General features: G+C 61.7%; 48 protein-coding genes and 2 rRNA genes (1 of these 50 running past the window's edge). 20 read left to right on the top strand and 30 right to left on the bottom strand.

Features of this window, described 5'->3' with window-relative positions:
• From JNK74_12585 to JNK74_12555, 7 genes are all read left to right on the top strand, one after another.
• On the top strand, positions 1–622 hold the 3' portion of the coding sequence (locus JNK74_12585; GenBank protein MBL7647015.1) for a hypothetical protein. The gene continues 443 nt to the left of window position 1, outside the view; only the last 622 of its 1,065 coding nucleotides appear in the window; the start codon falls outside the window, past its left edge; its stop codon occupies positions 620–622.
• A 100-nt stretch (positions 623–722) separates the two neighbouring features.
• Positions 723–1,256, top strand: a complete 534-nt coding sequence (locus tag JNK74_12580; GenBank protein MBL7647014.1) for an NUDIX hydrolase — start codon at positions 723–725, stop codon at positions 1,254–1,256.
• Positions 1,257–1,297: 41 nt separating this feature from the next.
• A complete protein-coding gene (locus JNK74_12575; GenBank protein ID MBL7647013.1) occupies positions 1,298–1,480 on the top strand; it encodes a hypothetical protein in 183 nt (60 codons plus the stop codon).
• 129 nt (positions 1,481–1,609) lie between these two features.
• Positions 1,610–2,497, top strand: a complete 888-nt coding sequence (locus JNK74_12570) for an ABC transporter substrate-binding protein (protein ID MBL7647012.1) — start codon at positions 1,610–1,612, stop codon at positions 2,495–2,497.
• A complete protein-coding gene (locus JNK74_12565; GenBank protein MBL7647011.1) occupies positions 2,494–3,294 on the top strand; it encodes an ABC transporter ATP-binding protein in 801 nt (266 codons plus the stop codon). The genes JNK74_12570 and JNK74_12565 overlap by 4 nt, the downstream gene beginning before the upstream one ends.
• On the top strand, positions 3,291–4,331 hold the full coding sequence (locus JNK74_12560) for an iron ABC transporter permease (protein MBL7647010.1): 1,041 nt from the start codon (positions 3,291–3,293) through the stop codon (positions 4,329–4,331). Before JNK74_12565 ends, JNK74_12560 begins: the two co-directional genes overlap by 4 nt.
• 410 nt (positions 4,332–4,741) lie before the next feature.
• A complete protein-coding gene (locus JNK74_12555; protein ID MBL7647009.1) occupies positions 4,742–5,869 on the top strand; it encodes an exo-alpha-sialidase in 1,128 nt (375 codons plus the stop codon).
• A 47-nt stretch (positions 5,870–5,916) separates the two neighbouring features.
• Here JNK74_12555 and JNK74_12550 read toward each other — a convergent pair whose 3' ends face one another.
• The gene (locus tag JNK74_12550; GenBank protein ID MBL7647008.1) at positions 5,917–7,530 is read right to left on the bottom strand and encodes a hypothetical protein; all 1,614 of its coding nucleotides are present in this window, start codon (positions 7,528–7,530) and stop codon (positions 5,917–5,919) included.
• 457 nt (positions 7,531–7,987) lie between these two features.
• On the opposite strand from JNK74_12550, the gene JNK74_12545 reads away from it, so the two are divergent.
• From JNK74_12545 to JNK74_12530, 4 genes are all read left to right on the top strand, one after another.
• Complete coding sequence (locus JNK74_12545; protein MBL7647007.1) at positions 7,988–8,893, top strand: sugar phosphate isomerase/epimerase; 906 nt, start codon at positions 7,988–7,990, stop codon at positions 8,891–8,893.
• A 104-nt stretch (positions 8,894–8,997) separates the two neighbouring features.
• Positions 8,998–9,882, top strand: coding sequence for a metallophosphoesterase family protein (locus JNK74_12540; protein ID MBL7647006.1), 885 nt, complete (start codon positions 8,998–9,000; stop codon positions 9,880–9,882).
• 2 nt (positions 9,883–9,884) lie between these two features.
• Positions 9,885–10,871 (top strand): DUF2156 domain-containing protein, encoded by a 987-nt coding sequence (locus tag JNK74_12535; protein MBL7647005.1) that lies wholly within the window; start codon positions 9,885–9,887, stop codon positions 10,869–10,871.
• 185 nt (positions 10,872–11,056) lie between these two features.
• On the top strand, positions 11,057–11,299 hold the full coding sequence (locus JNK74_12530; GenBank protein MBL7647004.1) for a hypothetical protein: 243 nt from the start codon (positions 11,057–11,059) through the stop codon (positions 11,297–11,299).
• 206 nt (positions 11,300–11,505) lie between these two features.
• Here JNK74_12530 and JNK74_12525 read toward each other — a convergent pair whose 3' ends face one another.
• The 5 genes from JNK74_12525 to JNK74_12505 form a co-directional block, all read right to left on the bottom strand.
• Positions 11,506–11,781: a hypothetical protein gene (locus JNK74_12525; GenBank protein MBL7647003.1), complete on the bottom strand. Its 276-nt coding sequence runs from the start codon at positions 11,779–11,781 to the stop codon at positions 11,506–11,508.
• A 24-nt stretch (positions 11,782–11,805) separates the two neighbouring features.
• Positions 11,806–12,285 carry a PilZ domain-containing protein gene (locus JNK74_12520; GenBank protein MBL7647002.1) on the bottom strand — a complete coding sequence of 160 codons (480 nt, stop codon included), beginning with the start codon at positions 12,283–12,285 and terminating at the stop codon, positions 11,806–11,808.
• A 51-nt stretch (positions 12,286–12,336) separates the two neighbouring features.
• On the bottom strand, positions 12,337–13,389 hold the full coding sequence (gene waaF / locus JNK74_12515) for a lipopolysaccharide heptosyltransferase II (protein ID MBL7647001.1): 1,053 nt from the start codon (positions 13,387–13,389) through the stop codon (positions 12,337–12,339).
• Positions 13,390–13,564: 175 nt separating this feature from the next.
• Positions 13,565–13,921, bottom strand: coding sequence for a hypothetical protein (locus JNK74_12510; GenBank protein MBL7647000.1), 357 nt, complete (start codon positions 13,919–13,921; stop codon positions 13,565–13,567).
• Positions 13,922–13,934: 13 nt separating this feature from the next.
• Positions 13,935–14,147, bottom strand: a complete 213-nt coding sequence (locus JNK74_12505) for a zinc ribbon domain-containing protein (protein MBL7646999.1) — start codon at positions 14,145–14,147, stop codon at positions 13,935–13,937.
• A 258-nt stretch (positions 14,148–14,405) separates the two neighbouring features.
• On the opposite strand from JNK74_12505, the gene JNK74_12500 reads away from it, so the two are divergent.
• Complete coding sequence (locus JNK74_12500; protein ID MBL7646998.1) at positions 14,406–17,018, top strand: response regulator; 2,613 nt, start codon at positions 14,406–14,408, stop codon at positions 17,016–17,018.
• On the opposite strand, the gene JNK74_12495 is transcribed toward JNK74_12500, so the two are convergent.
• The 18 genes from JNK74_12495 to JNK74_12410 form a co-directional block, all read right to left on the bottom strand.
• A complete protein-coding gene (locus JNK74_12495) occupies positions 17,019–18,494 on the bottom strand; it encodes a hypothetical protein (protein MBL7646997.1) in 1,476 nt (491 codons plus the stop codon).
• A 346-nt stretch (positions 18,495–18,840) separates the two neighbouring features.
• Positions 18,841–22,191, bottom strand: a complete 3,351-nt coding sequence (locus JNK74_12490) for a UvrD-helicase domain-containing protein (GenBank protein MBL7646996.1) — start codon at positions 22,189–22,191, stop codon at positions 18,841–18,843.
• Between the two features lie 186 nt (positions 22,192–22,377).
• The gene (locus JNK74_12485; GenBank protein MBL7646995.1) at positions 22,378–25,545 is read right to left on the bottom strand and encodes a PD-(D/E)XK nuclease family protein; all 3,168 of its coding nucleotides are present in this window, start codon (positions 25,543–25,545) and stop codon (positions 22,378–22,380) included.
• 464 nt (positions 25,546–26,009) lie between these two features.
• Entirely contained in the window at positions 26,010–26,582 is a 573-nt protein-coding gene (locus JNK74_12480) for a DUF4276 family protein (protein ID MBL7646994.1), read from the bottom strand.
• Positions 26,579–27,754 carry an AAA family ATPase gene (locus JNK74_12475; protein ID MBL7646993.1) on the bottom strand — a complete coding sequence of 392 codons (1,176 nt, stop codon included), beginning with the start codon at positions 27,752–27,754 and terminating at the stop codon, positions 26,579–26,581. Before JNK74_12475 ends, JNK74_12480 begins: the two co-directional genes overlap by 4 nt.
• 76 nt (positions 27,755–27,830) lie before the next feature.
• Positions 27,831–28,835 (bottom strand): alcohol dehydrogenase catalytic domain-containing protein, encoded by a 1,005-nt coding sequence (locus JNK74_12470; GenBank protein ID MBL7646992.1) that lies wholly within the window; start codon positions 28,833–28,835, stop codon positions 27,831–27,833.
• Complete coding sequence (locus JNK74_12465; protein ID MBL7646991.1) at positions 28,832–30,874, bottom strand: SUMF1/EgtB/PvdO family nonheme iron enzyme; 2,043 nt, start codon at positions 30,872–30,874, stop codon at positions 28,832–28,834. Before JNK74_12465 ends, JNK74_12470 begins: the two co-directional genes overlap by 4 nt.
• Before the next feature lie 135 nt (positions 30,875–31,009).
• Positions 31,010–32,383 carry a signal peptidase I gene (gene lepB / locus JNK74_12460; GenBank protein MBL7646990.1) on the bottom strand — a complete coding sequence of 458 codons (1,374 nt, stop codon included), beginning with the start codon at positions 32,381–32,383 and terminating at the stop codon, positions 31,010–31,012.
• Positions 32,384–32,550: 167 nt separating this feature from the next.
• Positions 32,551–33,399 carry a signal peptidase I gene (lepB, locus tag JNK74_12455; GenBank protein ID MBL7646989.1) on the bottom strand — a complete coding sequence of 283 codons (849 nt, stop codon included), beginning with the start codon at positions 33,397–33,399 and terminating at the stop codon, positions 32,551–32,553.
• Between the two features lie 2 nt (positions 33,400–33,401).
• Positions 33,402–35,213, bottom strand: a complete 1,812-nt coding sequence (lepA, locus tag JNK74_12450) for an elongation factor 4 (protein MBL7646988.1) — start codon at positions 35,211–35,213, stop codon at positions 33,402–33,404.
• A 51-nt stretch (positions 35,214–35,264) separates the two neighbouring features.
• Positions 35,265–35,717 carry a GNAT family N-acetyltransferase gene (locus JNK74_12445; protein ID MBL7646987.1) on the bottom strand — a complete coding sequence of 151 codons (453 nt, stop codon included), beginning with the start codon at positions 35,715–35,717 and terminating at the stop codon, positions 35,265–35,267.
• Between the two features lie 74 nt (positions 35,718–35,791).
• Complete coding sequence (recO, locus tag JNK74_12440) at positions 35,792–36,514, bottom strand: DNA repair protein RecO (protein MBL7646986.1); 723 nt, start codon at positions 36,512–36,514, stop codon at positions 35,792–35,794.
• Between the two features lie 158 nt (positions 36,515–36,672).
• On the bottom strand, positions 36,673–37,650 hold the full coding sequence (locus JNK74_12435; protein ID MBL7646985.1) for a DUF1559 domain-containing protein: 978 nt from the start codon (positions 37,648–37,650) through the stop codon (positions 36,673–36,675).
• Between the two features lie 455 nt (positions 37,651–38,105).
• Complete coding sequence (locus JNK74_12430; GenBank protein ID MBL7646984.1) at positions 38,106–38,801, bottom strand: hypothetical protein; 696 nt, start codon at positions 38,799–38,801, stop codon at positions 38,106–38,108.
• A gap of 200 nt (positions 38,802–39,001) precedes the next feature.
• The gene (floA, locus tag JNK74_12425; protein MBL7646983.1) at positions 39,002–40,030 is read right to left on the bottom strand and encodes a flotillin-like protein FloA; all 1,029 of its coding nucleotides are present in this window, start codon (positions 40,028–40,030) and stop codon (positions 39,002–39,004) included.
• Positions 40,031–40,166: 136 nt separating this feature from the next.
• Positions 40,167–40,661 carry an NfeD family protein gene (locus JNK74_12420; GenBank protein MBL7646982.1) on the bottom strand — a complete coding sequence of 165 codons (495 nt, stop codon included), beginning with the start codon at positions 40,659–40,661 and terminating at the stop codon, positions 40,167–40,169.
• Positions 40,661–40,966, bottom strand: coding sequence for a hypothetical protein (locus JNK74_12415; protein MBL7646981.1), 306 nt, complete (start codon positions 40,964–40,966; stop codon positions 40,661–40,663). The genes JNK74_12420 and JNK74_12415 overlap by 1 nt, the downstream gene beginning before the upstream one ends.
• Positions 40,967–40,999: 33 nt before the next feature.
• Positions 41,000–42,772: an ATP-dependent Clp protease proteolytic subunit gene (locus JNK74_12410; protein MBL7646980.1), complete on the bottom strand. Its 1,773-nt coding sequence runs from the start codon at positions 42,770–42,772 to the stop codon at positions 41,000–41,002.
• Between the two features lie 330 nt (positions 42,773–43,102).
• Between JNK74_12410 and JNK74_12405 the strand changes: the two genes are divergently transcribed.
• The 5 genes from JNK74_12405 to JNK74_12385 all read left to right on the top strand — a co-directional run bounded on the left by JNK74_12405 (position 43,103) and on the right by JNK74_12385 (position 48,061).
• Positions 43,103–44,815 carry a DEAD/DEAH box helicase gene (locus JNK74_12405; protein ID MBL7646979.1) on the top strand — a complete coding sequence of 571 codons (1,713 nt, stop codon included), beginning with the start codon at positions 43,103–43,105 and terminating at the stop codon, positions 44,813–44,815.
• Between the two features lie 53 nt (positions 44,816–44,868).
• A complete protein-coding gene (locus JNK74_12400) occupies positions 44,869–45,867 on the top strand; it encodes a hypothetical protein (GenBank protein ID MBL7646978.1) in 999 nt (332 codons plus the stop codon).
• 138 nt (positions 45,868–46,005) lie between these two features.
• Positions 46,006–46,434 (top strand): SRPBCC domain-containing protein, encoded by a 429-nt coding sequence (locus JNK74_12395; GenBank protein ID MBL7646977.1) that lies wholly within the window; start codon positions 46,006–46,008, stop codon positions 46,432–46,434.
• A gap of 30 nt (positions 46,435–46,464) precedes the next feature.
• Positions 46,465–46,788, top strand: coding sequence for a helix-turn-helix transcriptional regulator (locus JNK74_12390; GenBank protein MBL7646976.1), 324 nt, complete (start codon positions 46,465–46,467; stop codon positions 46,786–46,788).
• Between the two features lie 235 nt (positions 46,789–47,023).
• Complete coding sequence (locus tag JNK74_12385) at positions 47,024–48,061, top strand: IS110 family transposase (protein ID MBL7646975.1); 1,038 nt, start codon at positions 47,024–47,026, stop codon at positions 48,059–48,061.
• A gap of 690 nt (positions 48,062–48,751) precedes the next feature.
• Here JNK74_12385 and JNK74_12380 read toward each other — a convergent pair.
• The 3 genes from JNK74_12380 to JNK74_12370 form a co-directional block, all read right to left on the bottom strand.
• Positions 48,752–49,813, bottom strand: a complete 1,062-nt coding sequence (locus JNK74_12380) for a DUF2920 family protein (GenBank protein MBL7646974.1) — start codon at positions 49,811–49,813, stop codon at positions 48,752–48,754.
• Between the two features lie 109 nt (positions 49,814–49,922).
• Entirely contained in the window at positions 49,923–50,378 is a 456-nt protein-coding gene (locus JNK74_12375) for a transmembrane 220 family protein (GenBank protein MBL7646973.1), read from the bottom strand.
• A 126-nt stretch (positions 50,379–50,504) separates the two neighbouring features.
• Entirely contained in the window at positions 50,505–51,140 is a 636-nt protein-coding gene (locus JNK74_12370; protein ID MBL7646972.1) for a CoA pyrophosphatase, read from the bottom strand.
• A 267-nt stretch (positions 51,141–51,407) separates the two neighbouring features.
• Between JNK74_12370 and JNK74_12365 the strand changes: the two genes are divergently transcribed.
• The 3 genes from JNK74_12365 to JNK74_12355 all read left to right on the top strand — a co-directional run bounded on the left by JNK74_12365 (position 51,408) and on the right by JNK74_12355 (position 55,040).
• The gene (locus JNK74_12365; GenBank protein MBL7646971.1) at positions 51,408–52,643 is read left to right on the top strand and encodes a hypothetical protein; all 1,236 of its coding nucleotides are present in this window, start codon (positions 51,408–51,410) and stop codon (positions 52,641–52,643) included.
• A 67-nt stretch (positions 52,644–52,710) separates the two neighbouring features.
• Positions 52,711–53,610: a sugar phosphate isomerase/epimerase gene (locus JNK74_12360; protein MBL7646970.1), complete on the top strand. Its 900-nt coding sequence runs from the start codon at positions 52,711–52,713 to the stop codon at positions 53,608–53,610.
• A 284-nt stretch (positions 53,611–53,894) separates the two neighbouring features.
• Positions 53,895–55,040 carry a Gfo/Idh/MocA family oxidoreductase gene (locus JNK74_12355; protein ID MBL7646969.1) on the top strand — a complete coding sequence of 382 codons (1,146 nt, stop codon included), beginning with the start codon at positions 53,895–53,897 and terminating at the stop codon, positions 55,038–55,040.
• Between the two features lie 427 nt (positions 55,041–55,467).
• Here JNK74_12355 and JNK74_12350 read toward each other — a convergent pair whose 3' ends face one another.
• The 3 genes from JNK74_12350 to JNK74_12340 all read right to left on the bottom strand — a co-directional run.
• Positions 55,468–56,985 carry a glycosyltransferase family 39 protein gene (locus tag JNK74_12350; GenBank protein ID MBL7646968.1) on the bottom strand — a complete coding sequence of 506 codons (1,518 nt, stop codon included), beginning with the start codon at positions 56,983–56,985 and terminating at the stop codon, positions 55,468–55,470.
• Positions 56,986–57,281: 296 nt separating this feature from the next.
• Positions 57,282–57,398, bottom strand: a 5S ribosomal RNA gene (gene rrf, locus JNK74_12345).
• Positions 57,399–57,521: 123 nt separating this feature from the next.
• Positions 57,522–57,671, bottom strand: a 23S ribosomal RNA gene (locus tag JNK74_12340); the annotation flags it as partial.

The following is a 57,671-nucleotide window of genomic DNA, read 5'->3' as shown; positions in this document are numbered from 1 at the left end:
CATGATGACGGGCCTGGAAGCGAACAAGGAATTCGGCGAGGCCGATCTTGTCTTCTTGACCAATCTCGCCCCCGGCGCAATCCAGTACCTCACCCTGGGCGATACCAACGTCCCGCCTGCCGCTCTGGCCGCACTGAAGAATATCCGCGGACTCCGGGACTTGTCGCTGGCGGATGCCCGATATACCGGCGACTTCATTCCCCATATCCAGGCCTGTCCCTGGCTTCGCATGGTGAACCTGCTGGGCAATGATATGACGGATCAGGAGTTCGGCGCCCTCGCCGGCCTGCCGGCCATTGAGGCGCTCGCCATGGACTGCGAGTCTCTGACCGGCGCCGCCTTCGAAACGGTGGCAACCTTCCCAAAACTGCGCACGCTGATCACGCGCTCCTTCGACCCCGGCGATCAGGGCGTCGCCCACCTCGCTAGATGCCCGAATCTCGAGCAACTGTGGCTCTCGGGCGTGGGTATTACAAACGCGTCCGTGGCCGTGCTCAAGCAACTGACCCAACTCCGCGACCTCGCCCTCATCGAAACCTCCATAACCGACGCGGGGCAGCGGGAACTCGAAGCCGCCCTGCCCGAGTGCAATATCGATCGAACCGTGCTCCTGGCGGAATGACGGCGCCGCCGGATAGCGTAAACGCGACCAACCTCGCCCCGGACACTCCCCATGGCGTATACTGCCACGACTTCAAACCTAAACCGGCAGGACACGACCTTTGGAAACCTGGACCCAACAGCAAACCATTTATGACGGCAAAATCTTTCGCGTGCGCGTGGGTGAGGTCTCCCTGGAAGACGGAACCGTCGCCCAGCGTGAAATTGTGGAGCACGGAGGCGGCGTGGGGATTATCCCGTTCACCGGAAACTCCGTTATTTTTGTGCGCCAGTACCGCATCGCCATCGGCAAGACCATTCTGGAGATGCCCGCGGGTAAACGCGAGGGCGACGAGCCCCCGGCGGATTGCGGCATGCGCGAGCTCATCGAAGAGACCGGATTGCGCGCGGGCCGGTTGATCCCCGCGGGTGCGGTCTACGCCAGCGTGGGCTACTGCTCGGAACTCATCCATGTTTTTTTGGCCCTGGACCTCGAACATGTCGGCCAGGACCTCGACCACGAAGAGCGCATCGAACTCGTCGAAATGCCCATCGAAGAAGTTCGCACCGCTCTGCGGGAGCACCGCTTCGACGACGCCAAGACCGTCGTCGGGCTGTATGCGCTCTTTCAATACCTCGACGCAGCAAAGTCCTGAACCTCGGTGCGGACCGGGCCAGAGGACAAAGGAGACTCGACATGGAAATCACGGGACTGGACAAGGTCCTCCACATCGCCGTGAGCTATTTCCTGGCCCTCTTCGATCCCGCGCTCGCGGTGGCCGCGGGGCTGGGCAAGGAGATCTTCGATTTTTTCGGCGGAGGAGTGGCCGATGCGCTGGACCTGGTGGCCGATGTCATCGGCATCTTGCTGGCGCTTTGATGTTGGCGCGCGCCGGCGAAGTGCACACAGCAGAAAGTCTCCGCATACGCATGGCGGATTTTATAAATCATCCCAAACGTTCGAAGATGCTGGCATCGTCAGCGCAGCGACCCTCTGGATTCTTAAATCATGTTTAAACCCTTATTGCGCACCGTATGCCCCTGTGTCTGCCTGGTACCGCTGCTTGCCGCCATCTTGTCCGCCTGTGGCGGCGCGTCGGGCGGAAAGGGCATCGTCTCCCTGGCGCCCAACCTCACGGAAACCATATTTGCCCTCGGTGAGGGTGACCGCCTCGTCGGCGTCAGTGATTTTGACGACTACCCCGTCGCCGTGAAAAACCTCCCCAGAGTCGGTGGCTATATCGACCCCGATCTGGAGCAGCTCTCACTTCTGTCGCCCGCTCTTATCATCGTTCCGGGACAGCACGAACAGGTGACTTCTTTCGGCGAAATGAACCAGATCCCGGTACTCAACGTACACATGGACAATCTGGAGACCATCCACGCCGGCATCGACACCATCGGCGCCACCCTGGGCGTACCGGCGAAGGCGGCGGAGCTCCGGGCCAGAATCGACGCGGACCTCGACGCGCTTCGAGGGGCCCTGAAGCCCCATCCCCGGAAGAAAGTACTCATCGTCCTCGGCCGCGAACGGGGCGACCTGACCAACCTCCAGACGGTGGGGGGCAGTTCGTTCATCTCCGAGTTGGTCGAGGCAGCGGGCGGCGACAACATCTATAAGAGTGCCGCTCAGCCTTATCTGGAGGCCTCCAAGGAGACCATCCTCCTCGAAGCACCGGATGCGATCCTGGAGATTCAGGCGGGAAAAAGTCTCACCACGAACCAGACTCAGGCGCTCTACAACGACTGGCGCTTCATGGACACGGTGCCCGCCGTGAAGAACGGCGCGATCTACTACGTCACCGAGTCCCACGCCATGCGACCCGGTCCCCGCATCGCCGATGTGGCCAAGATTATTGCGCGCAAGCTTTATTTCGAGGCAGAATTACCGGAATGAAGCATTCCCTGGCGGCTGATCGCCTCTATTTTTCCTATGCGCCCGCCGCGCCGGTGCTGGCCGACGTTTCCGCCGTGCTGGAATCGGGTACCGTTGCCGGGATCATCGGCCCGAATGGCGCGGGTAAGAGCACCTTGCTCCAGGTGCTCTGCGGCCTTCTTGTGCCCGCGGGTGGCAGCGTGTCGCTCGACGGAAGACCCCTCGCCACCTTCAACCCCCGGGAGCGGGCCCGCATCATCGCCTACATGCCCCAGAGCGTCCAGCCCACCTTCAGCCTTTCCGTTCGCGAGGTGGTGGCCCTGGGACGTTACCCGCACTTAGGCCCTTTTGGCGCGCTGGGAGAACCGGATCACGCCATCGTGGCGGCGTGCCTCGCACAGACCGAAACCGAGACCTTCGCGGAACGGGACTTTCTCTCCCTCTCCGGCGGCGAGCGCCAGCGGGTCATTCTCGCCAGTGTCCTGGCTCAGGAGCCGAGAATCCTGTTGCTGGACGAGCCCACCTCCGCCCTGGACCTGCCCCACGAAACCGCCTTCTTCCAACAGTTGCGGAAGCTGGCCGCGCAAGATCTCGGGGTGATCGTGGTGACGCATGATATCAACATGGCGGCCCAATTCTGTGACCGCCTGCTCCTGCTGGGCCAGGAACACACGCTCGTGAAACAAGGCGCCCCCGAGGAGGTACTGACCGCGGCGAACCTTTCGGCGGCCTACGGAAGCCCCCTCGCCGTATGCGCCCATCCCATCACGGGAACGCCCTTTGTCACGGTGCCCCTGGATTCCGGAGCACGGCCATGAGCATCGCCGACAAGTTCCAACTCCGCCACACGCTCCTGCTCGGTGCGGCCGCGTGCGCCGTCATATTCGTGTCCAGCATCTTCATCGGCACCGAAACCCTCGATCTGGGCAAGGCCTGGCACGAGCTTTCCAGCGGCACCCCACTAAACGAGGCCCCCACCCTCTCCGTACTGCTTCGCCACCGCATCCCCCGCACCCTGGCGGCCTTCATCGCCGGTGCGGGACTTGCCCTGGCGGGCTGCGCCTTTCAGGCCCTCCTGCGCAATCCCCTCGCCACGCCCTACACCCTCGGTGTCGCCAGCGCCGGGGCTCTGGGCGCCTGGGTCGCCTTTCTCCTCGCCGACATCACCGCGACCATCCCCCTGCTGAACCTCCTCACCAGCAAGCAGGTCATGGCCTTCCTCTTCGCCAGCGCCGATGTGTATATCGTCTACCTCCTCGCTGCGCGGCGCATCCACACCTCCCCCGCCGTGCTCCTCCTTGCCGGCGTCACCCTCGGCATGCTGGCCAACGCCGGCATCATGTTCAGCCGCTACATCGCACGGCCCGACCGCCTGGTCAACATGGATCGCTGGCTCATGGGCGGCGTGGATGTCCTCGGGTACCGGCCCGTGTTGGTCCTCGCCGCAGGCGTCATCCCCTGCGCCATTGTGCTTCTGCTGCAGGCCGCGCGGTACGACCAGTTTGCCTTCGGAACCACCATGGCCGCCGGGCGCGGGGTCAATATCGCGCGACTCCAGATCACCACCTTTCTCGTGGGTTCGTTGATCACCGCCATCATCGTCTCTGAAGTGGGCCCCATCGGCTTTGTCGGCCTCATCATCCCCCACGCCGTGCGCCTCGCCACCGGTCCCCAGCACCGCATCGTTATGCCCGTCAGCATCGTGGCAGGCGGGGCCTTCCTCTGCGCCTGCGACATCGTGGCGCGAAGAATACTGCCGGGCGAAACCCCCATCGGCATCATTACCACCATGATCGGCGGCCCCGTCTTCTTGTACCTGCTTGTAAAGCGGAAATTTTCCGACTGGCAGATGTAGAAGGGACAGCGTCGCCCCATGATTCGATATGGCAGAAATACATAGTGCTCGTACGTTGCCTCAAACCAGGCGAAACGCACCAGAACTGGCGGGGCTGTCCTGTGGCGTCGCGCCTGCGTCGCAATCAGAAGTACTTCCCCATCGGACTCGGGATATCAAGAACTCCTTTAAGGTGCGGGCACGCCTCGCTCACAACAGGACAGCCCCGCCGGTTGAAGCATTTTCTGCTCCATCAAGACACACCACGGGCGCGAAATGATTCTTGCGTGTTCCGGTCACGAGGCGACGCTGTCCCTGCGTCTCCACCCCCGATTGCAATTCCCTGGCGCCGCCCCTATAATTGGTTATAACAACCAACCCAAAGGAGCAGCCCCTTGAAGAAACTCACGCCTCTTTTGTCTCTCGCGACAATGGCCCTGCTGGCACCCCTCGCTTCCGCTGAACCTGCGCAACTGGTGAAGGAAAAGGACGTGGTCATCTACTCCGATGACCAGTTCCACAGCGCCTTTCCCTCCGTGGTGCGCCGCCCCGATGGCGAGCTTATCCTCGCTTTTCGCCGCGCCCCCGATCGCCGGATCTTCGGCGAAAAGGGCACCAGTCACACCGACCCGAACAGCTATCTGGTTCAAGTACGCTCAAAGGACAACGGCGAGACCTGGACAAAGAATCCCGCCCTCATTCTGGCCCATCCTTTCGGCGGCTCCCAGGACCCCTGCATGATCCAGTTGGCCGACGACTCCATCGTTTGCACGAGCTACGGCTGGGCCCTGCCCCGGGACGACGCCTGGAAGTCCTTCGGCAAGGTGGCGCGGGCGGGCGAGTTTAATTTCTTCGGCGGGTATCTGGTCCGCTCCATGGACGGCGGCCACACCTGGTCCGACCTTATCGTGCCGCCGCCGATCCCCGGTGAAGACACCAAGACCGCCTTCAACCAGCCCCTGCCCGCCTACAATCGCGGCGGCCTCTATCAGGGCAAGAGCGGACGTCTCTTCTGGGCCGTGGCCTCGCCCGTGCAGGGTGATACGACCGGGCGTACGGAAAATCACCTGATGTACTCCGATGACGGCGGCCTCACGTGGACCTACGGCGCGCCCATTGCCCAGGACCCCAAGGTGGTCTTCAACGAGGCCTCGATTTATGAAACGCCCAAAGGCGATCTCGTGGTCTTCATTCGCACCGACGAATTCGATGATCACACGGTGGTCGCGCGCTCGACGGACGGCGGTAAATCCTTCATCTGGGAGGATGCCGGATTTCAGGGCCACCCCCACTATCCCGTTCAACTACCCGACGGCCGCGTGCTGCTGGTCTACGGCTACCGCCACGCCCCCATGGGCATCCGGGCGCGCATCCTGAATCCCGAATGCACAGACTACAAGGAGTCCACCGAAATCGTCCTTCGCGACGACGGCGGCAACGGCGATCTGGGCTATCCCTGGGCCACCGTCATGGCGAACGGCAAGGTGCTGGTGAGCTATTACTTCAACATCGAAGGCGGCACCAAGCACATCGCAGGCACTATTCTACGCTTGGAATGAGAACGTAACCTGTGGGCCTTACGGAAAACCTGCGACCATAAGGCCCATCAGCCCTTCGGATTGAGGTGATCGGCCAGGTCGCGCGCGACCTCCGGCCAGTCGCTGTTCATGCCCCTGAAACTCAGGTCTTCGATTTCCCAATCATCGATGGTCGGCGCACAAAGCAGCTTGTCGTTGTAAAGAATGGCAAGCTGCTTTCCCATATTACCGAAGCAGGCGCCGCCGAGCACCTCCTGGGCTTCGGGCGTGAAGGTGAGCCGCAGGAACAGCTTGTCGTCCCGCGTTTCCAGAAAAGCGCCCGTCACCGCGCGCCCGTCCACGATGATGTCCTCCAGCACGGCCACCACCGTGCCCGGCGCATAGCCCGGCGCCGCGAAGTGAGTGACCTCGACAAACTCGCGATCCTGTGGCTCCGCCATGAGGCGCACCTGAAAGGTATCCGGCGGATCCGGCGCGGGAGTTTCCACCACCGGCGTTGCGGCCGCAACCCTCGGCGCGCCAATAGGCCCCGAGTTTGCCGCATTCCAGAGCTTTTCCATCGCCTCCGACGCTGCCGGGGGCATGCTCCCGAGGGCGAGTAGCTCCGGCCGGGCCGCTGAAATGGCCACCACGCCGGCAACCTGCCCCTGCATGACGATGGCCATTTCCTGGCCCATGTTTTGGCGCAGGAATCCGGCAAAGGCCTCCTCCCGCGCGAGGTCATCCGCCCTCGTGGCGGGGCGGGCGACGAGCTCCGCATCGTCTCCCCGGCGAACGAATTCCCAGTTATAGGGAATCACCGCGCTCGCCGTGGGGTTCGTGGGCGCTTGAACATGGAGCCAGCGCCGTTCGCTGTCCCCCGTGGAACGATACCAGGGCAGTTGGACGACCCGGCCGCCGGCTTCCGGCGCATGCACCACCCACGCGAAAAAGGGCTCGGTATAACGCGGGGGAATGGCGGATATCGTCCAGCAGACATCATCGGCGATGTCCAACTCGCGCCGAATGCGTTCGCGCGCCGCCGCATGCACGGTGAAGCGCTGGCGCAGATAATCGAGGGTCAGCCCTTCTTTCCACTGGCCATTGCGCCGCGGCAGCCGGCAGTTGAATACGGCGGGCACACCGGGTATGGTGCGCAGCCCCGGAACCCAGGTGTATGTTCCCAGATCCGACCCATCGGCCATTTCGACGCCCCGAACGCGATAGGTCCGGTGTCCATGAACTTCGGAGAGCAAATCGACACGGCGCGACGCGGCCTCCGACAGCACCAGCGTTGCGCGATCGTCCACCACATGCACGGACTCCACATCCGAGAGATCGGCAAAGGGCTGGCGCCAGGCGCCCTCCACAGTCTCCGCACTCTCATACGGGTGGGTCTCCCAGGCCATCTCCAGCGTGGGAAAGCGCTGATAGAGCAGGAAGCCAAAGAGAGGCGCGCCATCGTGCAGCGCGGTGCACTGGTATTCCAATCCGAGCTGATAGTTTTCCGCCAGCGTCCGCATCGCCCGGACCGCCGGGTGCTCCCGCCCGTCAATCGGCCCATGCCCCTCCAGGAAGAGCACCAGATGGGGTGAGCCTCCTTCGAGAATGGCGTGGGTCATCGCGGACACATCCGCGCAGGGAGCGAGTGCATGGGCGATATCTCCCAGCACGGGGGCGAAATAAGCTTCATCCTGTGGCAAGAAATCTGAATCCTTCTGTACTGCCGCCGCCCCTTCCAAAGGTGCGGGGGGGGAGCCGGGCGCGGGGAATTCGCTGGCTATGGACAAGGGAGAAAAGAGGAGGGCGGCGAGTGCCAGCGAGGCCCGCAGGCCGGACCCATCGCGACGGAAGCAGCACGGAGACAACTTACAAGCCATGACCATAACCTCGCGATGATATTGCACACCCAACACCCTACGGTCCGGCGCGCAAAAAAGTCAAGCCCCGTTTGTACACCGCGGCCAATCCAGCCCCGAAGCGTTTCACCTGAACCGATGATCGTGAAACAAATTCCGCCGAGACCGGCCCCATGCACCGGAATACCGCGGGGTCTTGCAATTTGAGGCCCATCCAACGCAGACTGTAGCGCGGTGACGGGTGCGGACACGCGCGACCCCGCACCCGAACATGGAACAGAAAAGGAAAGGAACGACCCCCATGTCTTCACACGCCATCAGCCGGCGCGCCTTCATGCGACAGAGCGCCGCCGCGGGAGCCGGACTCGCGCTGGCCGCCACGGCGGGCACCGCCGCCGCCGCACCAGCTTACAAGCCCTTCCCGAAGGCGATTCAGTACGGCAAGCTCCTCGACCTGCCCTCCGACAAGGAGAAGTTCAAGCTCCTGAAGGAATGTGGCTTTGACGGCATCGAGGGCTATCCCATGGCCGATCTCGACGCCGCCAAGCGCATGGGCGAAGAAGCGCGCGAGGCGGGCGTGCCGATTCACTCGGTCACCTACGGCGGCTGGAAGAACCCCATGTCGAGCCCGGACCCGGAGGTGATCAAGAACGGCCAGGCTGAAATCGACAACGCCATCCGCACGGCCAAGGCCATGGGCGCGGATACGATGCTGCTGGTGCCCGCCGTCGTCACCGACACGGTTCGCTATCAGGATGCCTGGGTAAATTCCCAGAAGAACATCCGCCCCCTCATTCCCGTGGCGGAAGAACTCAATATCGTCATCGGCATTGAAAACGTATGGAACAAATTCCTGCTTAGCCCGCTGGAATTCGCCCAATACGTGGACGAGTTCGAGCACCCCCTTGTACGCGCCTACTTCGATGTGGCCAACACCGTTATCTTCGGCTATCCGGAAGACTGGATCCGCACCCTGGGCAAGCGTATTTGCAAACTTCACTTCAAAGACTTCAAACGCGAAGGTTACGAGTGGACCAAGCTCCCCTACGAGGGCGACGTCAACTGGGCGGAAGTCCGCAAGGCGCTGGACGAGATCGGCTATACCGGCTGGTGCACGGAAGAAGTCCCCAAGGGAACCGACGAAGCCTGGCTGCGCGAGTTGTCCCGCCGCCTTACCCTCATAGGCGAAGGCGCAGCCACCGCGTGATCTATCCCAGCCATCCATCCTGCGCGGTCGCCGAAGAGGATGAAGATTCTCTGGCCCACCTGGCGCTCCGGGAGCGCCTGGGCGCCCACCACTATCGCCAGCGGATGAACGTGGAACATTGCCATGCCTCGGAAGTTTTCGGGGGGGGACGTACCCGTTTCCACCCCGAAAACTTTCCGGTGCTTCGGATCGCCCTGCACATCCTGTTGAAAGGGACACTGACCTGGTGGTGGGGCAACTGGAATGCGCGCCAGATCCAGGTGCGCGAAAACAGAATCCGCCTCCGCAGGCTTCCACCCTGCTTTGAGGGGTTCCGTATACTCCAGTTGAGCGATCTCCATCTCGACATTGACCCCCGCATTACCGAAGCGCTCCTCGAAACCATCGCACCTCTGGAATACGACCACTGCGTCCTCACGGGAGACTATCGGGCCGAGACCTTTGGACCCATCGATGCCGCCATGGCCGAAACCAGACGGGTCGTGGCCGCACTGAAAACGCCGTGCCACGGCATTCTCGGCAACCACGATTTCCTTGCCATGGTCCCCCGCCTGGAAGCCATGGGCGTACACATGCTCATGAATGAGCACGCCCCCATAAAGCGGGACGGCATCGCGATCTATGTGGCGGGTATTGACGACCCCCACTACTACGAAACCGAGGACTTCGAGAAGGCCCTCCTCGGGATCCCCCCGGAAGCGACCACCCTCCTCCTCTCCCACACGGCCGAAACATACCGCCGGGCCCTGGCCTGCGGCATCGACTATGTGCTCAGCGGCCACACCCACGCCGGCCAGATCTGCCTGCCGGGTGGCATCGCCCCCCTGCGCAATGCCCAGCACCCCCGCGAAATGGACAGCGGCCCCTGGTCCTACCACGAACTCCAGGGCTATACCTCGGCCGGTGCCGGGTGCAGCATGGCCCCGGTGCGCTTTTTCTGTCCCCCGGAAGTCACCATCCATATCCTGGAGCGCAGCGCGGAGGCCTGACCTTGACGGATGACCTCCAGGATCCGGCGATACGCCTTCGCATCGTCCAGCGCTACGGGAGTCACTCCCTCGCTTACTCCATGCTCCAACCCGGAATGGGCTATTGGGGCTCGTCAGAAACAGGCCTGGCCGCCTACCGAAAGAACCTCGGCCAGTACACCTTCCTCGGCGACCCCGCGTGTCCCCCCGAATCACTTGATTCCTTTCTCGCCGCACTGCTTACCGAATTCCCACGGGCGCTGTTCATGCAGATTCATGAGCGTACCGCCGCCTCACTCCGGAACCTGGGACACCACATTACCCCGGTGGGCGTTGAGAATGATATCGACACCGCCACCTTCACCCTTCGGGGCCGACGCATGGCCGATTTGCGGCACTACCGCAACAAGGCCCGGGCCGGAAGGGTCACGGTGGAAGAATTGCCCGATTCGGTAGCGCTGCGCAGGGCACTGCGGCCCGTGTCGGACGCCTGGCTGCCGCACAAGTCCTGGCTGGGCCGGGAATTGGAATTCCTGGCGCGCCCCTTCACACCCAACCCCGAGCCGGGGGTCCGCATTTTCACAGGGACCATAGACGACCGACTGGTCGCCTTCGTGGTACTGGACCCGCTCTACCGCGAAGGAAGCGTCATTGGATTCACCGTCACGATCTTACGACATTTTCGCGAGACCCCCGAGGGTACTTTGGACTATATCGTACTGGCGGCCATCGAGGCGCTCGCGGCGGAGGGAATCCCGCTGCTCAGTCTGGGCGTGAGCCCCTTCCACCAACTCGAAGCCCTGGGGGCCCGGCACGGCGTCGGAAGTCCGGCCATTTTCGCGCTTTACCGGCTTTTGCGGCGCTGGGGCGACCCCATCTACCATTTTCGGGGTCTTTCCTTTCACAAGAGTCGCTATCGCGCCAGGGAGCTCCCGGTATTTACCGCAGCTCCCGGTCCCGTCGGACTGCTGCCCCTCTACGCCTCGGCCCGCGCCTGCCGGATGCTTTGAGCACCTCGCACGCCTGAGTCGCCCCGCTGGACCACATTATTATTGAAATTCTGGTTTTAAAAGCCACTCCATGCAGGTTTTAAGGAAATGTTCTCGTTTTGTTACTCTTTCTACATGCTTTTCAGTGCATAATTCGGTTGTCGACAGGGCAACCTGAGCCGACAACCAAAACAAGGATGTTAACGATGGTCGACGAAAACTTCGGTTTCGCAGGAGGCGATGACGACCAGACCGACCCCAAAAAGGGCCAGGGATGGAGTCAACCGGATGACCGGAACACGGTGGACACTGAAGCACTGGAACGGTGGCTCGTGAAGAACCGGAATCTGTGGTTCCTGGGACTTCGGCTCGCAGCAGCGGCCCGCCAGTATAAGCGAGAGTATAGAAACATACCTTTTAACCAGAACGGGTGGTTCAGCCCGAACTAATATAAAAATCTTCCTCAACCCCTGCATGCCGCCGGCGACCTCAAGCACGATCCCCCCCCTGGTCCCGGCGGCACCCTCCTTTTAAGGGGGCTTTTTCTGTTTACAGGGAGCCTCAGAACGTCGGCCACGGAATAGCGCGCGGCAAAAAAATAAAACGCTAATTTGGCATCTCACTCTCTTTTTCGACTTCGAGGTGCCTTTCCCGTTCAAAACAGCCGGTCTATGCCGCCGCCATTCCCGCCGCGTTCGGGAAGATCCGGCGTATCATCTTCGAATCGATCCCGGATGGCCTCAATATCGTCCTTGCCGGATTCATACTCTTCGACCGAAATCGCGCCGATAAGTTCCACCGTGAGCTTGGTGTTGCGGCAGACAAACCGGATGCCCGTCCCGCTGGGGAGCAGTTCGGGCTTCTCGAAGGTCTGCCACTTCTTGGCGGCCTGTCCGCCGGACCACATGGTAATCGCATAAATCTTTTTCATGGCTTCGTCTCGCGCACCGGGACCTCAAAGGCCGCCGGTCTGGTCCAGGAAATGGATGAAGTTCTGAATTCGCGTCTGGGCATCGTGATCCGCCCGGGTGAACTGCACCCCGAGGCCGTAGCCGTTCTTTTCCGGCACGGCCTTGTTCCATCGGACGACGCCAACCGCGCGTATTTCCTCGCCGCTCTGCAGCGTAATCAGTAGATTCAGTTGTGCGCCTATATCGAGGAGGTCCCGGGTGTAGAGTTGGCAGCCGTCGGTGCTGAGGTCCAGCAAACGACCGGCGACGGGATGATCCGTCATGTTCCACGTATCGGACGCCCCGCTGCGGTGGCCCACCTGAACACTGATTTTCACCGTGCAGGTATGCCGGATGGCGCGGCGGCGCTTCTGGCGGAGTTCTCGGTTGACCTCGCCGTCCACCTGTCCTTGAAAATTCTGGACCTGGCTCAGCAACTGACGGTCTGAAGCGCGACGTACAAATTTCCTGCGGTCTTCTAACACTCTTGAGGACTCCTCTAGGGGGAAATGCGCCCGCAGGCGCAGGGTATCGGGTTAAATGGACGTTGTTCGGCTGCTGGGAGCCAGCCATCGGGACGCCGCCGCCGCCGCGCGCTCCACGGAGATCCCGGTCATGCAGCGGTGGTCCGTCACGCAGTGAGGTTTCTGGCAAGGTCCGCATTCCACATCGATTCGCAGAACTTCGCCGCGCTCCCAGGGGCTTTCGGTATAAGCGGGTGATGTGGAACCCATAATACAGACAACCGGCTTGCCAAATGCAATCGCGATGTGACGGGGACCGCTGTCGTTCCCAATCAGGAGATCGACGCTGGCGATGGCCGCCTTCAGGCGCGCGATGGAAGGCTTGCCGCCGTGGTATTCGAGCAGGGGCGCCGTCGCCGCGCCCAGGACGGCATCGCGGGTCTCCTCCTCACCCGGACCGGTCATGACGAGGCATTGTGCCCCGTGCTCCTGGTAGAGCCGATCCGCGAGGGCCGCGAAGCGCTCGGGTAGCCAGCGCTTGCTGGGCCCGAAAGCGGCGCCGGGCGCTATGCCCACCAGCGGACGCCCGGGTTCTATGAGCGCCTTCACCGCCGCCATTTCGGCGGGATCGGCGGCCAGTTCGAGACCAAGCCCGTCGTCCACCGCGCCCGCCAACGCCGCGATTTCCAAGTATTCCAGCGCCGTATAGCGCGGGACGGGTTTTCCGTCAACCCGGTGACGCGGGTGCGCGTGGGTCAGCAGCAGGCGGCGACCGCCCCGATTGAGGCCGATGCGTGTGGATGCCCCGGAAAGCCAGGCGAGCCAGGCGGCCCGGAAGGCGTGGGGGAAGACGACGGCCATTTCCGCGCCACCCGCGCGCAACGATGGGCGCAACTCCAGTGACTTGATCAAACCCGGCCGCTCAGGCAGGGGCAAGAACCGATCGACCCATGGGAGGCCTTCAAGCACGGCGCAGCAGGCCCCCTTACCCGCGGCGGTAATCGTGGCTTCGGGATAGCGCTTCTTCAGCGCCCGAAGCGCCGGGGTGCACATCACGACGTCGCCCAGCCAATTGGGGAGGAAAACGAGGATGGCGCTGGGCGATTGGGTGGCGGGAAGGGACATGGCTGCATTGAGGTTCTGGGTTGGGGCAACTGCTAATTGGAATGGCGAAGTTTAGCACGACGGCCCACCTGCGAGAAATGTCGACACGGCTGATTGCGATTCCGAAGGGGTACAGCGACCCGCGTGAGAAGTTCAACGGGACAAAGTCGCCTCGGTTCGGGGTGCTGTCGCCGACCTATTCTTTGGAATCTCCCCGCCGTGCGCGGAGTGATTCAAGAAAGGCCTCATCACCCAGGGTTTCCTGATAGGAGCGATGGTGCTCGGAGACCAGCCGGCGGACGAGGGCGAGAATATCGAGGAGTGCGCGAATCAGCAATACCCCCAGGAACAGAAAAAGAAGCGATAGCCCCAGCGCCAGACGGCGGGGATCGGCGGCGGACTGAAAAAGATGCAGGGCGAGAAGCAGCACGACGGGGATGGTCAGGAGCAGGTAAAAGCTCGCCGGCCGCCTCCGGTGGGCGGCGGCCATCCCCTGCCAGAGGTGCTGGCGAAGGGTCCGGACGGGCCGGATATCGCTCGAGGGTTCGCGCATGGGCCCCGCGGCGTCAGTTCATGCAGCCGCCGCCGCGCATTCTGCAGCACTGGGAGGCGCCGCAGCCGACGGGTTCGGGGGCCGTGGCCTGCATGGGGGCAAAGCGGCTCATCTGCTTCTCCAGTCGTGTGGACGCGCACGCCGGGCATGCGGGGGATTCGCCGCCCCGGACCAGAATCTCCGAGGAGGCGCCGCAATCGGCACAGGCAAAGGCAAAGAGGGGCATAATCAGATCTCTCCTTCCGCGGCGGGCCGTCGGGCCCGGCCAGTTTCCAACCGGGGTCAGTATACCAGAAAACATCCGCATCAATGGATGGCATCCGCCGGGCTGCGGCGGGCCGCCCGGGTACCGCATGGCGAGAATGGGATCCGGTGCGTCTTCTGGGGTAAGATAGCGCAGTAAGAGCGTTGTCCTGCCCATGTCGACCGGGGGGCTTGGATCTGGATTTCGCAGGCTGTGCCGACACCTCCATGAGAGCGAGCAATGAAATCACAGTCCAAGTACTTCTTACTCAGTCCGCTGTTGATCACGGTCCTGGCCTCGCTCATCGCCTACACGCTCATAACCGACTGGATCATTCTGCCCCGCTTCCAGGCCGTGGAAGATGCGGACGCCCGGAAGGACACGAACCGCTGCGTGGACGCCATCTACCGGGAGGCGGAGCACGTGCTTGCGCTGGTCCGCGACTGGGCGCTCTGGGACGACACCTACGCCTTTGTCGCGGATCGGAATCAGGATTTCATCGATTCCAATCTGGTCTGGGCTTCCCTCAGGGAAACCGGTATCGATCTGATCTACATCTGCAATAATGATGGCGGGATATTGACCGGCAGCGCCTTCGACAGGTCGACGGGAACCCCGTTTCACCCAGAGGGATTCGACGGTACGGCGATACCCACCAGCCACCCCGCGTTCAAGGCCGCAAACTCGGATGCGCAGTTCGGGTTGATGCCGAGCGACGGAAAAATCCTGCTGATCGCGGCCAATCCCATCTTGCCGAGCGAAGGTGCGGGCCCCGCGCGCGGGGTATTGATCATGGGGCGCTATCTGAACGCGGAACGGCAGGGCGCCCTGGTGGAGCAGGTGAATGTGCAATTTGAACTCATCGAGGCCGGGAACGCCTCGCCCGAGGACGTGGCGCGGGTGCGGGCAATCGACCCGGACCTGAACGGGATACAGATCACAACGCCCTCCGATACACGCTGGGTTTCCTTTTGTCCGATACGGGATCTGGCGGGCAACGACTCGTGGATCCTGCGGGCGGAAGGGCCCCGGGACGTCGCCGGACTGGGCCGCCAGACCGCACGTCTGGCGTCCATCCTGCTCTTGATGACGGTACTGGTGGTGGCGGGCGCGCTGATCGTCATCGCATCGATTGGCGCCCGGGAAACCCGGCTCCACGCGGCGCAGGCCGAGGCCCTCGTCCTGGAGCGGACCGCCCAGCTCGCGGAAACCAACGCGCGCCTCGAGTGCGCCATCGGCGAGGCCGAGTTTCAAGCGACTAAAGCCGGCCAGGCCAATCAGGCCAAGAGCGAATTTGTCGCCAATATAAGCCATGAGATCCGGACGCCCATGAACGGCGTCATCGGCATGGCCGAGCTCCTCCTCGATACGCCGCTGAACCCGGAACAACGCGATTACACCGAGACGATTCGCAGCTCGGCGAACGCGCTGTTGAAGATCGTCAATGATGTTCTGGACTTCTCCAAGATGGAAGCGGGCCGACTGGAAGTAGAACGAATCGCCTTCGAACTCGCTCAGGTGCTGGACGGCGTGGTCGCCCTGCTGGGACCCACCGCCCACAAGAAAGGACTGGAACTCGGCGTTTCCATCGACGCGGCGGTCCCTTCGGGCGTCATCGGTGACCCGGGGCGGCTCCGCCAGGTCCTCCTGAACCTCGTTAACAACGCCATAAAGTTCACCCAGCAAGGCAGGGTGAGCATCCACACGACGGTGGAGCGACAGACCGAAGAAACCTTCGAGCTCCGCTTCGATGTTCGCGACACGGGGATCGGCATCCCCAGCGAATCCATGGGCAAGCTCTTCCAATCCTTCTCCCAGGTGGACGCTTCAACCACTCGCCGTTTCGGCGGCACCGGCCTGGGACTCGCCATCGCTCGGCAACTGACGGAACTCATGGGGGGCCGGGTGGATGTGGAGAGCGAAGCAGGCGTCGGAACCACCTTCACCTGCCGTATACCCTTTCAAAAGGCCCATATTGAAACCGGACCCGAAATTGCCCCCGACGACCTGGCGGGCCGACGGATACTGGTGGTCGACGACAATGCCACCAATCAGCAGGTCGCCGCGGGAGCGCTGGAAAAATGGGGCTGCGTATGCACCCGCGCCGGAAGCGGAAGCGCCGCCCTGGCGGCCCTTCGAAAGGCGGTCGAGGAGGGAATGCCCTTTGACGCCGCCCTCATAGACAACGCGCTGCCGGATATGGACGGTGCGGAACTGGGCCGGCTCATCTTGTCCGAACCGGGCTTCAGCGTGTTTCCCCTGATCATGCTCAGCTCTCTGGGGCAACCGGGCGAGGCGAAACCGCTGCGCGAACTCGGATTCGCGGCCTACCTGGTAAAGCCGCTGGATCCCCAACTTCTGAAACAGTGCCTGGAAATGGCATTAACCCCCGGCCGGGAGGACCGTGATCGGGTGCTACTCACCCGCCATCACTTCCCCCACTCCGCGCGAAGTCTACACCAGGAAACGGCACGCCCACGGATTCTCATCGCGGAGGACAACCCGGTCAACCAACGGCTCGCGCGGCGTCTCGTGGAGAAACTCGGATACGAAGTTGAAATGGCGGGAAACGGGCTGGAAGCTGTCCAGGCGCTGGAATCTTCCCATTTCGATGTGGTGCTGATGGATTGCCAGATGCCCGAGTTGGACGGTTTCGGGGCCACCGAAGCCATCCGAAAACTGGATGGCGACCGTGGCGCGATTCCCATTATCGCTCTGACCGCCAGCGCCCTGACCGACGATCACCAGCACTGCCTCCGGGCGGGCATGAACGACTATCTCACAAAGCCGATTGACGCAAAGAAACTGGGCGAATTGCTCGACCGCTGGGTTCAGCGGGCGACCGGCCCCTGATCATTGCAAAGGGCGTGCCCCATGCCCGAGCGCTTGTACAACATCCGATCCACCGCCGCGCCACCCTCTCCACGTTGACTGTACGAGTACGCCCAGAAGCACAACCGACAGTCCGTCGGTAGTAAAGCGGTAACGGGCGGTCTCCAGATAGTCCAGCGAACAACCCAGAAACGCCACCATGAAGATGGTGAGGACTATGAAGGCGAGGGTTGACCGCTGCGCGTCACTCAGGCCGGGGCGCGCGGCGCGATACAGGCCGTACATGAAAACCAACGGAAGACCGGCCAGCAGAAAGACGCAGGGGGTGGATTGGGTCTTTTCGACCAATCGGCTCCAGGGCGAGAGGTCGAAAGGGAACTTCCCGTAGATGACGTGATCGTAAAAGGCGAGCGCCGGCCGGATCCGCTGCTGATTCTCCGGGGCCACGGGCAGATCGCTGCTGGACTTGAAGTAGCGGTACCAGGATTGCATCGTGGAGACGATGAAGTGGCGCGGCTCGTGCAGCAGCACGTACTTCGCGTCCGCACCGTAGACCTCGCAGTTCTCGATATAGCCGAAGTGGTTGTAATTCACCTTGCCATTCGTCTTATGCGTCGTGGCGAGGACCGGGATGTCGCGAAAGCGCTCGGGGACTTCGCTGTACTTGGGCGGATAATTGTCGAGCGCATCCCAACGATTGATAAGGGACAATTCGCTGAGCTTGCCCTCCTCCACCAGCTTCGTTTTCTCGTCCCAGGGCATATTGCCCGCCGTCATAATCCAGAGGTTCTTCTCGGCGAAGCTGCACACATTGAACTCGCCGAAGAGGAGGTAATTCTTGAAATAGAAGCCGAAGAGCACGAGTAGCGGCACAAGGCCCACCGCGAGGATCTGGCGACGGTATCCCCGACTCATAACAAGCAGCGCGCCGAAGAGCAGCACGAAATAGCCCAGATGAAACATGCTGGCGATGCCGCACAGGACAAAGATGGCGAGAAAAAAGCCCACGAGCGGGCGGGTGCGTCTGGATTCCAGATAACTCAACAGACACAGCGCCGCGATGCTGAGCAGCGTGGCAATGGGCAGCGTATAGAGCAGAAAATGCTCCCACAGAATGAAAGAGGGGCTCGCCATGAAAATGGTGGCCAGGAATGCGGCCAGCCTCGCGTTGACGCCGAACTTCAACTGCAGGGAGAAGATATTGAGGTACAGCACAAGCCCGCAGGTTAGAAAAATACCTTGAAAGAGCCACGTCGGGTCCGACGATACCTTGAACACCAGACCGACGAATAGATTGAAGAGCGGCGGCTGGATGTGGAGGTAAAGGACACTTTCGAGCAGGCGCGTTTTCAGCAACTCCACATCGATGAAATGCATCACTTCGATCAGGGTCGTGTCGATGAAACGAATGCCCGCGAGATAATAGAGCGCGTGGACCACGGCGAAAATCGCGGTGAGCCGGAGTGTCCAGTTTTCGGTGAGTCGATGGGGTGTCATGGGTCTATCAATCTTACACAACACCTTAACACGGGCACCACGGCCGATGTAACTCAGGAACTGACGCGCCCACCGCGACTCACTCCGCCAAAGCGCCCCCCACCCGGCGCGCATTTCGACAAGGGCGCACATCGCAGCAGGGCGTGGCTGTCCCGTCGCTTGCGAGGTAGACCCTGCGTCTTCATCGACATCCCGACAGGCGATATGTCGTTTTCCCCAATGAAAATAATAGATTCCGTCTCCTCCGCTCGCGACGGGACAGCCACGCCCGGAGACTTCACGTCGTCTATTCTCGGAGTACTTTTGACTGGAAAACGCTTCGCAATTCGTCGCGTTCGTGGGCGCGTCAGTCCCTCGGCAGCGCCTCCCCCGCTTCCTTCAATGTGGCTGCGATGCGGTCCCCACTGAACTCCACCCGCTTCACTTCGTGGGCATCGACATAAACCAGAAAGCCTTCCTTCGGCGCGACACCCGCGAGATCGCGCAACGCCGCGGCGTAGAGCAGCAATTGCTTCTCATAACGTGCGCTGGACTCGTCTTTTATCTTGCCCGTTTTGTAGTCAATGATGGTCCCGTCGCTGAGGGCCAGGTCGATGGTGCCGTTTACGATGGTATCGCCGATGCGGAGGCTGAAAGGCGCTTCGCGCAGGAGCCCCTTCTCACCCGCGAGTCGCGCACCCAGCGAGGACGCGCTGAACCAGCCGTGAATCGCCGCCAGCTCCTCCTCAAGCGCGCCGCGTCGACCGAGGCCAAGGCCTGCCGCGCGGACGAGACTCCGCACATCGGGCGCCGGTCCCGCAAAGTCCCATACCTCGAACATGCGGTGCACCAGCGTGCCGCGATCCATGGCGAACTGGCGAAACTCTTCTTCTCTCTTCGAACGCTCGTAATGCTCTTCCTCGGGATCTTCCGCGCCCGCCGCCATAAGTGTCAGCAACTTCGACACGGAAATAGATTCTACAACACGCGATGGAAGGGCAGCCGGCACGATGCGGCGGCGCATGGCCTCGATATCCTCGTCGGACTTGATCGACTTCACCGCCGCCACGCCCCGCGCTTCGGGCAGGTTGCGAATAACTTCGGCCTCCCAGCCGCTGCCCGCGATTATCTGCCCATGGGTCGCGCCGCTGACGTCGTGGAGGAGATCAAAGGCTTGAAACCAGGTGCCGAGACTCGCGTCCGCCTGTCCGCAGAGGTAGAGCATGTCGCGCGCGCGCGTAAGGGCCACATAGAGCACGCGGGCGGATTCAGCGCCTTCTTCCTCTTTGATACGGCGCTTTATGAGCGCGCCCAGGCGCGTGTCGGCCCGATCCCCATCGCCCCGCGCCACACGCAGGGTGATGCCGAGTTGCCGGTGAATCTGGAGCGTATGCTCCTTCGGGCCCTTCGCCACCTGGGCCATGTCGGGCAGGAAAACCACGGGAAATTCGAGGCCCTTGGACTTGTGGATCGTCATCAGCGTGACCGCGCCTTCGCCATCGGGCTGGAGCCCCGCTTCGCCCTCGCGGATCTGATAGGCGTGGACCTCGTCGAGGTAGTTCACGAACTGACGCAGACTCAAATTGCCGCGCCCCGCCTGTTCCCGCGCGAGGTTGGCGAGCTTGCGCACGTTGGAGGCCTTCTGCAGGCCGAGAAACTGGCTCAGCAGGACCGCTTCGATCCCTGTGATCTCCAGCAGATGATCGACCAAAGCGGGCAGAGGACCCGCAAGCTGCTCGCGGAGCGATCGAACTATCGCCCTTGCACGCAGCAACCGCTCGGGATGGGTGAGCCCCTCGGGAATCCTTTCTCCCAGGGCCACCTCCGTGAGCGTCCCCTGATTACGTAGGCGCACGACATCGTCGTCGGACAGGGCCACGACAGGACCGCGCAGGTAAGCGAGGAGCGCGTGTTCGTCCCAGGGATCTGACAGGACCTTGAGGATGTTGATCACATCCACCACTTCCTGGCGCTCATAGAAGCCCGCGCCCGCCACGACGGTGTAAGGGATGCCCGCCTTGCGCAGGGCCTCTTCGTAGAGCCCCACATTGCTGGTGGCGCGGAAGAGCAGGGCAATGTCGCCGTAGTCTGGACGACGCCTCGCTCCGCTGTGCTCGTCTTCAATAGTGGCCTTGGAATCGGGCGCGCATAGCCGCTGGATCTGAGCGGCAATCTGGGCGGCTTCGAGGGAACGGTAATCCGCCACGTTCCACGTGCCGACGAAGTCTTGGGGCTGATCGCTGACGATAAAGCCAACGCGCGCGCCGCCCGCGGATGTCCGCTGCACGCCCATGGGCTGGTAGCGCTCCACCGCGCACAATAGATTGGAGTGCTGGAAGAAATCGTTCACAAAGCCCAGCACATCAGGCAGGGAGCGGAAGTTCCGGTCCAGGCGCACGATCTCGCTGGACGCGTCGCGCTCCTGATGAAAGATCTCGACCTCGGCACCGCGAAAGTAGTAGATGGACTGCTTCGGATCGCCCACTATGAAGAGGGCCGGGCCCTCGGGCTCGTCGTGGAGCAGTCGCGCCAACTCAAGCTGTTGGCCGTCGGTATCCTGAAACTCATCGAGGAGCAGAAACTTGATGCGCTTCGCGGTTTGCTGACGCAGATTTTTCTTGTCGCGCAAGACCTTCAGCGCGAAGAGCACCAGATCATCGAAATCGAGCAGGCTGGCATCGCGCTTGGCCTTTTCATACGCCGCATTAACTTTGTCGTCAAGTTGCAGGAGATCGCTGACGAGCTGGGCCGATTCAGCCGTGAGAGCATCATCAAAAGTGTAGTTCTTGCCTTCCATCAGGCTGGCCTGGGCGAACTCGGTCACCTTCTTTTGAAGATCGGCGAGGGCATCGTAGATTTCCTCGCTGGGCCAGAGTTTCTTCTTGCCATTGCCGAAGGGATTCTTAAGGAAACCACGGAGAATATCCCCCGCCGCGTCAATTGACACGCCGGCCTGCAGCGCTTCAAGGCCGTCGACCATGGACGCGCGCCACGCTTCGCGGCCTTCCTCGGGATCGTCGCAGAGGCGGGCAAAACCGCGTAGCGCCAGAAGCAGCGCGTTGACGCGGGAATTCCGTCCCAAATCGCTCAGGTAGCGCGCCTGCTCAATATCGCACTGGGCTCGCCAGGTGGCCAGCACGGACTCGGGCGTTTCCATCCCGCCGCGACGCCGAATCCGATCGACCACGCCGCGCTGAAGCAACAGGCCCTTGCACAGGCCCTGCAGTTCTGTGAGTGTGTGGCTCGACGCCAGGCGCAGCATGGCGGGGTCGTTCTTCTCCAGGAGACTGATCATGACGGACTCGACAGCCTCCTGGAGCATCAGTGCGGTCTCGGCATCCGAAATCAAACCGAAATCAGGATCGAGATCGAGATACAGGGCGTTCTCCCGAAGGAGCCGCGAGCAGAAGGCATGGATGGTGGTGATGTGGGCGGTGTCGACTCGTCGTTCGAGATCGCGCCATTGGCTGAAGGCGATGGGGTCGTCCTTGGGGGCGTTGCGCCGGAAGGCCTTGCGCAGGCGCTCTTTCATCTCCAGCGCGGCCTTTTCCGTAAACGTGATGGCCACGATCTCTTCGAGGCGCGCCTGTTCCGTCGCAATCAGATGGACGATGCGATCCACCAGCACGCGGGTCTTACCCGAGCCGGCCCCCGCGTCCACGCAGATATAGCGCGCGAGAGATTCGATGGCCTGCTGTTGTTGGGGGGTGTAATTCATGGCGCTTCGCAATCGACAATGAACGAATCGGAATTGACAATGGACAATTGACAATGGACAACGAAGAATAGCCGCAAGAGACGTCGTAGCCGTTCCTTGTTGGTTCGCGCCAGAGTACCTCCGAGATAGCAGGCCTTCCCGCGCGATCGAAACTTCGTTGTCAATTGTCCATTGTCCATTGTCAATTCATTCATCCCTCTCGGTCTCCCCCTCGCTCTCCGGCAACCCTAATTTCCGCGCAATCCGCGCGTCCTCATGCCGACACGCCCGGGCGTGCCCGCAGCCGAAGCAACTGCTGCCCGCGCGCTCGGGCGGAAAGTACGCGCCGCGAATGCCCGCCACCGCACGATCAATAGCCGCGTGCGTGTTCTCAACGCGATTGGGCCAGTTGTAGCGTTTCTCGCCTATCCCCAGAGCCTCGCGGCGATCCGTCTTGCCCACGCTCAGGTAGCGGGCCTCGGTGCATTGGCTACCCGGCATAAGATGCTGTTCCACGGCCTCGGCGTAGACCGAGAGCTGAATATTGTCGCCCCGCGTGATGTCTCCCGACCCGGGCACGCCGCCAGACTTGTAGTCGATGAGCCGCGCCGCGTTTCCATCGCGATCAATACGGTCGATGCGGCCTGTGAAGCGCACGGGGCCACTCTCCCGCTGCATGATGAAGGGTTCAGGTTTGGAAGGCCCGACCTCGTCCGCTTTTGCGGCACGGCCAAAGCCCACTTCGAAATGGAGGGGCTTCCAGCCCTGCTCTTTTTCCTGCGCGTGCTCAATGCGGAGGTAGCGCTTCATGCGGCTTTGCATGTGAAGCTTTTCCGCCAGCACGGCCCCGCGCGGCGCGGCGCAGTCGCTCCAGTCCTGATGCTCAAAGGCGGACTCCACCAGCGACTCCATCAAGTCAAGCGCCTTCTCCAGGCCGATGTCGCGAATATGCAGCCCGAGGAAATTCTGATGAAAATCCTGAAGAACACGGTGCATAATCCCACCGCGAATCAGGGGACCCACCGCCGTGTCCGGGGCCTCGCTCTCCTCTAGCTTCAGAATGCGATTTACGTAGAAGTTGAAGGGACAGGAGAGCCAGGTCTCCAACTGATTCACGCTGAATTCATGCTCCTCGCCATAGTCGGCCGCGATAGCCTTCACCAGCGCCGGATCGCTGAGGACGCCATCGAAGGTCCCAAAGGGGGCGTCGGAATGGCGCTCCGCCTCGGCGGACACGCCGGCGATACAGGGCGTGCAAAGCTCCGGGAAGGGCACGGCGAGATCGGGCGCATCGTAGAACGAGCGGTTGACCAGATCGCGGGAAGAGGCTATCCATCCGGGTGCGGGCAGGAAGCTATCGGCCTTTGGGTAAGGCGCCACCACGCCCGCCGACTCGGGGAAAAGCTCGCGCACGTCGGTGAGAAAGGGGCTGGCGCTCGCCTCGCGACCGGAGTCCTGCATGAGCTGCCACGACAGCGTGAGGGATTCGCCCGCGCATTCCAGCACATGGCCGAAGAGCATGCGCTGCCGCGCGTGGTGCGCCTGATTGCTCTCGATAGGGATGCCCGCTTCCTGGAGGCGTTCTCGATCGCGCTCGGGGTAGACCGCATTGCCCGAGGGGGTGGCCGGGGCCTGGCCCTCGTTCATGCCACCCACGAAAACATGGGCGAAGCACTGGTTGCGCGCCTGATTCGCATCGAGACAAACCACGCCGCCCATGGTTCCCGGCAGGGTGCAGGAAAGCTCCTCCATGCCCTGGGTGAGGCGCGCGAGAAAATCATCGCGTGTCATCTCCACTACATCGCTGCCGGGGGCATCCGCCAGCATCTCCAGCAGGCCGTAAATGCCCTCGCGGGCGGGATCGTCTTCCGCCACGAGCAAGGGATTGTCGTCAGAGAGCACCAGCGCGCCGAGCAGTTTGTCGAGCTGGAGCGCATAATCGTGCTGAGTCGATTTCGCGGGCAGTTGTTGCTGCAGCGTCTGGAGTTGCTCGATGGCATTGAGCAGCGCCTCGAGATCGGAAACCGCATCGGGACGACGCGTCAGCATCGCGCGGGCATCATCCCGTTCGTCCCGTTCCAGTTGACGTTTCAGGCGATCCAGACGATAGACCCAGTTCTTATAACCATCGAGTATCTGCGCGCGGCGCGCATAGTACGCGGTGGCTTCGGGTGCATGTCCCAGTTTCGTGCCCAGGTGCGGGGCATGGAGCAGATCGACGATAGATTCGCGCTCCCAGTCGGTCGCCGCGAACAAGTTGATCAACGTACGTCCGAGCACGGTTTCCGCCAGGGCACGCTGCTCCGCAAGCTGACACGGTATGCCGAAGGAATCAAACACACCGCGCAGGGCACCGCCTGTATTCCTGAGATTCCAAAAAATTACGGCGATATCGGCGGGGCGTACGCCCTCGTCCACGATCAACTTCTTCACCCGCCGCGCAATGCTCTCGAGTTCATGGGTCGAATCGCTGCACGGCATCAGGGTGAGATTCGCGTCGATTCCCTCCGGTAGCGTCGGCTCTTCGCGCCAGAAAATGTGGCGAGCGGCATACTCGGCGTGGCTGCGCACTTCCGGGGCTTCGCATTCGATCACCTGGCAATCGAAGTGCTCCCGCAGTTCTTGCAGCGTCGTGCGCGGCAGGGCATAGCGGTCCTGGCGATCGGGCGACTGGTCCAGGTTGAGCCCGACAACCACGTCGTCCACATGATTGACCAGCGAGCGGAGCAGGCGAAATTCCGAGGGTGTAAAGTCGTCGAAGCCGTCCCACAGCAGCGTGGTGACACCGTCGAGAATCCTGGGTCGGTCCTGCGACGCGAAATAATCGGCATGCCAGTAGAGGCCGGGCACATCGTAAAGCCCCTGGCCGAGGAGCATCTCCTGATAGAACGCGTAGACCGCCGCGACGCCGTCATCGAAGAGTGACGGATGCTCGGTGGTCTTGACGCGGTCCGCAAAGGCCTCCGGCTCGATGGCGGCCTGTTTAAGGTCGTTGATCACCATCACCAGATGGCGGACGAGTCCCGGGGTCCTCGCGATGCGCACCAGCGGTGTGTCGGGAAACTCCACCGCCACCTCGGCCAGGCAATGCTCCATAATCAGGCGCTGCTGGAAGGACGAATCCATGCGGTTGACCGCGATCCCCTCGCGACTCAAGAGTTGTTCAGCAAAATCCGTCAGCGAGACGACCGGCGCGCCCCAGATACCGGGGCAGCCTTGGGTGGCGAGGAGTGTATCTCGCCGAATCCGGGCATGACTCCGCGAAGGCACCAGGAGCCGGGCTGTGCCCGTGAACTCGCGCAGGAGGGCATCGATACGCGGGGTCCGGGCGCTGCCGCTGGGCCCGCAGAGTATCTTGATTCGCTTGTCGGCCACCGTGTTGTCTCCCTGCCGTGTTGGTTGCGCTATGGTAGCGGGCTGGTGGCGGGGAGTCAATCGGACGATGCGGCCATGCTGACGAAATGATCAGAGTGGGCGCTACTCGGAAACAATCGGAGCGCAGCGACCCAGACGCGGTAGCGCGCCATTGCGTCCTGCCGACTCGTAGACGGCTCCACCTCAACGCCGCATTGCGCATCGGTGGTGCTGGCGGGTTTGCGGATCGTGAATCACGCACTGCCAGCCTCATGTGGGACTGTGGAGACGAGGCCCGCACGATTCGTCCGCAATCAAGTTCCACAGGTGGCAACGTATGGCGTGCTCTGATCCCGGCATGAGACTGCGAGCGATGGCGGGACTACGAGTTTCAACGACTGGCAAAGGCATAAGGCATTGCAGCATGTCGTGAATCTCCTTGGACAACAGGATAACACGCCGAAGGCGATGGCGATTGTTGAACTTTACAGAGGCTGCGAGCGATCTGGGCTTTGCTGGAGCACTTGAACGCTGTATATAAGTGCCTGGAAACTTCCCGTCGTATTTCGCCCCATCGACATGCAGGCCCCCATCTTTCGAGCGCCAGAACCCTTTTGGAATTCGGGCACAAGACTTTGCAACTCTTCGGACGGACTTGGAACGCTGTCTGGATCGCGATATTTCGATTTGCCGCCAATATGGCGTAAAGAGTCGTTTTCGAACGCCATAGCAAGCGCGTCCGGCTCGCCGAGGTACCACGCCTCCAACTCCTGGCATGCGATCCGGACGACGGTGTCTGGCCGCCCGGCTTCCCGGCAGAGCGAAGAAAGCCGCGACTTTAGACACTTGCAATCACCACCATCGTTGTCGCGCAAGACGATGAAACAATCGCCGGGCACATTCCAGGCTCGAAGCTTGATCGGGATACTCCGCTCCAAGTCTTGCTTTCCTTCATGCTTCAAGCAAAGGAAGGACAAGTCGGGAAAATGCCTCGGCAGCAACTGATCGAGGAACGTCTTCATGGAGCGCTCTTCCAGGAGAACGACGATCCGGCTCATCGAAGCCCGGCTCCCTCAAAGAGTCCCTGTTTCCATAGGGTGCCGGGGATATCGCCCTCCTGTATCAAGTTGCGTAGAAGCTCGCTGTCCGAGGCGCGCCTCACCGTGGTGAACCCATTTTCTTTCACCAGCCAGTAGATTTCATCGAGCTTTGCGCCGTTCAAGAAGTCGGGAGAATGGGTGGAGACAAACACCTGGCCGCCCCGTCGGGCATAGTCACGAAACTCTTCGAGGAGCTCGTACAATAGCTCCGGATATAGTTGGTTCTCGGGCTCCTCTACGGCGAGCATCGGGTGCGGAGCGGGATCGTAGAGCAGTACGAGATAGGCGAATAACTTGAGCGTGCCATCGGAGACGTAGCGGGAGCTGAAAGGATCTTTGAAACTCCCGTCTTGAAATCGCAACACGAGGCGACCGTCCTCTGTGGTGCGTGGCTCCACGCGATTCACGCCAGGGATTCGCTCGCGCATTCGAGTCAGTACCTCGTTGAACAGGTCGGGATGGTGCTCATACAAGTGCCTGGCAACTTGTGCGAGGTTGTCTCCACGAACTGACAAATGCTCTGCGTGACTGGCCTCATGGCTGGGCCCGAAATCGTCAATGCGAATATCAGAGACATGCCAATTCTCTATGAGGCTGCGTAGCTCCGAAACAATTCGAAACCCCATGAACTGGCCAAGACCTTTAATGGCGAGGGCGGAGAGGTCCTTTAGTGCAAATTGCATGGTCTCCTCGACCGAATGGGACTCGCTGAACTCCTGCTCGTTTGTAATCGCTGTTCCTTTTCCCATCGCAAAATCGAGCAGATGCCAAGTTTTTTCGTTAGCCCGGCTACATAGGTAGACGCGTTCTCGAACGATGGCAGCCTGGCCGTGTTCGTCCGAAATCGCAAGTTGATAGATGGTCTGGCAGCCAGCCGTTTCACGGAACTTGATGGTGAATTCTATCGGTCCGGCACACCCGCGACTCACCAGCTCTCGCAATCCTCCACGCTTGGAAATGGCCTCAGCGACATTCCGATTCAGTGCTTCCTGAAGAAATGCGAAGACATCAAACAAAGTGGACTTGCCGGTGCCGTTGGCACCGACCACAATCGCAAGTTTCTCGAGATCATCGAAGCTGGCATCGCGAAAGAGGCGGTAGTTCTTAATTCTCAGCGATTCAATCTGCATAGCTATTGCTTTCGGAAAAGGAAACGGCGCAAAGTCTTCCTTCATGGTATCACAGTGAAAGGAATCCGCGACCTACTTACCGCCCAGCAAAATCCAACACGGCGCGATAACGCACCTTGCCCGCTTCCAGGCGTGTCATGATGTCGTTTATTTCTTCTGGCGCGTAAATCTCGACTGCGGGCTTCACGTTGCCGCTTGCCGCGAGCTCCAGAATTTCCACGAGATCGGCGCGGCTGGACTGCTGAGACCCGACGAGTGAGATCTGGTGGCTGAGCAGGTGGAGCGGGTCCACGGTGATGGGCTCGGGGCTGATGGCCATGGAAACGAGTTTTCCCTCGTCGCGGATGCCGAAGAGCAGCTCGCTGTTGTGGCGCATGTTATTGGTCGTGGAGAGCACGATATCGGCCCCGCCCATGGCTGTGAGTTCACGGCCCGCGTGTTCCTTGATCACCAGCACATCGTCCGCGCCCAGGGCCAGAATCTCGGAGCGCTTGCTCTCGTTTGCGGTGACGCCGATGACTTCGTGGCCGTGGGCTTTCGCGATTTGAATGGCGATGTGGCCGAGTCCACCCACACCCGCGACCGCCACGCGGTCACCGGGTCGCATGCGCGCATTGCGGTAGCCGCTCATGACGGTATAGCCCGCACAGAAGAGGGGCGCGGCGAGTGGCCAGTCCAGCCCGTCGGGCAGCAGCGTGCAGCCCGCGGCTCTGGCGATCATGAAGTCGCGGTGGCCGCCGCCCAGCTCCATCCAGGTCTGCACACCGGCGCAGTAGTCCGGCTTGCCGCTCTGGCAGGTGTGGCAGCGCCCGCAGCCTTCCTGAACCCACGACACCCCCACGCGGTCTCCCGTACATAGGCGGGTCACACCGGGTCCCAGTGCGTCGATCGTGCCCACGGGTTCATGGCCAAATACCCAGGGCGATGCAACTTCGAGATCGCCCCGCCAGTAGTGGACATCGGTGCCGCATATTCCGCTGGCCATGGTGCGGATACGCACTTCGCCGGGACCCGGCTCGGGTATGGCCGCATCGCGCAGGTCGAACGGAGCGCCCGGTCCGTTGAAATAGATCGCTTTCATGGTTTCGTCCCCGCTTCAATCCAGGCGCGGTTGAAGGCGTAGTGCTGACGGCTGCTGATCAACTGGATCACCCCGTCGGGCGTCTGGCAGGCGCTCATATAGCCTTTGGGTTCGCCTTCCGTGTTGGTCATCAAGAAGGGATGTCCATCCATCCACTCCAGGGTCTTTCCCGATCCATCGCTGACGAGGCGCTTTACGGGCCATGTCGCGCCATCGTCCACCGACAGGGCCGCAAAGAGTCCCTTGCACTGGCTCGTGCCGCCCGTCGCATCGGTCATGCTTTCGGGTTCGTTCGCGAAGGACACCATGAGCAGGGCGCCGTCGTGAAGGCGCATGAGCACCAGGCGTTGGCTGCTTTCAATCGGTTGAAAGGGGCTGGCGGCGACCGTCCAGGTTTTTCCACGGTCGTCGGAGACGCTCTGGGGCATGCGCATCACGCCGTCGGTCCCGGCCACGTTGTCTCCCCGCCCGAAACCAAAGAGGCGGCCGTCCCGCAACTGCGTCACACCCGCGTGGATCCCGGCGAGCTTTCCGCCCGCGTCGTTCCAGGTTTGGCCCTTATCCGTACTCAGGTGGACCGAGGTGCCGCCCTGGCCCTGTGAGCGGGCGTCGCAGGGCAGGAGCCACGTGCCGTCGGCCATGCGAAACACGGACTCGACCGGCAGGTGGCGGGTGGTGTGCTCCGGCATGATGATCCGGGCCTCCGTCCAGGTCGCGCCGCTGTCGGCCGAGCTCATCGTGACCACGGCCAGATTGCCCCACGTGGCGGCGGCGGAGAGGCCCACAAACAGGTGAATGTTACCCTCGCCATCGTTCCAGGCGGCGGGGCCGTGGTCGTTGCGATCGGGCGCATCCCAGAAGGGCGCGGCGTCTTCCCAGTGATCGGCGCCATGGCGCAGGCGGGCGGCGGCCAGGCCGAGCTCGCGGGACTGCTCCCGGACGGTCGAATACCAGATGGCCAGCAGATCGCCATTGGGGCATTCCACCAGCGCGGGGTCATGGTTGTGCTCGGAATAGAGCGGCCCCTGGGAGTTTTCGGGGATATTTACATAGCGTTTCGGCGCCTGAAACCAGGGGACGGCGGGGTCGGGGCCATCGGCGAGATTCCCCGGAATTTCCTTGCGCACGTTCTGCTGGTGAATCGGCGGCGGTGTCGGCGCCAATGGGGCCGTCTTTGGCAATGCGCCGAGGGCCACGCGAAAACCGATCAGCCAGTGCTTGTCCTGGGGCAGGTTGCCGCTGCGATTGGCCGAGCGCAGATAGTAGGGCAGGGTGCCGTGGCTCCCGCCGCGGGTGACGCGAAACTGGCCGGAAGCCCGGCCCACGGGATCGGTCTGGGCGCCCGATTCGTAGGGGCCATACCAATCCAGGCACCATTCCTCCACATTCCCATGGAGATCGCGCAGGCCCCAGGCGTTCGCCGGGGTCTTTCCGACCGCCAGGGAAACCAGATCGGCCTCATAGTCGCGGGGATAGTGTTCAACCCGAAAGGGATCGGGGTACCAGGTCCGGACTTGATTCTTGTAATACAAGGTCGGCAGCGCTGCGCCAGTGTTGAAGTGGGTTTCGGTTCCAGCGCGACACGCGTACTCCCATTCGGCTTCCGTGGGCAGCCTGTAGGGCAGGCCCTCCTTTTCGCTGAGCCAGGCACAATAGCCCTGGGCCTCCTCCCACGACACAAATATGACGGCTTCGTCGTCTTCCTTTGAGAATCCAAGCTTTCCGCGCAGGCCCACATGATCCGGATCGAATTGCTCGTACTGGGCGTTGGTCACTTCCGTCGCGCCGAGGTAAAAGGGCTGGCTGATAGTCACCGAATGACTTGGCAACTCGTCGAAATCGCCATTGACCATGTTGGACTGGCCCTCCGAAAGGTATTCCGGCAGGGGCGTGGTGTCCGCGCCCATGGTGAAGGTGCCGGGCTCGATTCGGACGAAGGTCATCTCCAGGCTGTTGGTGTGGGTGGGAGAATTGGGCAGGGGAGCCTGAGCCGGCGCGATGGCGGCGGCGAGAAGAAAAGCGAGTGCGAAGCGATGCATGACGAGAAAGTCCTCCGACGGGAACAAAAGTGGCAGCGACCACGATTGTAACGGCCCCTACCGAAGGCTTCAACGTTACTTTCAAGGGAAGGAACGCCGCGTCCCGATTGCCGATGGCGCGGAATCTCGATAGGCTTACTTAACGGACCTTGCCCGCTTCAGCGGCCACCAGATACCCGTGGCTCGCCCGACTAGATTTGAGGCGGGTACGGTACCCATCACGCGGCTGTCGATGGCGGATTCATCTTCGGGGCTGTCGGTCAAAATAAATAACTGGCCTTCCGCCACATGGACCTTGCCGTTGTCCGTCGGCTCCAACCCCTTCAAAGTTGCGATGGGCCGATCCAGCCAGTCGGCCTTCACGGCGACGCCGCCCACGATCAACTGGCCTTCTTCAATATGGACCTCGTCGCCCGGCAACCCCACGACGCGGCCGAGAAGGTGGTCATAATCCCGGGCCACTTCGCCCACGGGCCGATAGAGTACCCAGTCGCCCCGCGAGGCTTGTCCCCAGCGCGCGATGCGCAGGGTGGTCATGGGGACGCGGAGGCCGAAGGCGATGAAGCTGATGAAGAGGTGGTCCACCCCGTCGCCGGCTTCGTTCATGACCGGCCAGGAGCACCCGAAAAAGAGGCGTACGATGCAAAGCAGTGTGAGCATGAAGAGCAACCCGTTCCACCAATACGTTTGAGAGAACCCCGTAAAGTCGCGCCACCGGGGCGGCGGCCACCAGATAGAGGCCACCCGGCCCACGATGTTTTCATTGGGCAGCCAGCCAAAGTAGCGGCCGTCGCGGCTGTTCGCGCTGTTGTCCCCCAGCACGAGGTAGTGCCCCTCCGGCACCACGGAATACTCAGGCTCGGGCCGCACACCGTAGGTCATGCCAAAACCCGCCGTGTAGAACTGTCCCTCGGGCATGAAATCCGGAATGGGCAGTTCCTGATTGTTCACGTATATGTGGCCGCCGCGGATTTGGATGCGCTCGCCCGGCATCCCCACGATTCGCTTCACCAGCGTCGGGTGCTCGGCGTCGGGCTCCACCGATTTGAATACTACAATGTCCCAGCGCTCCGGCGCCTTGCCCTGCCAGATGCGCTTGTTCATGAAAGGGTAACGTACGCCGTAGATCCACTTGTTCACGAAGACGCGGTCGCCCTTGCCGAAGGCCGGATCGCCGTGGAGCGTAGTCTCCATGGAGCCCGAAGGGATGCGATAGGGCTCCGCGATGGGCCAGCGTATGAGTGTGGCGAGCCCCAGGGCGAAGATCAGACTTTTGTTCCACTCCCAGGCGGCTTCGGGCGTCATGCGGCCCAGCGCCCACTCCACGATGCCCAGCACCAGCGCGCCCACCGCGCAGTAGTACGCCCAGTCCGGCAGCTCCACGCTGGTAAATCGGTGCGCGAGCAGCATCGCCGCGCCGAACAGTGCGAGCGCGCCGCCGCCAATCGTGTAGAGGCTCAGGCCGCGGTCTCGCTTCGGCGTCTCTGGTGTTTCCTGCGAATTGCCCATGATGGCTCCGTAAACTGATTGAAAACCCGCTGGCGTTGCATGCGGAAGTCTGCCTCGCCGTGCCTGCAGGGACAACAGGGACAGCAGCGACACCAGGAACGATGACTACGGCCGCCCCCGCAGTCGCTGCCGTCCGGTAAGCTCCGTGCCCGCGCCATTCTTTTTCCCTACTTCGCCCGCGCCAACTTCTCCGCGCGCTCTTTTCGCCACTGGCGGACTTCAAAGCCGACGATCAGCGTGGGAATGCCGAAGAGGAGCAGCTTGCCCCACCAGGTGTGGGAAAAGCCGGTGAAATCCCGTGCGTGGCCGATGGGCCAGAACACGGCCGAAGCGCGGCCATAGAGGTGGTCCCGGGGCACCCATCCATACATGCGGCCATCCACGCTGTTGAGACTGTTGTCGCCCAGCATGAAGTAGTGGCCCTCGGGCACGACCTGGTACTCATCGCCCGGCAGGCAGCCGTACTTGGGCGGATATTTCTGGAGCATCTGCGTAAAAGCGGCTCGCGCCTCGGGCTCGGGGGCCAGGCGGGAGGCCCGCTCAATCTCGGCATAGCCCCAGTACCCCTCGAAGTCCTTCGGCATGGTCTTGCCAAAGGGCACCACCTCGCCGTTGATGAGCAATTTGCCATCCTTCAACTGAACGCGCTCGCCCGGCAGGCCCACGACGCGCTTGATCAGGCGCGGATGCTCGCTCCCGCCCGCCGGGGGTTTGAACACCACGATGTCCCAGCGTTGCGGCTCCCACCAGTCCATGAGGCGGATGGTGGTGAAGGGGATGCGCGGCCCAAACAGCAGCTTGTTCGTCAGCACGCGATCGCCCAGAAACATGTTCTCGTTGCCGTGGAGCGTGGGCTCCATGGAACCGGAGGGAATGCTGTATTGATCGACGATGCAGGCCTTGATCGTGAAGATGACCAGGAGCAGAATGGCGATTTCGCGAATCTGTCGCAACCATCCGGGGCGCGGGGCTTCTTCGGCGGGAGCCGCAGCGGGATTCTCGGTCTTTTCTGCCATGGTTACCGGTCCGAATCTTCGCTGACGCGCAAGAGGGCCATGAAGGCCTCCTGGGGCACTTCCACGGTTCCAACTTGCTTCATGCGCTTCTTACCTTCCTTCTGCTTTTCGAGCAGTTTTCGCTTGCGGGTGATATCGCCGCCGTAGCACTTGGCCGTCACGTTCTTGCGCATGGCCTTGACGGTCTCGCGCACGATGATCTTGCCGCCGATGGCGGCCTGAATGGCCACTTCGTATTGCTGACGCGGGATCAAGGTGCGCAGTTTGGAGGCCAGCGCCTTGCCCACCGTCACCGCGTTGTCCCGGTGGACGATAACCGAAAGGGCGTCGACCGATTCGGAGTTCAAGAGAATGTCGAGTTTGACGAGGTTTCCGGGGCGATAGCCGATGATCCGGTAATCCAGCGATCCATAGCCGCGGGTGTAGGACTTGAGTTTGTCGTAGAAGTCCACCACGATTTCCGAAAGGGGCATTTGATAGACCGCCATGCAGCGGTTGCCGTCGATGTAGTCCACGCGCACATGGATGCCGCGTTTTTTCTTGCAGAGGTCGATGACGGTGCTGAGGTATTCCGTGGGACACATGATGTCCGCTTCGATATAGGGTTCCTCGCACAATTGAATCTCGCCCGCGGGCGGCATCTGCGAGGCCTTCTCCAGGATCGTCTCGCTGCCGTCCGTCTTGGTAATGCGGTAGGCCACGTTGGGCATGGTGCAAACGAGGGTGAGATTGAACTCGCGTTCCAGGCGCTCCTGGATAATCTCCATGTGGAGCAGGCCCAGGAAGCCCAGGCGAAAGCCCAGGCCGAGGGCGTCGGAGCTGTCCGCGACATAGTCGAACGAAGCGTCATTGAGGCTCAGCTTGTCCAGGGCGTCCCGGAGCTCGTTGTAGTCCGTGGCGATGGCGGGGTACATGCCGCAGAACACGACGGGCTTCACTTCCTCGTAGCCCGGCAGCGCTTCCGCGGCGGGCTTGTGACCATCGGTGACGGTATCGCCCACTTTGGTGTCCTGCAACGTCTTGATGTTGCAGATCATATAGCCCACTTCGCCGGCTTCGAGGGTCGGGAGGGCGCGTATGGCCGGCGTGAAACAGCCCACCTCGGCCACGTCATACTTGATGCCCGTGGACATCAACTGCACCTTCTGGCCCTTGCGGATGCTGCCGTCCACCACGCGCATGTACACGATCACGCCGCGATAGCTGTCGTAGGAGGCGTCGAAGATCAGCGCGCGCAGGGGCGCGTCCGGGTTGCCTTTGGGGGCGGGCATCTTGTTGACGACCGCTTCGAGCACGTCTTGCGTTCCAATGCCCGACTTGGCGCTGGCCAGCACGGCCTCGTCGGAGTCGAGGCCGATCAGGTCCTCGATCTGGCGGCGCGCGTTTTCGATATCGGCGCTGGGCAGGTCGATTTTGTTGATGACGGGGATGATCTCCAGATTCTGGTCCACGGCCTTGTAGGCGTTGGCCAGGGTCTGGGCCTCCACGCCCTGGGCGGCGTCCACCAGGAGGAGCGCGCCCTCGCAGGCGGCCAGGCTGCGCGAGACCTCGTACGCGAAGTCCACGTGACCCGGCGTATCGATCAGGTGGAGCATGTAGGTCTCGCCGTTCTTGGCGGTGTACTCCATGCGCACCGCCACCGACTTGATCGTGATGCCGCGCTCCCGCTCGATATCCATCGTGTCGAGGGTCTGCTCTTTGAGCTTGCGATCTTCGATGGTGTGCGTAAACTGGAGCAGGCGATCGGCGAGCGTCGACTTGCCGTGGTCGATGTGGGCGATAATGCAGAAATTACGAATGTGCGATTGAGCCATCAAAGGGGCCTTCGGTTAAAACTGGCAAGCGCGGGCCAATGCCCGGCGCGGTTAAGCTTCGCGGCCGCTCATCCGCGCGGCCTTCGTTTCATTCAGTCGATAAACTACTTCGCCCCCGTCCACTTCGCCCGTCGCCTCAAAGCCCATGCCCTCGTAGAGCCGGATCGCGCGCCCGTTGCCGGGCGCCACGCCGAGGTACACGGGACAGGACCCGCCGTTTCTCGCCTGGATTTCCGACACCAGCAGGCGCACGGCCTCGCGGCCAAATCCCCGGCCCTGATAGGACGCGCCTATCATCAGCCGGAGTATGTGGTAGCGCTCCGTCTCCGGATCCTGCCCGTAGAGGGCGAAGCCGATGGCTTTCCTTCCGCGGCGAAGCACCCGGGGCATGAGGTAGTTAAACACCTTCGACTCCGCGATGGTGAACACGTTCGGCGCCACGAAGCCCGCCTGATCGAAGGACACCTCCAGCTTCGTCGCCGCCACAAAATTCTTCTCGGACAAGGGCTCCAGTGTTATCATCGAACGCCCCGACGGGCGGCTGCCTTTCATATGCGCTGCCATGGACCGTCCGGGCGCTAGACGAACATGTCGTCCAGCACGCGCAGGCTCCGGTAGTCGGTTTCCGTCTGGCGTATCGCGAAGGTGCGAATGATCCGGAAGGAAATCGCCGCCGAGGCCAGGGGCGGACAGGACGACTCCATCGCAAAGACCGATCGCAGATCGCCCAGGATGTCCCGGTCGATGCGGCGATCCGGCGTACACGCGCCGCAGACGACACCCGCGCCGAAGTCGAAGCCGCAATTATCGCCTATTTCACGCCCGCATTGCACACATTCGAAGAGCTCGGGCGTGAATCCCGCCGCCGCCAGGAGTCGGGCGGCCTGCCAGCAGCAGTGGTCGCGGGCGGGGCCATCCCAGGCGTTCAGGCTGTAAAGACCATGGGAAAGGGCGTCGTAGAAGGTCCGGCAGGGTTCATTCTCATGGGCAACCTTGAGGGCGATTTCCAGGGGGAAGGCCGCGTAGGCCCCCCGCTCCAGATCGGACTTGATCCGCGCAAAGGGCTCCAGCAGGCTGGCCTCCCCCAAGGTCTGCACGGAACGCCCCTCTTTCCAGTAATACACCAGCTCCACCCGATTCATGGTGCCCAGCACCGAGGCGAGGGGACTGTTCTTTCGTCGCACGCCTTTTGCAATGCAGGCCAACTGGCCGCGCTCCGGTGTCAGAAAGGTCACGATCCGGCTCGTTTCGCTGAAGTCGACCGCACGAAGCACATGGGCCTCGGACTTCTCCTGGGACACGGGGACTACCTCACTTCAAGCCGAATCAGGGCGACGCGGAATGCGGCCCACAGGACACAAAGCCTACCATTTCAAAGACTTGCGCGGCAAGTTGTCGACGCACAGCAAAAAGGCCAGCGCCCCGCGGTGGGGCGCTGGCCGGGATGACGGGACAACTATCAGGTGTAGGCGCCAGCGTCCTTGGCTTTCTTGCTGACGGGCCACATCTTATCGGAAGGATACTTCACGAATTCCGCGTGACCATCCATGAAGAGAATGTTCGCGCCGCCGGGAACGTGGCTGAAATTGTCCACGACCACGCTGGGGTTGTAATCCGCGCCCGCGCCCACGGCGTCAAGCACGACTTTGTAGGCGGGACTGTAGGCGATCGTTGTATCCCACATGACCGGCATGGTCGACTGGGCCGTAGCCGAGGCGCCCGGATTGTTGATGTCCGTGATGGAGAAGCGCTCAACACCCTCGCGGAGGCGATTGACCGTGCCCGTGGTGCCGTCTTCAAACTTGATGTTGCTGATGTCGCTCAGGTGACCGCCCTTGGTCCAGTTGGCCCAGGCGGGCTGGGAGGCGTTGAACTGCACGGTGGTCAGCCAGAAACCATTGAGCGATCCGGGGAACGCGCCCCAGATGGTGCCGGTGCCGGCCGTCAGCCCGGGATCGGCCTGATTCCAGGTGAGAGAATACCCGTAATAGACGTAGCTGAAAACGGGCAGACGGACGAACTTCTGACCAACCGCGGGGCCGGGAATTCCAGGCTCCTGGTGCGTGCAGGTGCTCATATAGCGGTCCAGCGACTGACCCTGGCGATCACCGGTGCCATCAGATTCCGCATCGGAGGGGCACCAGTAGATGTTGGCGTCCGTGAGGTATTCCGGAGCAATTTCCCAGCCGTTGGGACCGTCATAGGTGCCGGACGCGGGATCGCGATAATCCGGACCGCGCGAGGGCCAGACCTGTCCTTTGGATTCATTGGCGAACATTTTGTACACCAGGCCCCACTGCTTGAGGTTGTTCTGGCAACTGGCGCGACGCGCCGCTTCCCGCGCGCGGGCGAGCGCCGGCAGCAGGATGGCGGCGAGGATGCCGATGATGGCGATGACCACCAGCAGCTCGATCAGGGTAAAGCCTTTTCTTTTCATGAGGTTACGATCCTTAATTATCGGTAAGTATGAATTCGGCTGATGAGATAGAGCACTTCGAGGTTGCCCTGAAAGTTGGTTAGGCCAGCGCGTCACACCTCCTCTCCGATCTGGTCATTCCCCAACGACCCTGGTCTGCTGCCATCGCCTGTTTTCAGGTCAATCTGGGGTCAAGCATAGATCGAATCGCACAAAAACGCAATACCCTGTTAACTGAGGAGAAATGGCGACTTCTAATCTCGTAAAGTTGTATTTAAGCAACGATGCCTTTACGCAAACCCATCACCGTGGCGGACCGGCGCGGTCGAGGGACGCGGGCACGCACCGTGGAGGCTGATGTCGGCCGACGCCCCTCAAAAGGGGCGTTGACCTTGCCCTTCAGCGAAACACCGCGAATCCCATCCGCTCGGGCGGGACTCGCGGTGTGTACGTCGTTGGTTGGAGGGCGACCGGGCCTAACGGAGGCCCTTGGGCGGTCCCATGACTTCCATGGTGATCATGCTGGCACGCAATGCGTTCTTATTGCGCGCCAGACTACGGAACAATTGGGCCTGGCTCATGCGCGTGGACGACTTGGCGGGCTTCGGCGCGCTGCCGCCGCGAGCGCGTTCTTCTTCGCGAATGATTTCCTCGGCGGACCGGGCTTGCTCCCGGGAATGCTCGCTCGAAACGACCGAAGACTCGCGGTAGTCCGGTCGGCGCTCGCGAGCCTGGGGCATTGGCGACGCTTCCCGCCAGTCTTGCCGCTGGGGCAGGGGCTGGGCGACAGGGCGCGGTGCGGAAGGAGCCTGCTGCCGCGGGGGGGCCTGGCGCTGGGGCGCGGGCTGCTGAGGCGGTTGTTGCCAGGGTGGACCCGCGGGGGCAGTCTGCTGGCGCGGGGGCACGGGGCGACGCTGGGGTGCCGGGCGAGGCGCTTCGGCGCGGGGTACGGCTACGGGCGGCGGCGGCGGACCCTCGCCCCGGCGACGGGCCACGGGGGGGCCGCCGTCGCCATAGAGCATGCGGCGAGTAGCCTCCGGGAGTTCGTCCACACTCGGTCGATTGGCCCGCTGCTTGCGCGCTTCTTCTTCCTTGCGCTGCTCCTGGAGCTTGGCCAGGCCGCTGATGGCGGCGATGATGCCGAATATGATTAACCCGATGAATTCTTCCACTGGAATTACCATCCCTTGGGTTGGGGAATTCTGAACAATGCCTGAGACCCTTGCCCCGTTTTCAGGGACGGCAGGGACTTCAGAGACGGCAGGGGATTCAAATCCTGTTGTCGCTATTGTCTCTACCGTCCCTGCAGGTCTTACCTCTGGCCCTGGGTACGGTGGCGCATTCGCCCTGGGGCGTGTGCGCCGAGCGGCTCCTATTTCTTCGTGTCGTCGTCCGTCTTGGCGATGGAAGCGCGCATGTCGGTATCGGCCATCACGTTTTTCATCTTGTAATAGTCCATGATGCCGAGATTGCCGCTGCGGAAGGCTTCCGCCATGGCGCGGGGCACTTCGGATTCGGCCTCGACCACTTTCGCCTGCATCTCGATTACCTGGGCCTGCATTTCCGCTTCGCGGGCCTTCGCCATGGCGCGGCGCTCTTCGGCGCGGGCCTGGGCGATCTGCTTGTCGGCTTCGGCCTGCTTGATCTGCAGGTGGGCGCCGATGTTCTCGCCCACGTCGATATCGGCGATGTCGATGGAGAGAATTTCGAAGGCGGTACCGGCGTCCAGGCCGCGCGCGAGCACGGTCTTGGAGATCATGTCGGGGTTTTCGAGCACCTTCTTGTGCGTTTCGGAGGAGCCGATGGTCGTCACGATACCTTCACCCACGCGGGCGATGATGGTGGCTTCCGTGGCGCCGCCCACCAGGCGGTTGATGTTCGTGCGCACGGTCACGCGGGCCTTGGCCTTGAGCTGGATACCGTCCATGGCCACGGCGGCCACGGTGTCCGTGCCCCGGGTGGGATCGGGGCAGTCGATGACCTTCGGGTTTACGGAGGTCTTCACTGCGTCAAGCACGTCGCGACCCGCCAGGTCGATGGCCGTCGCCTGCTGGAAGGAGAGGGGAATGTTGGCCTTGTTCGCGGCGATAAGGGCGGCCACCACGCGCTGGACGTTGCCGCCGGCGAGGTAGTGGGCTTCAAGCTCGTTTACCCCGAGGTTGATACCGGCCTTCACGGCGTTGATTCGACTGTAGACGATGGTCTGGGGCCGGATTTTCCGCAGCTTCATGAAGACCAGACTCGGCATACTGACCTTGGCGCCCGAGGCGAGCGCCTGGATCCAGAGCGACAGGAAGCTGAACAGCACGCCCGCCAGAATGAGGCACACGATGCCTCCGACAATAAACACAATCCAGAGATAGTCACCCACGGTATTCTTCCTTTCCCTTGGCGCCGCCATACGCCGGAAAACCCACGTTCTCCCTGCGCGGCGGCACGCCGTTCTATCTGCTCAAATCCACACTTCAGAGTGGGCGCCGAGCGCGCTCCGGGGCGTGGACAAACCGGACGCGGGCCCAAACCCGCACCCGGACGTGTTATGCATTCAATTCGGCGCCGATACCATCGCATCGCTCGACGACCACACGGTTGCCGTGCACTTCCGTAACCCGGACCGTTTCACCCTCATTGATGAAGTCGCCATCGGACACGGCGTCGTGACGCTCGCCGTCCACCACAATGGTGCCGGAGGGCCGCAGGGCGGTCATGACGAGGCCGCGCCGCCCTACGAGGCCGGTGTTGGACGGCAGGTTGACGTAGCCGGACTCTTCCGAGAGGCTGGTGCCCAGGGCAAGACCGGTGGCGCTGCTGGTCTTGGAGAGGAGGACCAGGCCAATCCCTATGCCGATGGCCACGCCCATGAACTCGCCCATGATGATCATGAAGGTATAGTCGGGGTAGGCGGCGATGCCCATAACTGCGGAAATGCAGAGGAGCACCACACCCCCGATGCCGCAGACGACGCCGGGAAGGACAAACTCGAGCACGATCAGGGATATGCCCAGAAAGAAAAGGAAAAGCGGCCAGAACATCAGATTCCAGACTCCCGGGTTTGCGGCGTGGTCGATTCCAGCAGCGCGATCAATTGGCCAATTTCAATACGGATTCCCAACAGGCGCTTGCTTTTGTCCGCCGTGTCTTTCGGGTCGGTTTCATCCAGGGGCTCGAAGCTGCGCATCAGCGAATTGTCCTCGCCGAGACTGCGCGCGGCCTCCGCGGCGAGCTTGTTGAAGCGCTTTGCGAAGGGTGAGCAACTGTAGTATCCCGCGCCCTGGGATTGCACATAGTCCATTTCCTTCAAGAGGGCGCGCAGCATATGAAGCAGTGAGTCGTGCATGTGATAAACCAGCTTTCCTTGCGGGCGCGGCCGTCAGTCGGTCCGCCAGCCGTTCAGGGGCTCCTCCGCCTGGGAGACCACGATGCGGTTTCCGTCGGAGGAGAGGATGACAATAGGGGTGCCTTCGTCCAGGAATTCGCCCCGGGTGACCACGTCGAGCTTTTGATCGCCGAAGCGCCCCTTGCCCGCCGGGCGCAATTTGGTGGCCGCCACGCCGCGCAAACCGGCAATGGCCTGGGTGGCCTCGTCGGACTGGGAGGTATAGCCCGCTTCCGAATCGAGGGCGGTACCCAGAATCATGGCGTTGCCCAGCGGAGTGTAGGGCAGGATAAAGCCCGAGACCAGGACGAACCCGATGAAGCTGAACATGCCCACGCACAGGGTGTACAGGGCCTGATGCGTGGCGGCGAACTCCCAGGAAAACTCGGGCATGGGCGCCTTGACGAGGGCCAGGTAACAACCGCCCAGCAGACAGGCGAATCCGGCCACGCCGGCGAGGCCGAATCCGGGCAACAGAAACACCTCGGCAAGGATGAGCAGGAATCCCGCGACAATCAGGGCGAGATCGATCCAGTCGGCCATGCCGATAACCATGTGGGACCCGAAGAACAACGCCAGACACGCCGCGCCGAGGATGCCCGCGCCGCCGAAACCGGGCGTGCGGACTTCCACATAGATACTGCCCAGTCCGGCCATCAGCAGTAACCCGGCAATGGTGGGGCTGGTCAGGAAAGCGAAGAGCGCCTCTTCCCACGTGGGAATGATTTCGAGGCGATCCACGCTGCCCAGCAGGTGCTCGCGCAGGGTGTCATCGATATCGGTCGTAATGCTTTTTGCCAGGCCAAAGTGCACGGCCTCATTCGAAGTCATGGTGAGCAGTTCGCCCCGGGCGCTCACCAGCTCCGTGTTGGCGTTGAGCAGGGCGCGGTAGTCCTCATCCGGCGAGCCGGGCTCGGGCGCTGTTTCCGGCGTCCCCTCAGGCGCGGGAACGTCCAGTACATCGCGGAGTACCTTCTTAATATCCTCGGCGCCTTCACCGTTGCCTTCGGTAATGGAATCAAGTATTACGTCGAGGGCGTCCTTGTTCTGTTCGCGGGCGATTTCGGATTTTCCGGCGTCCACTTCAAAGATGCGATAGGTGCCGTCGGGATTGCGGTAGGCCCGCACTTCCATGTTACGGTCCACCATGGCCTCACCCAGGATAGGGTCGTGGCCGTTGGCCTCGCCCAGGGCGCGGTACTTGCCGCGAACGAAGGAATTGGACTTCTCGTCCATCTCCGCGGTGGTCTCCACGCCGGGCATGATGGGGGTGGACGCGCCGATGTTGGATCCTTCGGCCATGTAGATATAGTCGCAGGAATAGCTGATCAGCGCACCCGCCGAGATGGCGCCCATGCCTTCAATAAAGGCGATGGTGGGGCACTTCACGGACATGATGCTGGAGGTTATTTCGATGGCGGAATCCACGCGGCCGCCGGGGGTGTTGATGACGAACAGCAGCGCGGATGCGTTTTCGGCTTCGCGCACCGCCCGCTCAACGATGACAGCCACACCCTCGTCGATTTCTTCTTCGATACGGCAGATGACCACAAAGGGTTCGCCGGTTGCTTCGTGAACGGGAGCCGGAGGGGCGGCATCCACGGATGTGGCGGTGGAATCGGCAGCCCAGGAGGGAATCGTGGGGGCGGTCTCGCCCGCAGGGGCGTTTTCCGCGGGCACGGGAGAGGACTCCACCGCAGGCTCCTGGGCAACGGCGCCGTTCAGCGCCAGGATCATCAGGGATAGGAAGCCTAAAACCCGTAGCATGGGGAAACGTCCTCTCTTCAAAACGGCCCTACGGAACCAGGGCCACGTCGCCTATACCACTGGACCCGGAGTTTTATTCTACGTGCTGGGTCAACAGGTCGTCAATCGGAGCCTTATGGGTCTTATGGGTCTTATGGGTCTTATGGGTCGTATGGGTCGTATGGGTCGTATGGGTCGTATGGGTCGTATGGGTCGTATGGGTCGTATGGGTCGTATGGGTCGTACAAAACCCGTTACAGCCTGAAGCCTGAAGCCTACAGCCTACAGCCTACAGCCTACAGCCTGAAACCTGCGTGCAACTTTCCCCGGATTGTGTTAGACTTCCGCGCTATGGCAACCGATAAACCTGTAATCGTCCAATCTGATCGCTCGATCCTGCTCGAAACCGATGGGCCCGCTTACGCCGAGGCGCGGGACTGCCTTGCGGGTTTTGCGGAGCTGGTAAAATCACCGGAACACATCCACACCTACCGCATCACGCCCCTCTCGCTCTGGAATGCGGCGGCGGCGGGCATGACGGTGAAGGAGGTGCTGGATGGACTGCTGCTCTACAGCAAGTATGAGATTCCCCAGAACATAACGGCGGAAGTGGAAGAGCAAATCGGGCGTTATGGCCGCCTCAAGCTGTACAAGCAGCCCGAAGACGGCCAACTGGTCATCGAATCCGACGATTCCATGCTGATCATGGAAATTCTCAACCAGAAATCGGTCCAGCCATATGTGACGGGCACGCCGGACATGAAGCGGATTCTGGTGAAGCCGGCGGATCGGGGCAACGTCAAATGCGCCCTGATCAAGCTGGGTTTCCCCGTGGAAGACCTTGCGGGCTATGCCGAGGGCGCACCGCTGACGGTGAACCTGCGGGAAACCTGCCTTTCGGGGCGGGAGTTTGGCCTGCGCAAGTACCAGAAAGAATCGGTGGAGGCCTTCCACGCCAACGGCACCAACCGGGGTGGCAGCGGCGTCGTGGTGCTGCCCTGCGGCGCGGGGAAGACGGTGGTCGCTATCGGGGCCCTGGCGACCGTGAAGACCCATACCTTGATTCTTACGACCAATACCGTGGCCCTGCGCCAATGGAAGAATGAGATTCTCGACAAGACCGACCTGACGGAAGATCAGATCGGCGAGTACAGCGGCGAGACCAAGACTATCCGCCCGGTGACCCTGGCCACCTATCAGGTGCTGACCTACCGCAAGACGAAAGACGGCCCCTTTTTGCACTTTGGCCTTTTCGACGAGGGGCAGTGGGGCCTGGTGATCTACGACGAGGTCCATCTCCTGCCCGCGCCCGTGTTCCGCGCCACGGCCTCCCTCCAGGCGCGCCGGCGTCTCGGGCTCACCGCCACCCTCGTGCGCGAAGACGCCCGGGAGGACGACGTCTTCAGCCTCATCGGCCCAAAGAAATACGACGTGCCCTGGAAGGTGCTGGAAAAGCAGGGCTGGATCGCCACGGCCATCTGCTCCGAAATCCGCATCCGCCTGCCCGAGAGCGAGCGCTACAACTACGCCGTGTCGCCCAAGCGCCTGAAGTTTCGCATCGCCTCGTGCAATCCGTCCAAGGCCAGAATGTGCGAGTTTCTCATCAACCGGCACAAGGACGACAATGTCCTCATCATCGGCCAGTTCCTCGATCAGCTCAAGGAGCTTTCAAAGAAGTTCGGTGCGCCCATCATTACCGGGCGCACGCCCAACGGCGAGCGCGAAAAGCTTTATGCGGCCTTCCGCACCGGCGAAATCAAGCTGCTCATCGTGTCCAAGGTGGCCAACTTCGCCATCGACCTGCCCGACGCCAACATCGCCATTCAGGTTTCCGGCACCTTCGGCAGCCGCCAGGAGGAGGCCCAGCGCCTCGGGCGAATCCTGCGGCCCAAGAGCGAGGAGAACGTGGTGGCGCGGTTTTACTCGCTGGTCTCCCGCGACACCTGCGATCAAGACTACTCGGTGAAGCGGCAGTTGTTTCTGACGGAGCAAGGCTATCGCTACGAGATCCTGACCGAGGATCAGGTGCTGGCGGCGGAAGAGGCCTCGCAGCTCCCCGGTTAACGTCGCCATCGCGCCCCGGACGTGTTATTCTGTGCCTCCGGGAGATCCACGCCATGATTCGCTCGCTTTTCTGCTCGTTTCTGTTCGCCGCCGTCACCTGTGCCGACACCACCGAACCCGGCCGCGCCGTAAACGGCAATCCCGCCAATGAAGTCTTCCTGAGCAACGCCGATCTATCCGGCTGGCTCCTCGACAATGAAGGCAACGCGAAGCGCGACGGCGGCGGCTTCAATTTGCTGAGTCACCGCCTCTGCCCGGACATGAGCATCTACCGCGCCAAACAGGTGGGGCTCAACTTCGAGCACATCTTCAACGGTGCGGCGACCGATGCCGCCATCTCCATGTTCACCCCGCGCGTGGAGCCGAATGTGCTCCTCAAACAAGACGGAAAACAGGCGTCGCTTCACTGGCCCGCCGCATCGTCCTCGTGGGGCGTGGACTGCACCATGACCTACACCTTCGTGGAGCCCGACGCCATTGATATGACGTTCTCCGCAACGCCCACGCGGGAATCCTGGCCTCAAGGTTACCTCGCGTTCATGTGGGCGAGCTATATGGCGCGCACCGTCGAGCGGCCTATTCACTTCTGGGGAACCACCGGTGGCGAGGAGAGCTGGCTTCAATTCGGCGAGGCCACCAGCGACGCCCAGGGCTTCGAGACCGGCACCGTGGCCGCGAAGGGTGTCGCGCCTCTGCCCTATGAAGCGGAATCGAAGTCGCTCAACATCATTGAGCACCCTGCAAAGCATTTCGTACTGCCCTTCTACTTCGGCCTCATCGATGGCGACCACGATCTCGCCACGAAGGACGACACCCTCGCCTATATCCTCATGTTCAACCAGATCGAGCCGATGCGCTTTGCCCTGTGGAACTTCATCAAGGACGAATCGGGCAAGCCCGATCCCCACAGTCCTGCGTGGGACTGGCAATATGTGATCCGCGAGCCGAAGGTCGGCCAGACGTATGGGTACAAAATGCGGGTTGTGGTAACGCTCTTTACGAGCCGGGAAGACGTGCTGGCGCGCTATAGCGCGTGGGCCGACGCACACTGAAAAATCGCCGTCCCCGCCACCTCGTCCATTCGCCGCGGCGAATCCACTCCGTCCACAACCCCCTTGACAAGCCCGGCCCAATACGTTACCATTTAGTCACGTATTGGCAGCAACGAACCCCAAGGAGTTTTCAAGACCATGTCCACCACACCCGAAACCCCCTCCATCATGAACATCGAACTGGAACTCGACATCGCCGCAACGCCCCAGGCCGTCTTTGATGGTTATGTGGAGGAAATGATCAATGGACCCGGCGGGAATACGCCGATGAAGATGGAATTGTGGCCCGGGGGCCGCTGGTTCCGGGATTTCGGCAACAACACGGGCCACCTGTGGGCGCACGTGCAATCGATCAAGCCGCCGCACCTGATTGAATTCTGCGGTCCCCTCTTCATGTCCGCGCCCGTGGCGAACAACATCATCGTTCGCATCGAGGAAACGGCGAGCGGGGCGAAAATGAAGTTCCGCCACCAGTGCCTGGGCGTCATCCCCGATGAAATGCGTGAAGGCATGACCAAGGGCTGGGGCGAAATGCTGGCGAAGGCGAAGGCCACGGCGGAGGGCTGACGCGGCGCGCCCGTGTTACACTCCCGCCCCATGGACGACAGCCTCGACGCCATTTGGAAGGCCCTGGCCGACCCGACGCGCCGCGCGATTCTTGATGAATTGCGACTGGGCCCCCGCACCACCACGGACCTCGTGGCGCTCTTTCCCGATTTGTCCCGCTTCGCGGTGATGAAGCACATGGATGTGCTCCGCGAAGCGGGACTGATACTGACGAAGGCGGAAGGGCGCAGGCGAATCAACTCGCTCAACGTGATTCCCATCCGCATGATTTACGAGCGCTGGGTGAGCCCATTTGAAGATCTCTGGGCCGGGCCGCTGGTGCGATTGAAAAATAGGCTGGAAGGGAAGGACTAAACGGACTGGTGCTAAGAAGCGAGAAACGTGCGGAAGCCGTAGGGACAGCGTCGCCCCGCGATAGCAAAAAGCGAAACGGGCTCTGTACCCGAAGGTACTCTCTGGTCGGGCAAAGTTTGCGTTAACCGGCGGGGCTGTTTGAATGTATAGGGGGCTTGTTGGAAGAAGCCTCCCTGGGTTTAGAATAAACGGGTCAACAGTCGCTTCACTCTAAACCCATATAAGGAGACCTCTCATGCGAAAGTACTACGCCGTGGGTATGGATGTCCACAAGAAAACCATCTCTTACTGTGTTATAAATGCGTGTGGCGAAAGAGTCGCTGAAGGCCGTATAAATGCCAACCGGACAGAGATTGGCGATTGGGTCAAAGGTCTTCGCAGCAGCTTCCGCGGCCAGCGGGAGTTTGGGATGGAGGCCACGATGTTCACTGCCTGGATTTATGATTACCTGGAGTCACTGGGGTGCGCGGTTAAAGTTGGCTCTCCACATAAGCTGAAGGCGATTGGGGCGGGCAAGAAGAAGAACGACCGGATGGATGCGCGTGCTCTGGCCAGCCTGCTGCAGGCCAATTTCTTCCCGGAGTGTTTTATGCTCCCCCGCGCGCTGCGCGAACTGCGCCGTGCGTTGCGGTACCGCAACCTGCTCAAGTGCGAGTCCACGCGCTTCAAGAACCGGCTGGGCGGCTTTCTCATGGAAGTGGGCGAGGAGTATGACAGCGACAAACTGCACCAGAAGCGTTACTTTACACACCTGATGGACAACTTGCAAGACACACCGGCGTCGGTGAAGAACCTGCTAATGCTGGCGCGGGGCAGCGTGGAAGCCTTCGAACAGAACCAGCGGATGATTGTGCGAGAGCTGGAGAAGCACACACTGCTTTCCGAACGTGTGACTCGTCTCCAGAGCATTCGCGGGGTTGGCCCGATAACCGCGCTGACGTGGGCCCTGGAAATCGGGGATCCCTGGCGCTTCTCCTCGGTTAAGAAGGCGGTCAGCTACTGCGGGTTGTGCAGCGCCCTGCGCGAGTCTGCGGGCAAGAGTACACGCGGCCCCCTGTCCAAGCAACGCAATCCCCACATTCAGTGGGTGCTCATCGAAGCGGCCAAGAAGGGCCCGACTTTCAATCCTCAACTCAAGGAGGCCCACGACAAGGCGCTGGCCGAGGGCGCGAACAGCAACCAGGCCACGCTGGCTGTCGCGCGAAAACTGGTGGCTTATCTGATGTGCGTCGACAAGACCCAAAAGGAATTCACAATGTTTACCAGGGCCTGAACCGCCTATCCGCGCACTTTTTTTCCGCCGGTCCTCCCGTCGACAGGACTGGGCAAGTGGAGCTTCCACGATACCCCTTGGGGCTGTTTGGAGGCCGGCGGGTTTACCCAAACTCAAACTTCGGCGAAGGCGCTCCGGCGCTCGGATGCTGCAAATGGATGTCTGGTCACGTTGATCCCATCGATCCCCGTTGGCCCAATGAGGTAACAAGCAAGGTGCGCTCGACCATACTGTGCGTTTAACGCTTTAGAGGGTTGCCAGATGACATTGAAAAAATAGGGCGGAACGACAACGCCGAACCGCCCTCATCCGTATAACCCGCCTGCTGCGGCGCTCCGGTCGCTCGCCAGCGTTGCCGTATCCTCCGGGCAGGCAAGTCTAGAATAGCATACAAACCCAGGTATGAAGCCCAGCGGAGACGAATCTCCCATTCGTCGCTTGACAAAAACCTATCATGGATGTCCTGTCGTATGACGTCGTGGCTTGGCACTGCCAACGCACCTCTCAGCCTCGCGTAAGCTACTCTTAGAAATCAGAATCTTTCGCGACGCAATGTCAGCGCTGAAAATCCCCGTCCCCCTCGCTGACGACAGGACAGCCTCGCCAGTGGAAGTGATTTTCGCCCTACGCGGGCGAAATTGTGCACCAGCGGTACGATTCGCTACATTCAGACTCGGGGCGACGCTGTCCCTACGGAACAAAGCGTCCCACGGGATACCCCGCCGCGAAATCTATTTCCCACGCGCCGTTCTTCGTTGCGTAGCGAATCACCTCGCGCCGCTCGAAATCGCTGGCTCCCTTTCGCACGGCGGCATCGGGACTTCCCGGCAGCAACGCGGCATCCGCTACGTGCTGCAAGATCCGGGTGCGGTCCCCCACGCTGTGGCCCGTGTCCTTGAACACCTCGCCGTCGAGATCCTTTTCGCCAATGAAGCGTGCGTCGATCTTCAAGCCCGCCCGCGTCATGTTCCGCACCAGCCGCTGCTTGTCCGCCGTGGGACACACCTTGTCCCGCGCACCGTGGACGACAAAGACCCGCGCCTCGTTGCCCAGCGCCACCATCTGCGTGAGGTGTGAAGGAAAGCCAATGTCGCGAAGGTCGCGCGCATCCTTCGAGAGATAGTCCGGACTCTTCCGGTTGCGGCTGTAGCCCGCGTCGAGATAGGAGCCCCCCGGACGACCAAAGGCGATGTCATAACTCAACTTCGCCATGCCCGAGCAATCCACAATCGCCGCGAAGGTACGGGGCGCCAGCTTGTTGGCCATGTGACTAACGTTGCCGCCTCCCGAGCCGCCCGCGGCATAGGTCCGACCATCGTGATAGGCATGGCCGCCGTCGATCAACCCCTTGCGCACCCAGTAGAGTGCGCGCAGCGCATCCAGCGCTTGAAGATAGCCAAAATCGTAGGGCGGCTGGGTGGCTTCGTCGTATTTCCCGCTCTGGAGATAGTCCACACAGATCGCCACGACATTGTAGCGCTCGGCCAGCACCAGCGGATCGGGCGCGCCGATGGCGTTCGTGCCGCCCCAGTTGTGGAGGCTCAGAAAGAGCCCCGTCTCGGTGTTGACGTTTGCCAGTGCTCCGCCGGAGTAATAGACATAGGCCGTGATCGTGCGGGGACCGGGCTGGAACGCCCATTCCTGCGCGGGCAGCTCGGCTGAAGCGTTCTCCGAAGGCAGCGCGGGCCAGGGACGATCATCGGCGAAAGCTGGAACGCTAATGAAAAGCAGCAGCCAGCACAAGCGACTCAACCATAAACTCCAAGTAGAAAAATGGGTCTTATGGATCTTATAGGTCCAGTGACCCATACGACCCATACGACCCATACGACCCATACGACCCATACGTACCCCAACAACCCTACTTCTTCCCACACCCGCAACTCCCACTCCCGCACCCACCGCCGCCGCCGCCCGTTTTGGGCCGCACCAACTGCAGGGTCCCCGTGGGCATTGGATCAGCCGCCACGATCCGCGCCGGGCTGCGATACCACGCGATCGCCAGGCACAGCATCCACACGCCGGCGATGAACAGCCCGCCACCCTCGCGCGTAAGTTCACTCTTGAGATAGGGGTGCTCAAAGGTGGGCACCAGCGCCGCGAAGCCACCGAGATAGCCCAGGGTACCGGGAATGGCCCAGGCCGTGTAAACGCCGAAGATGGCGGGCACGGTAACAACCACGCTATACCCGTAGATCAACATCCACACGATGCCATCGGGATCATTGTATTGCACAAGGATCGACAGGATCAGCAGGGGCAGCATGACCACATTGGCGACGCGGAAGGGCGTGATGAGCTTTTTCGACTTTTCCATGGATACCTCGCGGGGTTGGGGCCGACACGTTGGAAACGACAGCTAAGTCAGTATAGCACGGTATCGAGTACAAGACTCACGGGGACACGGAAACCTATCTTTCGCCGTCTCCGCAAGGGTTCTCCCTTACTCCCCTTGCGTCATGGGCCACGCGGTGGGCAGGGCAATTCCGAATATTCCCATGAACTGCGCCAGAATCCGGTAGGTCAGCCCCCAGATCGTGTAGGGACCATAGCTAAAACCTGAGAATGCCTGCTGTTCGTAGTAATAGCTGCTGATATTGCGCCCATCGCCCAGATAGGCCAGGGGTACCCACACGGTGGCGGAGACCTCGTGGTTGTGGACCAGTTCGCCCGGATCCGGGCAATAATACACCAGCGGGCACACCGCCAGCTCAAAGGTCCGAAGGCGTCCACCAACCACATCGCTCAGCCGCCCCAGAAGCATGTCCGGCGTCAGGGCCAGCCCCACCTCTTCCAGGGTCTCCCGACGCGCCGCCGCCTCGACGCTGGGATCGTCCGCATCCACATGCCCGCCCGGGAAGGCCATCTGGCCGGACCAGGGGTCGTCCTCACGGGTGGCGCGCTGCATGAAGAGCACCTCCAGGGCGCCGTCTTCCCCGTGACGCAGCACCATCGCCACCGCAGCCACACGTTTCGCGCTGCGGGAAGCCGCCGTCTCCGGGGTGAAATCCGCCAGGCGCGCCCGTATTTCCGCGAGGCTGTGGTGCTCCATGGGCCGGCGGGGCGGGGTGGTGTGCACAGGGGACTCCTTGAGGGCGGGATTTCCAGATGACAATGACGGTGGAATATTGTGTATTATACGCCATCGCGTTTCGGGGATGCGATACCCGTTTGCGTGCGGGGCGCTCCAGTGGTATAAAGGAGGCCGCGTTCTCGCGCACCCGCGGGCCACGAAAGCTGTGGAACGGCCCGCCCCCGCAATCATTTTCCGCGGACAGACGCCCCGAAGGGGTGAACTCTGTCCCTGTACGACCAAGGTAGTGTTATTTTTTCGAAGGAGTCGACCATGAATACCATTTCCGGAGACAAGGCGGGACTGGCCGCCAAGGGCGCGCTGGAAGCCGGCGAAGGCATCCTGCGCCTGGCCCCCACCTGGGTGCCCCGCTCGTTCCTGCAGCCGGGACGCCGCCTCAAGCTGCACCCCCAGGACTACTACGCGCTGGGCAAGCACCGCGGCGGCATCGACGAGCGCTGGTTTGGCTCCACCACCCCGGCGGCCAACGACAACCGCAATGAAGACGAAGGCCTGAGCTACGTCGTCCATGACGGCGCCCGCTTCACCCTGAAGGACGCCGTGGACGCTCTCGGTGGCGAGATCATCGGCGACGCCATTTGGAACACGTACAAGAAGTGGCCGGTGTACTCCAAATTCTTCGACAACATGGGCCCCATCCCCCACCACATGCACCAGAACGCCGAACAGGCCGCGCTGGTGGGCCAGGAAGGCAAGCCCGAGTCCTACTACTTCCCGCCCCAGATGAACGCCATCGGCAACAACTTCCCCTACACCTTCATGGGCCTCGAACCCGGCACCACCCGCGAGCAGGTGCGCCGCTGCATCGAGAACTGGAACAAGGGCGACAACGGCATCCTCGATCTCTCCAAGGCCTACCGCCTGAAGCCCGGCACGGGCTGGATGATCGGGCCGTGCATACTTCACGCCCCCGGCTCCCTGGTAACCTATGAACCCCAGTGGGGCAGCGACGTCTTCGGCATGTACCAGAGCCTCGTGGAAGGCCGCGACGTGCCCTGGGCGCTGCTGGTAAAGGACATGCCCGCCGACAAGCATCAGGACATCGACTTCATCGTCGATCAGCTCGACTGGGAATCGAACGTGGATCCGAACTTCAAGGAAAACCACTACCTCGAACCCATCATCGACACCCAGGACGACGCCCACACCGATCGCTGGATCGTCTACGGCGGCGTGAAGGGCAAGGACTACTTCTCCGCCAAGGAACTGACGGTGAATCCCGGCAAGAAGGTCACGATCAAAGATCGTGGCGCCACCAGCCTGATCACCGTTCAGGGTCGCGGTCGCGTCGGCAATCTCGCCCTCGAAAGCCCCGACATGATCCGCTTCGGCGAGATGACCGAGGACGAAGTGTTCATCACCGCAAAACGCGCCGGCGAAGGCTACGAAGTCGAGAATCTGGCCAAGGAATGCCCCCTGGTCATCCTCCGCTACTTCGGCCCGGATGTGAACCCCCAGGCTCCGGCCATCGGAAGCTACGCGCGGTAATAAATATCTGCAGGAAGCGAGAGCCGGTGGCCCTGCGACCACCGAAACCAGAAGGAACAACGTCACCATGAAAAAGATCTCCATCGGAAGCTGGGCCTACAGCATTGGCCCTTACGAAAACAGCCCCATCCCCTGGGAAGAAGTGCTGAAGACCCTCAAGAGCTTGAATTTTGACGGCGTGGAAGTGGGCGGTTTCTCGATCCACCCCAGCCCCGAAAACGCCCCGAACAAGGAAGACCGCGACAAGATCGTGGCCCAGGCGAAGGAAATCGGCATCGGGTTCTCCGGCTTCGTGCCGAATCTCTGGGGCGAAAAGCTCGTCAACGCCGAAGACCCCTCCGGCTACATCGCCGCCTTCAAGCAGGGCGCCCAGTTTGCCCACGACCTCGGCATCAAGGGCGTGCGCGTTGACTGCGTCCAGCCCCCCACGATCCACGCGGAGATCGACTACGACGTGGCCAAGAAGCGCGTCGTCAGCACCTGGAAGGAATGCTCCAAGATCGCCGCCGACCTCGGCTGCTACGTCACCTGGGAGTTCGAACCCGGCTTCGCCTTCAACAAGCCCTCCGACGTGCTGCGCATTGTCGATGAAGTGAACGAAGAAAACTTCGGCATCGAATTCGACACCTGCCACGCGGAAATGGTCGCCGGTAAAGGCGCCCGTCAGCACGGCGCCAAAGAAGTGCTCCCCGGCGGCTGCCTCGAAATGGCCCAGAAGCTTAAGGGCAAGATTAACCACATCCACCTTATCGACTCCGACGGCACGCTGCACCACGACGAGACCAGCAGCCACCCGCCCTTCGGCGACGGCTACCTGAACTTCGACGAGATCGTGCCCGCGCTCCTCGACGCCGGCGTGCCCCACGACTGGTGGACCATCGACCTCTGCTTCTGGCCCGACGCCTGGAAGGTGACCGAGCGCTGCAAGAAGAGCATCGACGAGTTGAACAAGAAGTTCTGCGGCTAAGACCCGAATGCCAAGCCCCCCGGCAACGGGGGGCTTTTTTGTGAATAGCCCACTCGTTCCCAAGCTCCGCTTGGTCGCAGATGCGCCTGGGCGGAGAATGCAGTCCCCGGAGCTCCGCTCCGAATAAGTTGTAAGGGTCCGATGGGTCCTATGCGCCATTGCCCATAAGACCCATTGGTCCCATAAGACCCATAAGACCCATAAGACCCATTCCTAAGACCCCCGCGACACCCCGCGGCGAAATCATCGGCCCCCGACCGGGGCCCACACCAAGGAGAGACACCATGGCAAAGAAAAAGCTCAACATCGGCATGATCGGCTACGGCTTCATGGGCCGCGCCCACTCGAACGCCTTCCGCAAGGTCAACAACTTCTTCGACCTCGAATACCAGCCTGTCCTCAAGGCCGCCTGCGCGCGCAACGCCGAAAAGGCCCAGGCCTTCGCCGACAACTGGGGTTATGAAAGCATCGAGACCGACTGGCGCAAGCTCGTCGAACGCGACGACATCGACTGCATCGACATCGGCAGCCCCAACAACACCCACGAAGAAATCGTCCTCGCCGCCGCCGCCAAAGGCAAGATGATTCTCTGCGAGAAACCCCTCGCCATGAACGCCGAAGAAGGCGAGCGCATGACCGCCGCCGTGGAAAAAGCCGGCGTGCCCAACATGGTCTGGTACAACTACCGCCGCGTCCCCGCGATCACCCTCGCGAAGCGCCTCATCGACGAAGGCCGCCTCGGACGCATTTTCCACTACCGCGCCAAGTACCTCCAGGACTGGACCATCTCCCCCGAGCTGCCCCAGGGCGGCGCGGGCCTCTGGCGCCTGGACGCCTCCGTGGCTGGCAGCGGCGTCACCGGCGACCTCCTCGCCCACTCCATCGATTCCGCCATCTGGCTCATTGGCGGCATGGAGAAAGTCACCGCCATCACCGAAACCTTCATCAAAGAGCGTCAGCACAACCTCACGGGACAGAAACAGGAAGTCACCATCGACGACGCCTGCGCCTTTCTCGCCAAATTCGACAATGGCGCCCTCGCCACCTTCGAATCCACCCGCTACGCCCGCGGCCGCAAAAACCAGAACACCTTCGAAGTCAACGGCGAACATGGTTCGATCTACTTCGACCTCGAAGATCCCCACCAGCTCCAGTTCTTCGACAACAAACACGAAAGCCACATCCACGGCTGGCAGACCATCCTCGTCACCGACTTCGAGCACCCCTACATGGACAAATACTGGGTCCCGGGCACGACGATCGGCTACGAACACACCTTCGTCAACGCCATCGCCGACTTCCTCAAGAGCCTCGAAGCCGGCCAGGCACCCGTACGCCCCAACTTCCGCGACGCACTCGAAACCCAATACGTCTGCGACGCCGTCCTGAAGTCCGGCAAGACCGGCCAGTGGGAAAGCTGCAAGGCCTGAAGAAAAACGCGGGGGCGATAGATCGTGAACTTTAAGAGGCGGCCCCGGCAATTGTCGGGGCCGTTTTTCTTTTGGGTCCTCTACTCCGCCATACTGCTTAGTGAAATGCCCATCGCATATCGAAAATCATCGTGTAGATGTATCTTCTTAGTCCCGAAGGGACGGCATATCGTAGCCCAGGCGCGAGTGTAGCGAGCCCTGGGGTCCGGCACACCCAGGGTTGAGCCCTGAAAGGGCGGCATAGAAAAGGCTCTATGTGCCAGAATATTTGAGACACCCTTCTTGTAAGAACTAGTGTTGGGGGCTAGGGGCCATTAGATGACTGCTGATCTTAATTCAGGGAAGGATACCGGGGTAGTTGTGTTCGGTGCCCCCCCGTTAGTGCGAGCGCAGGACAGGCGACACGACCCCGAACGCGTCGGCTTCTTTACTCGGTATTCCCCGCGCCACGACTCACGTGAAACAAGTCGAGGGGAGGCATGCCCGCGGTCCTGTGGTGTGTGATCATTGCGCCGCCGTCCTTGAGGGCCCGCTCGAAAGCGGCGGTGTCGTCCCACCGATAGAAGACGGCCCAGACGGATTCCCCGGCGGCACAGCGACGTTGCGCGACGGCCACCATTTCCTTGAGGCCGTGGAGGAGCTCGACGGGCACGTACTGGTCTCGCAGGGCGTATTCGGCCGCGTCGAAATTGAAAGGTTTGAGGGCGATGACGGCGCGGTGGTGGGATGGGTCGTTCGCGACGGCGCGGGCGAGCTCGCCGTAGTCGGCGCGGAAAGGCCGGGGCAGGGCGAGGTGTTGCCAGGTGAAAAGGAGGAGGATAAAGATGGCCACCCTGCGCGGGACCAGCCCCGTGCGCGGAAGGGCGCTCAGACCGCTGGCCGCAAGGAGCTGGAGGGGCAAGGCCGCGTAAACCACGTAGCGGCTGAAGAAGCATGGTCGCCAATACCAGTTAAGGAGGTAGAGCCCCAGTATGGGGCCAAGAAAGGCGACGAGCAGGAGCGCGGCTTCACCTCGCGAGAGCCCCGGTGATGGCGCGGCCTCCACTTTTTTACTCCAGGACTTGAAAAGGGCGTATGCGGCCAGGGCGGCCGTGCTCGCGGCGATCAGAAGGTCGGCGCTGAAGCCAAGGGGCATCCAGGGCGCGGGGTTGATGTTGGAGAAGCGTCCGCCGGCAAATTGGAGAAAGGTGTTGGCGAGCTCGCGGGGGCCGGCGGGCATGTCGCGGTAGGCGGCGCTCTGTCCGGCGAAGTCGTAGTCGAGGAAAGCGAGCCAGGCGAAAAGCGCCAGGGCCATGAGGCCGTGGGCGGTGAACCAGGGCAGGATGGTGCGGAGATGCTTCCACCAGCCGAGGAGTAGGAAGCCCTGGGCAAAGACAAATACGACGGAGAAGGTGTGGGTCCAAATGAGGAGCGCGTTCCCGGCCACACACAGCGCCAGGTAACGCAGTTTGGACTCTCGCAGGTACAATGCGAGGCCGTGGAGTGCGGCGAGGGCGAAGACATTCATGAGGGCATAGAAGCGAACTTCCTGTCCGTAGTAGATTTGAAAGAGAGACAGGTTGAAAAGGGCCGTGCCCCAAAGTCCGGCGGTGTTTCCGGCAATGAGGCGACCTAAATTGAAAAGCTGGACCGTGGTGACGATTGAGAGGAACACGGAGAGGAGGCGAAGGGAAGTGAGTGAGCCGCCTGCGACCAATGTCCAGGCATACTGCACCCAATAGTAAACGGGCGCGATCCGCAGTCTAGCGTCTTCGGCGAAGACGCAGTCCATGCAGTCAGCGAAGGATTCCGCGGGATAACAGGCGGTGGTGAGGGCTTCGTCGCCCCAGGCGGATTCTCGGGTGATGGAGGCGAGGCGCAGGGCGGCGCCAAGTGTGATGATGGCCAGAAGGATCAGGAGCGCGCCATGTGAGGTGCGTGGAGACACATTGGGATCCTTGGTCACTTGGGCGTTTTTCCTTCCAGAGCGGTACGTTGCCGGGTTCGAAGGCAGTATTTAACCTCAAAGGACGCAGAGAACACAAAGTTGATAGTTGATAGTTGATAGTTGATAGTTGATAGTTGACAGTTGACAGTTGACAGTTGCCATCCAAATCCACACGGCCCGCAAGACCCATTAGACCCATGAGACCCATTAGCCCCGTGGTTGCTATGTTCTGGTGGGTGATCGGTGTGGGCGTAATTTTGTGTAGAGACGAGAAAAGGCCCCTCGGTATAACCCGAGGGGCCTTTTTAATGTAGCGCCGGCAGCGTCCTACTCTCCCACACAGTTGCCCGTGCAGTACCATGGGCGCAGACAGTCTTAACTTCCGTGTTCGGAATGGGAACGGGTGTGGCCCTGTCGCTATAGCCACCGGCAAAACTTTGTAGTCAGGACTGTGTCTGACAAAGATAGTTTTGACAGAGAATGTTGGGTAATTTACTGGATTACAAAATCAGACGGCTAAAGGGAGTTGATGATTAGCAACTCTATGAGTGCTAAAGACCAAGCCTCACGAGCGATTAGTACTGGTCCGCTGAACACGTCGCCGTGCTTACACTTCCAGCCTATCAACCTGGTGGTCTACCAGGGCTCTTAAGGGGATTGCTCCCAGGGAAATCTTATCTTGGGTGGGGCTTCGTGCTTAGATG

Source organism: Candidatus Hydrogenedentota bacterium, assembly GCA_016791475.1.
GTDB lineage: Bacteria > Hydrogenedentota > Hydrogenedentia > Hydrogenedentales > JAEUWI01 > JAEUWI01.
Note: the sequence above shows the minus strand (reverse complement) of the source record. Positions and strands in the feature narration are given on the sequence as shown.

Coding starts and splice junctions, on each gene's coding strand:
- JNK74_12415 (MBL7646981.1), bottom strand. CDS start 40,966: ATGCACGACTCACTGCTTCATATGCTGCGCGCCCTCTTGAAGGAAATG.
- waaF (MBL7647001.1), bottom strand. CDS start 13,389: ATGTCCCTTCCCGCCACCCAATCGCCCAGCGCCATCCTCGTTTTCCTC.
- JNK74_12355 (MBL7646969.1), top strand. CDS start 53,895: ATGGCAAAGAAAAAGCTCAACATCGGCATGATCGGCTACGGCTTCATG.
- JNK74_12500 (MBL7646998.1), top strand. CDS start 14,406: ATGAAATCACAGTCCAAGTACTTCTTACTCAGTCCGCTGTTGATCACG.
- JNK74_12475 (MBL7646993.1), bottom strand. CDS start 27,754: ATGCAGATTGAATCGCTGAGAATTAAGAACTACCGCCTCTTTCGCGAT.
- JNK74_12405 (MBL7646979.1), top strand. CDS start 43,103: ATGGCAACCGATAAACCTGTAATCGTCCAATCTGATCGCTCGATCCTG.
- JNK74_12410 (MBL7646980.1), bottom strand. CDS start 42,772: ATGCTACGGGTTTTAGGCTTCCTATCCCTGATGATCCTGGCGCTGAAC.
- JNK74_12360 (MBL7646970.1), top strand. CDS start 52,711: ATGAAAAAGATCTCCATCGGAAGCTGGGCCTACAGCATTGGCCCTTAC.
- JNK74_12435 (MBL7646985.1), bottom strand. CDS start 37,650: ATGAAAAGAAAAGGCTTTACCCTGATCGAGCTGCTGGTGGTCATCGCC.
- JNK74_12575 (MBL7647013.1), top strand. CDS start 1,298: ATGGAAATCACGGGACTGGACAAGGTCCTCCACATCGCCGTGAGCTAT.
- JNK74_12510 (MBL7647000.1), bottom strand. CDS start 13,921: ATGCGCGAACCCTCGAGCGATATCCGGCCCGTCCGGACCCTTCGCCAG.
- JNK74_12560 (MBL7647010.1), top strand. CDS start 3,291: ATGAGCATCGCCGACAAGTTCCAACTCCGCCACACGCTCCTGCTCGGT.
- lepB (MBL7646989.1), bottom strand. CDS start 33,399: ATGGCAGAAAAGACCGAGAATCCCGCTGCGGCTCCCGCCGAAGAAGCC.
- JNK74_12480 (MBL7646994.1), bottom strand. CDS start 26,582: ATGAGCCGGATCGTCGTTCTCCTGGAAGAGCGCTCCATGAAGACGTTC.
- JNK74_12495 (MBL7646997.1), bottom strand. CDS start 18,494: ATGACACCCCATCGACTCACCGAAAACTGGACACTCCGGCTCACCGCG.
- JNK74_12530 (MBL7647004.1), top strand. CDS start 11,057: ATGGTCGACGAAAACTTCGGTTTCGCAGGAGGCGATGACGACCAGACC.
- JNK74_12525 (MBL7647003.1), bottom strand. CDS start 11,781: ATGAAAAAGATTTATGCGATTACCATGTGGTCCGGCGGACAGGCCGCC.
- JNK74_12395 (MBL7646977.1), top strand. CDS start 46,006: ATGTCCACCACACCCGAAACCCCCTCCATCATGAACATCGAACTGGAA.
- JNK74_12385 (MBL7646975.1), top strand. CDS start 47,024: ATGCGAAAGTACTACGCCGTGGGTATGGATGTCCACAAGAAAACCATC.
- JNK74_12420 (MBL7646982.1), bottom strand. CDS start 40,661: ATGTTCTGGCCGCTTTTCCTTTTCTTTCTGGGCATATCCCTGATCGTG.
- JNK74_12490 (MBL7646996.1), bottom strand. CDS start 22,191: ATGAATTACACCCCCCAACAACAGCAGGCCATCGAATCTCTCGCGCGC.
- JNK74_12390 (MBL7646976.1), top strand. CDS start 46,465: ATGGACGACAGCCTCGACGCCATTTGGAAGGCCCTGGCCGACCCGACG.
- floA (MBL7646983.1), bottom strand. CDS start 40,030: ATGGCGGCGCCAAGGGAAAGGAAGAATACCGTGGGTGACTATCTCTGG.
- JNK74_12555 (MBL7647009.1), top strand. CDS start 4,742: ATGGCCCTGCTGGCACCCCTCGCTTCCGCTGAACCTGCGCAACTGGTG.
- JNK74_12570 (MBL7647012.1), top strand. CDS start 1,610: ATGTTTAAACCCTTATTGCGCACCGTATGCCCCTGTGTCTGCCTGGTA.
- JNK74_12545 (MBL7647007.1), top strand. CDS start 7,988: ATGTCTTCACACGCCATCAGCCGGCGCGCCTTCATGCGACAGAGCGCC.
- JNK74_12365 (MBL7646971.1), top strand. CDS start 51,408: ATGAATACCATTTCCGGAGACAAGGCGGGACTGGCCGCCAAGGGCGCG.
- JNK74_12540 (MBL7647006.1), top strand. CDS start 8,998: ATGAACGTGGAACATTGCCATGCCTCGGAAGTTTTCGGGGGGGGACGT.
- JNK74_12565 (MBL7647011.1), top strand. CDS start 2,494: ATGAAGCATTCCCTGGCGGCTGATCGCCTCTATTTTTCCTATGCGCCC.
- JNK74_12375 (MBL7646973.1), bottom strand. CDS start 50,378: ATGGAAAAGTCGAAAAAGCTCATCACGCCCTTCCGCGTCGCCAATGTG.
- JNK74_12400 (MBL7646978.1), top strand. CDS start 44,869: ATGATTCGCTCGCTTTTCTGCTCGTTTCTGTTCGCCGCCGTCACCTGT.
- lepA (MBL7646988.1), bottom strand. CDS start 35,213: ATGGCTCAATCGCACATTCGTAATTTCTGCATTATCGCCCACATCGAC.
- lepB (MBL7646990.1), bottom strand. CDS start 32,383: ATGGGCAATTCGCAGGAAACACCAGAGACGCCGAAGCGAGACCGCGGC.
- JNK74_12505 (MBL7646999.1), bottom strand. CDS start 14,147: ATGCCCCTCTTTGCCTTTGCCTGTGCCGATTGCGGCGCCTCCTCGGAG.
- JNK74_12470 (MBL7646992.1), bottom strand. CDS start 28,835: ATGAAAGCGATCTATTTCAACGGACCGGGCGCTCCGTTCGACCTGCGC.
- JNK74_12465 (MBL7646991.1), bottom strand. CDS start 30,874: ATGCATCGCTTCGCACTCGCTTTTCTTCTCGCCGCCGCCATCGCGCCG.